A 57,206-nucleotide genomic window follows, 5' to 3' on the forward strand; every position below is an offset into this window, starting at 1 on the left:
CGTGGCTCGCGCAAAAATCAGGCCTGAGGGCCAAAGCCCAGGATGATGTAGCCGCCGGACTTCTCGTCTTTCTTAAGCTCCAGCAGGCCGCGTTTTTCGGCGTCTTCGAGCAGATCGCTGAAGTTGCGGTAGCCGTAGAAGGTCTCGGAGAAGTGGGGCTTTTTGCGCTTGATGGTCTGCTTGACCATCGAGCCCCACACGTTCTCATCGCGCTCGCGGAAGAGCGACTCGGTGGTGTCGAGCACCAGGTCCAGCGCCTCTTCTTTGGAGCCGACCTCATCGGCCTTGGTGTGCTGAGGGGCCGGCGCCGACTTCGGGGTGCTCTCGGTGGCACCATTGGAGCTGCTGCTCGCGGAGCTGCTCGTGCTGCGCGACTTCGCGCTGCTGCGGTCGCGGCTCTTGCTCTTCTCGGCCTTCTTGGACTTGCGCTTATCGCGCACCAGATCGTCGTAGAAGATGTACTCATCGCAGTTCTCGATGAGCAGATCCGAGGAGGAGTTCTTGACCCCCAGGCCAATCACTTTCTTGTTATTTTCCCGCAACTTACTGACGAGCGGCGAGAAATCGGAGTCCCCGCTGATGATCACAAAGAGGTCGACGTGGGCCTTGGTGTAGCAGAGGTCCAGGGCGTCGACGACCATGCGGATATCGGCGGAGTTTTTGCCCGAGTAGCTCACATGCGGGATCTCAATGAGCTCAAAGGCCGACTCGTGCATCGGCTTTTTGGAGGACTTGTAGCGGTCCCAGTCGGCGTAGGCTTTTTTGACAACGATGTTGCCCTTATCGAGCAGGCGTTGGAGCACGAGGTGGATGTCGAAGTCGTCGTACTTCGCGTCTTTGGCGCCGATGACGACGTTCTCAAAGTCGGCGAAGATCGCGATATTAGGTGCGTCCATAAAGGGTGTTCCTTGGGGAAAATTGTATCAACAAAACAGCTTAAAAAGCGGCGCGTCTGCGCCGCAGCCTAACGGATGAGCCCCTTAAGGCGCAACCTCTGCGCGCGGCGCACCGATGAGCCTTGAAGCGTTTGGGGGCTTGTCGCCGCGCGCTGACGTGCTTAGGCTCCGCGCCGCCCTCGCCACCTGTGATGCGTCCATTCGGCGCCGTGGCGAGGTCCGATACTGACCTTCTTATGCCCCCGGAGACCATCATGCGAATACTGCACACCATGCTGCGCGTCGGAAACCTCGAGCGCTCCATTGAGTTCTACACCAACGTTCTGGGCATGGAGCTTCTGCGCCAGAAAGACTACCCGGGAGGCAAGTTCACGCTGGCCTTTCTGGGCTACGGCCCCGAGTCGACGCACCCGGCGCTGGAGCTGACCTACAACTGGGACCGCGAGAGCTACGATCTGGGGGATGCCTACGGGCATATCGCGCTGGGTGTCGATGACATCTACGCGACCTGCGACGCCATCAAAGCCGCCGGCGGCAAGGTGGTGCGCGAGCCCGGCCCGATGAAGCACGGCACCACCGTGATCGCGTTTGTCGAAGATCCAGACGGCTATAAGGTCGAGCTGATTGAGCTGGGCACCCAGGGCGGATGAGCCCGCCGATCCCGCGGCCTCGCCAGGCTCATCCTCATCATGGCGGGGCCGGGGCCGATGACGAGGGCGGCGCGTCGCGGCGCGCATCGCCGGAGTGCGCGGGCAGGCTGAGTTGAAAGCGCGCCCCCCGACGGGAGGGGCAGAGACGAAGTTGCCCTTTGAGCTCGTGCGCGATCGAGCGCGAGAGGGAGAGCCCCAGGCCGGTGCCCTCGCCAACAGCTTTGGTCGTGAAGAAGGGATCGAAGATGCGCTCGCGCAGCTCCTCGGGCACGCCATGCCCCGGATCCTCGACCTCAATGATGACCTGAAGGTCGTGGGAGAAGAGGCGCAGCGTGATGGTGCGCCGCTCCTCGGGAAGATCTTCGACGGCGTGCAGGGCGTTGATGAGCAGGTTGACCACGATCTGCGTCAGCCGTGAAGGATCTGCGACGACAGACGGGGTTGGCTTGAAGTCGGTGCGCAGGGTGACCCGATGGTTGAGTTGCGCGCGAGTCAGGCGCATGGCGGCCTCGATGGCCTCCATCGGGTCGATGATCTCGGCCTCGTCCATCTCGGTACGATGCGAGAGGGAGAGCATGTCGCGCACGATGTGGGCGACGCGCTCGCTGCCGGATTGCGCCGCCTCCAGGGAGCGTTGCAGCTCGTCGAGGTGCTCGATGAGGCGCTCTCCGGCGCCATTGGCCCGCTCGTCCGGCGGCAGCGCCAGGAGCTCGGGGAGTTCCTCAAGCACCTCGCGGGCAAAGACGATGTTGCTGGTGATGTAGGAGAGGGGGTTGTTGATCTCGTGGGCGACGCCGGCGGCCAGGGTGCCAACTGCGGCCAGACGATCGACCTGGGCGATGCGCTCGCGCATCGCGGTGATCTCGGAGACGTCCCAAATCAGCGCCAGAAACATGGGCTCAGGCTGCGAAGGCGCTACCACGATCGTGTACTCGACCGGGATCCAGGCTTCATCTTGCCCATCGCGCACCCTCGCCGGATGGACTTGAAACGACGCTGCCCCACCGGGATCAGCGATCACTCCGTCCAGATATGCGGGAAGATCAAAGCTGTCTGTATCGATCGTCATGCACTCCAACAACGCTTGTCCCAGCGCCTCATCACGCGAGATACCCCAAAGGGCTTCGGCGCTGGGGTTCCACTCTTTGATCGCCATGGTGTCGTCGAAGACGATAATGGCTTCGACTGCGTTGTTGATCAGCATCTGCGTGCTCAGCTCGCGCTCATTGACCTGTTCGCGCAACGCGACCTCTTCGACGCAGAGCTGATTGTAATGCCAGACGAGCCCCAGAAAGATGATCGCGAACCCGCCGGTTCGCGTGACCTGGGAGGCCAGAAAACCCGGGTCGTAGAGCGCCTCGGAGGCCAGCGCTGCGTAAAGCTGGCTGGCGAAAAAGGGCAGCGCGCTGAGCCAGAGCGCAAAGGAGAAGACGCTGCGGTAGACCCGATCCACCCATGGAAAGACCACCAAAAGCAGGAGCGCAAAAAGCAGCAGCGCGGGAAGATCCATCGGTCGTGAGAGCAGCTGCCCCGGGGAGAGATCGAGAGGGAGCCTCGTGGAGGCGGCGGTGAGCCTGACACACACAATCGCCAGCGCAGCCAGGATCAGGGCGGTCGTCACAAGCGCCGCGCGGCGCAGGCGCTCCGACATCTGGAGGCGGTGGCGACGTACGAAGATCGCCCAGAGGCTCGCCAGTACCAGGATCGCCGCGGTGAGGGTCTGCGAGATCGTCCAGTTGTAAAAGAGAAACTCCGGCGGGCTGACCACCTGCTCAAAGAGCCCGTAAAACGCCAGAAGATGCCACGCGGTAACAAAACTCGCCCAGAACCCCACCGCGGCGATCATGGCTGCCACCGCGTCGGGCTGAAAGCGCGCACGCGACGCGGCCAGGATGGCGGTCGCCAGCGTCAGACAGACCACCGTCCATTCCAGCGCCGAGTAGATGCTCACCTCCAGCATCAACTCATGGAGGCGGTGGGAGCCCGGGGTAGCTCGCAGCGCATTGAGGTCGGTGACGTCGGTCAACACCTCATCGACGCGACTGGCGGCCACGCGAATGCCCAGCCCCGTCAGGATCTGCGGGAGAACGCAGAGCGCTGCGACCAGGGCGAAGAGCCCCGCGCGCGCGCCTGTGCTGAGTTGACCTCGTGATGCGTCGTCCACCGCCCCTTCCCCCGACACAGATCCCCCTTCGATGGTTTGAAGCGCCTGCCTTTAAAAGCCCATGGCCTCGGCCAGGTGGGTCTCGCAGAGGGCGGTGGCGTCGCCGCTGCGCTCGCGCAAAGCCTCGCAACCCTCGCAACGCTGTGCCTGGTCGTAGACCTTCTCGTCGCGTGACTGCTGATCGAGCTCCATCAGCCGCTCCTGCGCGCGGGCGCTGGCCGGGACGAAGTTCTCAACGTCCCAGCCGGGCTTGTTTTTGAGGGCGCGCACGCCCTCCTGCACCACGCGTTTTTTATGACGATTGCTGTAGTTTTCGGACATCGGTCCCTCCGCCGGCGGACGTCGTGAATGCGCGCGATGGCGCCGCCCCCGATCTACCGAAAATCAACTCGACTCGTCGAGGGTAAAGCCCACATCGACCTTAACCTGGTAATGGGCGACCGACCCGTCGGTGATGTGACCGCGGGTCTCCTTCACTTCAAACCAGCGCATGTTGCGCACCGATTCCCCGGCTTTTTTCAGCGCGTTATCCACGGCTGCTTCGATGCCATCTGGCGAGGATCCGACGAGAGTAATGACCTTATACACATGTTCGCTCATGAGGGAGCTCCTTCAAGAAAAAGTCGTCTGTGGCCGCGCCAGCAAAAGCGATGCGCCCTGCGGGCCGGCCCTCGAGTGTGGGGCAGAACCTGCGCACATCACCGGAGATGGCCAGCGCCAAATTCTCTTCGTCGCGGAGACTTGCTTTTTTGTGCAGGTGGCGACACTTGGCGCGACCTCCCCGCATGGCGGGGTTTTGTTTTCGTCTCTGTGATGTTGAATGACCTCTGAGGTGACCATGTCGACGCCGTCCTCATCCCGCGACTCCGACGCGCCCGCCGGCGGCGCGCCGCCGACCCGCATCCGCGCGATCAACGACGCCCCTGTGCGCGAAGAGGGAGAGTTTGTGCTCTACTGGATGGTGGCCCATCGCCGCCCCCACTGGAACTTCGCCCTGGATCGCGCGGTGGCCCTGGCCGAAGCGCTGGAGAAGCCTCTGGTGGTGCTTGAGGCGCTGCGCCACGGCTACCGCTGGGCCTGCGATCGTTTTCACGCCTTTGTGCTCGAGGGCATGGCCGCCCAGGCCGACGCCTTTGAGGGCGCACCGGTGCTCTACTACCCTTTTGTGGAGCGCGAGGATGCGCCGGGCACAGGGCTTATTGAGGTGTTGGCCGAGCGCGCCGCGGTGATCGTCAGCGACGACTACCCGGCCTTCTTCCTTCCGCAGATGCATCGGGCCGCCGCCGAGAAGATCGCGGTGCGCCTGGAGCTCGTCGACTCCAACGGGGTGGTGCCGATGCGCCTGCCCGATACGATCTTCTCGCGCGCCTACGACTTTCGCCGCTTCCTGCACAAAAACCTCGACGCCTGGGTCGACGACTTCCCGCGCGAGGCGCCTTTTGAAGGTGTGACGCTGCGGGCGATCGAGGGATTGGGCGAGGCGATCGAGTCGCGCTGGCCCCGGGCCGATGAGTCGCTCTTGAGCGCCGATCGAGACGCGCTGGCCGCCCTGCCCATCGACCATAGCATTGCCCCCTCCGAAGAACTTCGCGGGGGCTGGGAGAAGGCCGAGCAGCGTCTTAAGACCTTTGTGGACTGGCGGCTCGACCGCTACACCGACGATCGCAACGAGGTGGAAGACGGCGCCGCCAGCGGACTTTCGCCCTATTTGCACTTTGGTCACATCAGCCCCCACGCGATCTTTCGAGCGGTGGCCGAGCGGGAGGGGTGGAGCCCCTCGGACGCCAACCCCAAACACGCCAGCAAACGCGCCGGCTTCTGGGGGATGAGCCCCGGCGCGGAGAGCTTTCTCGACGAGCTCTTAAGCTGGCGGGAGGTCGGCTTTAACCGCTGCGTCTTCGACCCCGAGGGCTACGACCGTTATGAGAGCCTGCCGGACTGGGCACAGCAGACGCTGGCGGAGCATCGCGATGACGCGCGCGAGCACCTCTACACGCTGGAGGAGTTCGCCGCCGGCCACACCCACGACGAGCTCTGGAACGCCGCGCAGATGGAGCTCGTCCACCGCGGGGTGATGCACAACTACCTGCGCATGCTCTGGGGCAAAAAGATCCTTCACTGGAGCGAGTCACCGGAGGAAGCGCTGGCGATCATGATCGAGCTCAACAACCGCTACGCCATCGACGGCCGCGACCCGAACTCCTACAGCGGCATCTTCTGGGTGCTCGGTCGCTACGACCGCGCCTGGGGCCCGGAGCGCGAGATCTTTGGCAAGATTCGCTACATGACCTCCGACAGCACGCGTCGCAAGATGAAGGTCGACGGCTACATTGAGCGCTGGGCCGCCGAGGTCGAAGATGCCTGAGTTCAGCCGCCGCACCGGCTACCCCGTCAGCGCCCTCAAGCTCTACGACTGGCACGCGCGGCCCGGAGCCTTTGAGCGCCTGGTTCCCCCCTGGGAGTCGATCGAGGTGCTGGAGCAGAGCGGCGGCATCGCCGACGGCGCTCGCCAGGTGATGCGCATTCAGCAGGGCCCGGTGGGCGTGATCTGGGAGGCCCACCACCGCGATCATATCGAGGGGCGCCAGTTTGTGGACGAGCAGGTGCGCGGCCCCTTTAAACGCTGGCGACACACCCACCGCTTTGAAGATCTGGGCCCGGAGCAGAGCCTGTTGATCGATGAGGTCGACTACGCCCTGCCGATGGGCGCGCTGGGGAGCTTCTTCGGCGGACGTTTTGCCGAAGATCTGGTGGAGGCGATGTTTGCGTTTCGCCACCGCCGCACCGGCGATGATCTTCGGCGGCATCAGGCGCTCTCTCAGACACCGCTGCGCGTGGCGGTGAGCGGCAGCTCCGGCACCATCGGGCGCGCGCTGGTGGCCTTCTTGAGCACCGGCGGTCATGAGGTGTTGAAGATCGTGCGGCGGCGCGCGATGGCTCCCGACGAGATCGCCTGGTCGGTGGACACCGGAGAGGTGGAGCACCACAAACTCGAAGGGCTCGACGCGGTGGTGCACCTGGCCGGCGAGCCGGTGTTGGGAGAGCGGTGGTCGACGGCGAAGCGGCGGCGCATCGACGAAAGTCGTTCCCACGGAACGCGGGCGCTGGCCCGGGCCCTGGCCGAGCTTAAGACGCCGCCCGGGGTCTTTTTGAGCGCGAGCGCCATCGGCTTTTATGGCGATCGCGGCGAGGAGGCCCTCGATGAGAGCTCGGATGCCGGCGAGGGGTTTCTGGCCGAGGTGTGCCAGCGGTGGGAGGCGGCCACCGAGGCGGCGCAGAACGCCGGGGTGCGCACCGTGCATCTGCGTATCGGGCAGGTGCTCGACCCGCGCCACGGTGCCTTTGCCGAGCTTCGGCGCGCCCGGAAGCTCGGGGGCGCCACGCACATCGGGAGCGGCGCGCAGTTTATGAGCTGGATCGACCTGGACGATGTGCTCGGCGCGATCCTCTTTCTGATGGCCGACGAAGGGGGCCGCGCGCTTAAGGGGCCGGTCAACCTGGTGGCGCCCCGGGCGCAGACCAACGCCGAGGTGATGGCGACGATGGCCCGGGTGCTCGGCGGTGTGAAGCTGATGCCGGTGCCCGGCGCGGCGGTCAAGACGATCCTCGGCGCCGACGCCGCACGCGAGACCGCGCTGGCCAGCCAGCGGGTGGCGCCTCGCCGCCTCATCGACGCCGGCTTTGAGTTTTACTATCCGGAGCTCGATGCGGCTCTGGAGATGAAGTTCGGGGTGACAAACGAAGGAGGAAGCGAGGGCTGAGCCTGGCGAGCAGCCCTAAACGAGGCCGGCGGCGCGACGCAAAAAGTCGTGATGTTCCGCGGCTCTGGCGGGGTCGGCGACCTCCCGGGCGGTCTCAACGCCCCGCGTCGCCGCGGCGCGCAGGAGGGTGGGCTCGGTCAGATAGCGGGTGAGATCGCTGGCCAGCGCCCGGGCATCACCGGGTGGGTGCAGCGCGTCGACGGGCAGAAGCTCGGGCAGCCCCCCCGCGCTGCTCCCCAGGGTGGGAACCGCGCGGGAGAGGGCCTCGACGACCGCGCGGGGGAGCGCGTCTTCGCGGCTGGGTTGCACGTAGAGGTCAAGGGTGTCGAGCCAGTCGAACACGTCCCGGCGAGGGAGCACGCCCTCAAAGTGCAGCCGTCCCCCGAGGCCCATCTTTCGGGCGCGCTCCAGCCAGGGGGCCGGATCCCCGCTGCCGACGATATGCAGCGAGGGGCGCAGTCGCTCCGGGAGCAGAGCGGTGGCCTGAAGCAGCACGTCGAGGCCTTTGTAGTGAAGATCGTAGGCGGCGATCATGCCCACACGCGCCGGAGAGGCTCCCCCGGCGTCGATGCGGGCCAGGCGGCTGCGCAGCCCCGCCCGGGAAGGGGGCTCGATGCGGGCGTCGCTCAGCGCCAGCGTGCGGCCCTTGCTGGGGTAGCGGCGCTGGAGGTAGTGGCGAGTGACGTAGTGCACAAAAGGGGCGCGGGCGGCCAGCGCGCGGGTTTGAAGGGCGGCCAGAGGTGCGTAGATTTTTCCGGAGATTGAGCCGTGATGCCAGTAGGCGCCCAGGGGGCAACCGACGACTTCGAAGACGAGGTTCTTTTGAGCGCGTAGCGCGCAGAAGGCCGCCAGGTTTCCCAGCACGCTGGTGCGAGCGATGACCAGATCGGCCGGGGCGATGAGCGCGTCGAGCTGACACAGGGCATGGGGCATGTGGGTGAGCCAGCGCGTGGGGCTGGCCAGATCGGGGAGCGCGACGAAGTTCACCCCGGGGCGGTCGGCGCGGGAGGCTCCCGGTGGCGGGGTGGCAGGGCGCAGGCGGCCGGCGACGGTGAGCCGGTCGAAGACTTCCAGGTAGGGCTCCCAGCTCGCGCGATCGGGGGCGCCGGGGGCCCACATCTGGCCGGCGTGAGGGTAGAAAATGCTGTCGTGAATGAAGATGGCGAGCGTCATGGGCGCCAGAAGGTCGAGATGGAGGTGGGGTCTGTGGCGCGGCGGTGCAGCGCAGAAGCGCGGTGCTGTGGAGGTGCCCGGGGTGCGCAGCGTTAAGGAGCGTAGCAGAGGGCGGGGGGCGCAGACCACCCGCACGTCTCCTCGCCAGCGCGCAGGCGGAGCAGAGGTTTGGAGAGGGGGCGTTTCGCCAGCTGTATCGCGGATGAGCGCCCTGGTTTGAGTCGCACTGCAGGGTCGTCACGCGGTCCTGGCCGCGCGAGGAGACGGGGGACGAGAGCAGGCTCTCGTTGCCCGAAGCCACAGGGAAGCCATAAGGGGGAGAGGATGGTCGCAGCAGAGCGAAAGGGGCAGCCTGAACGAGACGAGGAGCGCATCGATCCGCGGGCGCGTTTTGCGCAGATGGAGGGCCCGCATAGCGAGAAGCTCTACGCTCAGATGCGCCTGATCCGCCGCTTTGAGGAGCAGCTTCTGGAGCGCTTTGATCGAGGCTTGCTGGTGGGCACGACCCACGCCTACATCGGCCAGGAGGCCGATGCGGTGGGGGTGATCAACCACCTGCGCGCCGGCGACGTGGTCTTCAGCAACCACCGCTGCCACGGTCATTATCTGGTCTGGGGCGACAAGCCCGAGGCGCTGGCCGCCGAGCTGATGGGGCGCTCAGGAGGGCTTGTGGGTGGGCGCGGCGGCAGCCAGCACATCTGCGACGGGGGGTTTTATACCAACGGCATTCAAGGGGGCATTGTGCCCGGCGCCCTGGGGCTCTCGCTCGCCAAAAAAGTGCGTGGCGAGGATGCGGTGGCGGTGGTCTTCATTGGCGACGGCACGCTGGGCCAGGGCGTGCTCTATGAGTGCCTGAACATGGCCAGCCTGTGGGGTGCCCCCCTTCTGGTGGTGCTGGAAGATAACGGCTGGGCCCAATCCACGCCCAGCTACCGGGAGGTGGCCGGCTCGATGCTGGAGCGCGCGCGCGCCTTCGGGCTCGAAGCGGGTGAGATCGAATCGACCGACGCCGAGGCCATCTACAACCACTTTGAGGGCATCGTGGAGGAGGTTCGCCAGAGCGTGCGCCCCCGGCTGGAGGTGATCCACACCTACCGCCTCTGCCACCACTCTCGCAGCGACGATCACCGCCCCGCCGAAGAGATCGAGGCCAGGCGCGCCGACGACCCGCTACCGAAGCAGCGTCAGCGCGTCAGCGAAGAGCGCGCCGCCGCTATTGAGCAGGCCGTCGAGCGCAGGCTTCAGCAGGCCTTTGAGGCAGCCGAGGCCCAGCCTCAGCCCTCCGTCGATCAGCTCGATGATCCTCTCCTTCGCGGGATGCCCGGCCCCCAGAGCTGAGGCCGCGCCAAAGCCAGCCAGGCGAATCGTTTACCCGAACCGGGAGCCGCTCATGAGTCAGACCGTGTTGGAGTCATTAAATCAAGCGATGCACCGCATGATGCAGGAGGATGAGCGCGTGCATCTCATCGGCGAAGATCTTCTCGACCCCTACGGCGGGGCCTTCAAGGTGAGCCGCGGGCTCTCCACCGCCTTTGAAGATCGGGTGTGGACGACCCCGATCTCGGAGGCAGGTTTTGTGGGGGTGGCCATCGGCATGGCCATGGGTGGGCTCTTGCCGGTGGTCGAGATCATGTTCGGCGACTTTGTGCTCCTGGCCGCCGACCAGCTGATCAACCACGGGGCCAAATACGCCTGGATGTACAACGAGAAGGTCGATGTGCCGCTGGTCGTGCGCCTGCCCATGGGCGGGCGGCGCGGCTACGGCCCCACCCACAGCCAGACCCTGGAGAAGCACTTTCTGGGCGCGCCGGGCCTGGCGATCGTGGCCACCAACCCCTTTGTCGACAGCGGTCAGCTGCTGGAGACGGCGACCCGTTACGACCGCCGCCCGGTGCTCTTTGTGGAGAACAAAAAGATGTACGCGCGGCGCCAGCGCCCGATTCAGGGGGGGCGGTGTGAGGCGATGGCGGCGCGCATCAGCGCGGGCCCCTACCCCAGCGTTAGCTTGAGCTTCGGGGGCTTTGAGACCGCCGACCTCACCCTGGTCGCTTACGGCGGCATGGCCGAGCTGGCGGTCGAGGCGGCCGAGCGCCTGCTCATCGAAGATGAGCGCTACTGCGAGGTGGTGGTGCCCACCTCCATTCAACCTCTGGAGATGGATGCCATCGCGCAATCGGTCGCGCGCAGCGGACACCTCGTGGTGGCCGAAGAGTCGCCCGGCGCCGGCGGCTTCAGCGCGGAGGTGATCAGCGCGCTACCGGCGGCGGCCTGGGCGGCGCTGCGCGCCCAGCCGCAACGCGTCTCCGCGCTCAACCTCCCCATCGCCAACAGCACGGCGCTGGAGGCGGCGACCCTTCCCGATGTTGGCGATCTTCTCGAAGCGATGCGCCGCGTTCTGCCGGCATCTTCCTCGCGAAGCGCCACAGGCTGAGTCCCAAACCGGTCTTGATCTCAGGCGCACCGCCCCGCTGACCCCACTGATGTTTTGCACTGAGGACACCCATGGAATGGCTACACATCCCGATGCTCAACGCCAACGAAGATGAAGTGGAGGTCGTTGAAGTTCATGTCGAAGAAGGCCAGGAGGTTGAGCGCGGTGAGGTGCTCTGCACCCTGGAGTCCACCAAAGCCACCGCCGACGTGGAAGCCCCCGTCGACGGCTTTGTGCGCGCGCTGGGGGTGCGCGAAGGCCAGCGCGCAAAGGTCGGTCAGCCCCTCTGCGCGCTGACGGAAACGGCCGACGAGCCGGTGCACCTCTCTGCGACGCAGGCCAGCGCCGGCGCCGAGGCCGATGGGGATCTTCCCCGGGCCACGCGCCGCGCCGCGGCGCTGGCCAGCGAGTATGAGGTCGATCTTCGCACGATCCCCCATGAGGGCATCCTCACCGAGCGCGATATCCTCGCGCACCTGGGCCAGGGCCAGGGCGCGCTGCGCGCGCCAGGCGATCAAGCCGCCCGAGACCACGCCGAGATCGAGGTGGGAGGCAGCGGAGACGCCATCGTGATCTACGGCGCCGGCGGCCACGCCCGCGTGGTCATCGATATGGTGCGCGAAGGGCGTCGCGATCTGCGCATCATCGGCATCATTGATGACGCCCCCGACCGCCCCGATGAGCTGCTTGGGGTGCCGGTGCTGGGCGACGCCTCGATGTTCGCCGGGCTGCGCGAGCGCGGCGTGCGCCTGGCCGCCCTGGGCGTCGGCGCGGTCACCCACAACGCGCTCCGCGCCGAGCTCTTCGCTCGCCTCAAACGCGAGGGCTTCTTGATGCCCAACCTCATTCACCCGCGCGCCGCCGTTGAGTCGTCGGCGCAGATGGGCCAGGGCAACCAGATCTTTGCCGGCGCTGTGGTCAGCTCCTGCGTGCGCCTGGGAGACAACACCATCATCAACAGCAATGTGGTCGTCAGCCACGACTGCGTCGTCGATGATCACGCTCACCTCACCCCCGGCGCGCTCCTGGCCGGGGGGGTCCAGGTGGGCCCCCGGTCTGTGGTGGGCATGGGTGCCACGATCTTCCTGGGGGTGCGCGTGGGTGCCGATGTGGTCGTAGGCAACGGCTCACACATCCTCCAGGACCTCGAAGACTCCCGCGTAGTGCGCGCCGGCGAGCGCTGAACGCTGCGCGGCGCGGCGGCGTGTCGCAACGCGGGGCCCGCCGCGCCGCCCTTCTCCGTGCGCAGCCCTGCATGGTCCAGGCTCACGTCACAGAGCCGCGCCTGGCGAGCAGCTCACACCCCTGCCTCTTGTTCACCGCGCAAGATACGCTACCCTCCTGCCCGACCCTTTGCTGAGGAGCGCCCATGCCCCTGTACGACCACCTCAAACGCACCATGGATGTCGTCGCCGCCGGCGCCGGGCTTGTCGCCACCGCCCCGGTGCTCGCTGCGAGCGCGGCAGCGGTGTATGTGACCATGGGCCGACCGATCTTCTTTCGGCAGCAGCGGCCCGGGCTCGGTGGCGAGCCCTTCGAGCTGATCAAGTTTCGCACCATGCGCCTCTCGGCCCCCGGCCAGGATGATATCGGCAGCGAGGCGAACCGGATTACCCCGGTGGGGCAGTTTCTGCGCTCGACAAGCCTCGATGAGCTCCCCACCCTGATCAATGTGCTGCGTGGCGAGATGAGCCTTGTGGGGCCGCGCCCGCTCCTGATGCGCTACCTGCCACGCTACAGCCCCGAGCAGGCGCGTCGTCACGAGGTGCGACCCGGCGTCACAGGCTGGGCGCAGATCAACGGGCGCAACGCCCTGAGCTGGGATCAGAAGTTTGCCCTGGATGTCTGGTACGTCGACCACCGCTCGCTCACCCTCGATCTGAAGATCCTGCTGGGGACCGTCGGCAAGGTCTTCGCCCGCGAAGGCATCAGCCAGAGCGGGCACGCGACCATGCCCGAGTTCATGGGCAATGAGGACGCCGATCCTGCCGCCGGCAACGAGGCCGACCCGGCACAAAAGGGTGCCTGATTCACCTTAAAAATCAAACACTTAGCCCCTTAAAAACACAACGCCGCAGCCTCAATGGCTCGCGGCGTGGGTGCTTGCGCGGCCGGACGTCCTGCGGGTGAACCCGTCAGTGCCCGGCGCTCATTTCACCAGAGGATCCCCAGCGCGGCACGCATCCCGACCAGCCCTGGTGAGAGCTGCGACTGGGTCGCCTGCGCCACATCTTCGGTGACGATGGTCTCGGCCCAGTGGCGCAGGATCGTCATCGACTGCACCGGCGGCTGCACCACCGGCTCACCGTAGAGGAGATGACGCAGCGCGATCTCCACCTCGTTAAAGCCCGCGCAGGCGCGCAACGGGGTGGTCCCGGAGAAGCGGGCGTTGATCTCGAAGACTTTGACGCGCCCCGCGTCGAGACGAAACTGCACGTTGACCGGCCCAAAGGCTCCCAGCGCCTCGGCGATCTCGCGCACCTGGGCGTTGAGCTCGGGATAGGGCGCCACAAAGGCCTGGTAGGTGTTGCCGTCGCGCAGCAGGCGACGCATCACAATTGAGGCCTCGCAGCGCCCCTCAAAGACCAGCGCCCCGGCGGTGTACTCGTCAAAAGCAGTGGCGACACACTCCTGGATGATAGCGTCGGGCTCGAGCATCAACGCGCGCTCCAGCTCGGCCTGGTCGTTGACCTTGTGCACACCGACGGAGCGGCATCCTACCCGCGGTTTTACAATGAGCGGAAAACCCACCGCGTCGATGAGGTGCTCGACATCGGCCGGCAGCGCGGAAACAGGACACCCCAGCCCGCGATCACGCAGAAACTCGTAGGTGCGCCATTTATCTTCGGCGATCGCCACAACCTGCTCGGGGCTGATGAGCAGCCGGGTATGGTAGGTCTCTTCGAGGCGGGCGCGATGGGCGGCGAGCAGCCGAAGCTCCACATCGGTGCCCACCAGGACCACATCGGGGCACTCGCTGGCGAGGATGGCCTCGAACTGCGGCAAAAACTCCGGGTCCGCGGCCAGCGGCACCAGATGCGCGCGATGCGCCCAGTAAAGGCCCGCAGCCAGCGGACTCGGGTCAACGGCAATGAGCGTAGCGTCGAGCGTGGTAGCGCGTAGCGCCCGGATGATCCCCTGTCCGAGCAGCGCGCCGGCACCGGTGATGAGCACCTTCATGCGACGTCCTCCCTTGGCAATAGCCCGGGCCCCCCCAGAACACATACGAATGAGGGCGAAGATGCTCGCCCAAAGGCCCGACCATGATGAGCAGAGCTGCAGACCGGCGCCCAACGGCGTCTGAACGTGCCCCCTGCCTTCGGATTCAGGCAGCGCGCCCCGCCGGTCGCAGAGACCTGAAGGAGGCGCCTTCAACAATGATAAACACCCCCGAGCTCATCACCAGCCAGCCGCCTGCGCTTAACTTCCGCCCAGGCTCACAAAAAGCCGGCCAGCCCACTCGTAGAGCGCGCGCTCGGTCTTGCGCAGGTGGGTGGCATTGGGCCAGAGCCCGCCGCCCTGCCCCTCAATGACGCGATGCGCGCAGGGCGCGGCGATGGGGTTGAGCCCGCGGCGCTCAAAGAGCTGCATCGCCCGCGGCATATGCGAGGCGCTCGTCACAAGAATCAACGACGCCCCGGAGCCGGCCATCGCCTCAAACCCCTCGGCCTCCTGCGCGGTGTCCAGCGCGCTCTTGGCCATCAAAATGCGCTCCGGCGCCACCCCCAGATCGATGGCGAGCTGGCGGGTGGCCTCGGCGTTGGTGCGCCCCTCTCGGCGCGTCCCCCCGCTGACGACGAGCTTCGCGTGGGGAAGTTGTCGCAAGATGCGGATGCCCTCGACCAGGCGCATCACGCCCTCTTCGTGAATCTGCGCGACCAGGGGATAACGATCATCGTCGACAAACCCCGCCCCCAGCACCATCACGTAGTCGACCCCGGCCAGTTCTTGGGCGTCGACCTGAAGCAGCGGCGGGTAGCGCTCCTCCAGCGGGCGCAGCATCAGGTTGGCCCCCGGCGAGCAGCTGCCAAAGAGCAGCCCGGCCGTCGCCGCGACGATCAGCAGAGGGCCCAGACGGCTCTGCGGCCAGCGCCACCACACCACAAGCCCCACCATCGTGAGCGCGGCGACCATCCCCAGGGGCAGCAGGAACATCGCAAACGCCCGCTTGATCACAACCATGCCGACCTCTCAAAGGTGTCTGCCTGGCCGCCGGCGGAGCGGCGAGGCTGGGAGGTTGGCCACACGGTGTTTAGGTTCATCTTATGCTCTTCGAGTCTGCGAGGGGCGCTGTCACCATCATCTTGAGGAGGGGGGAGATTATGGTCTCGACCATCGTCATTGCCAGCGCCGGGCAGCTGGGAAGCGAACTTATGGCCGCGCTCAAAGCCCGAGGCGAAGCGGCCGTGGGCGTCAACCTGGAGCAGTGCAACCTCGACGATCCCCACAGCATTGAGGCGACGCTTACGCGCTACCCGGGGGTCACCCGCGTCTTTAACGCCGGCGCGTTCACCCAGGTCGACCGCGCCGAACACGAGCCCCAGGCCGCCTTTCGCACCAACGCCCTGGGCGTGGGCTTTCTATCCCACGCCTGCGCCGAGCGCCAGATCACCCTGGTGCACTTCTCCACCGACTACGTCTTCGGCGAGGGCCACCGACGCCCCATCGAAGAAGACGGCCGCCCCAACCCGCTCTCGGTCTACGGGCGCAGCAAACTTCTGGGAGAGCGCCTGGCGCTGCAGCATAACCCGCGCACCATCGTGATGCGCAGCTGCGGGCTCTACGGCCCCTCCCACCCCAACTTCGTGCGCGCGATGCTGCGGGTCGGACAGGGCCCCGAGCCGGTCGCCATCGTCAACGACCAGATCGTCACGCCCACGCCCGCCCGCACCCTGGCCGAGGTCGCCATCGCCCTGTCCACGCGCGATGATTTCGGTATCTTCCACGCCACCGCCCAGGGCCAGTGCTCCTGGTTCGACTTCGCCCGCGCCCTCTTCGACCACCTCGACCTGCGCCCTCGCCTTCGGCCGGTCGACTCGGTGAGCTGGGGCGCGGCGGCCCGCCGCCCCTCCTACTCGGTGCTGGAGAACCGCGAGCTCAAACGCCTCGGCCTCGACACCGTCGGCGACTGGTACGCCGAGCTCGCCGCCTTCCTCGACACCCACGGCCAGCGTCTGCTCGATGAGCTGCGACCCGACGCTGGACATCGCCCCGCAGCGCCTTAAAAGTCTGGGGGACACAGGCTGGCGTCGTCGTCGATAACGCCGGCCCTTCCCCCTCTCTTACGCGGTTGTTCACGATGTGGATCTTCGGCTACGGCTCGCTGATATGGCGCCCCGGCTTTGCCTATGAGGCGCGTCAGCCCGGCATCCTTCACGGCTTTCGTCGCGTCTTCTACCAGGGCTCTCCCGACCATCGAGGTGTCCCAGACGCCCCGGGACGCGTGGTCACCCTCCTCCCCGAGCCCCGGGCCTCCACCTTTGGCGTGGCCTTTAAGCTCGGCGCCTCCGAGCAGGCGCGCGTCCTGGGCGAGCTCGATGTGCGCGAGCAGGGCGGCTACGAGCGCCATCTCTTGCCGATCTTCTCGGCCGAGCACGACGCCCCGCTGATCGACGAGGCGCTGGTCTACCTCGCCACCCGCGACAACCCCCACTACCTGGGGGAGGCCCCGATAGAGGCGATCGCCCACCAGGTGCTGCAGAGCCACGGCCCCAGCGGCCCGAACACCGAGTACGTGCTGCGCCTGGCCGAAGCCCTGCGCGCCGAGGGCGCCGACGATCCTCACGTCTTCGCGATCGAGCGCGCCCTGCGCCAACATCTCGACGATCCCTCACGCTGAGCCCGACTCAGGGCATGATGCGGTACTCCACCAGATCTTCGACGACTTCAATGAGGTTGCCCCGCGCGTCCGGCTCGCGCAGCTCACGGCGCACCACCCCTCGCCCCGGCGCAAAATAACGGCGCTGGCCGGGAAGTCGGAAGTACGGGCTCGACTGCGTCAGCGGCCCGGTCCCCTCAATGGCATACGTGCCCACAAAGCCGCCGGCGGGCGTCTCCACGTTATGCCAGCTCGCGTCGACGACGAAGATGCCCTCCTCCTCACCGGCCGCCAGCCCCGCGCGCCCCCAGCCCTGGCCGGGCTCCAGCGGGAAGCTGAAGATCGGCACCTGGTACTCAAAATACTCCAGCAGGTAACTCAGGTCGTCGATGCGCGCCTGGCAGCGCGTATCACACACGTAGATGCGCCGCGGGGTGAGCACCCAGCGCTCGTGCGCCCGCGTAAAATCGGCGTCTTCATACGAACGCATCACATGCACCAGGCGCCAGGTGCCATACTGCTCCACACCGAGCACCTCCATGACCACCTCGGGGCTGCGCGGGGTACCGGCTGCGGCCTGCCCGCCCATGGCGATATCGAGCGGATCCACCTCCTCCTGACCCAGCGCTCGGTTGTAGCGACGAAACCTCCAGAAGTTCCCTTCTTTCAGTGGGAAGGGGTACTCGCGGCTTCGCAGAAGCTCGGGCTTCAGGTGCAGCCCCAGCGCCACAAGCGTGCGCAGGCGGCGGTCGGCCTCCACCGGCGACGCCAGCACGAGCACCTCACGGGTGGGATCCTGCGGTGAGGGCACGCGGAAGATGCGCGAGATACGCAGCTCAAAGACCACGTCGGCCTCGGCATAGCGCAGGCGCAGCACATTGCCCCAGTGCTGCACCACGCGCTCATCCTCTCTGGCGACCGGTCCGTTCACCGTGCGCCCCTCGCCAAGCTCCAGCCCCTCCAGCTCCAGAAGCTCTCCCAGCCCCCCGTCGGCCCCCTCGGAGCTGCGGGTCGGCGTGAAGATCTCCCAGGTCTGAAGCGCCCCGCCCATCTGCACATCGACAAACTCGTGGGCCTTCTCCGGGCTGACGTTGACGAGCTGCACGTAGCTCTCGGGCGCGATGAAGAGGTGATCCCAGAGCGCCTCATCGCGGGTGGTCAGCGCCTCGAAGATCGCCTCACCGAGCGCCTCGCCCTCCGAGATCAGCGGCATCTCGCGCGCGCCCTCGGCCTCCAGCCGACCCCACCCCCCGCTGAGCTCGGCACCCTGACGAAGTTGGCGCAGCAGGCGGCCCTCACGCACCGAGGCCCCCTCCGGCGTGAGGTCGGGATGCTCGGTATACACCAGCGGCCGCAGCGGCACCGTGGCCGGCGTCGGCTCCGAGTCGGCGCACCCCACCCCGGCGACCAGCACCATCAGCAGCAGCAACGCCACGCCTCGGCGGCGATATGCCCCCCTTATAATGTGGGCCCGGTTAGAGGAAGAAGTCATTATCGTCGATCGGATCGCGGTAGTAGACGGAGCCCTCTTCGATCTTCTCGATCGGCAGGCGCCGCAGGACGCTGGAGCTGTTGGAGCGCATCAGACGATCGACGGCCAGCCAGGAGCCCAGCAGAAAGCCGTGATGCTGCACGGCCTCATAGGCATAACGCGAGCAGGTCGGACGATGTTCGCAGCGCGGCCCATCGACCGCGGTGAGATGCCGCGAATACAGGCGGTAGGCGGTGGTGAAGATCCCCGAATTCGACGCCGCTGCGCCTCCTCCGCCCTCATCCCAGCCGGGCGGACCGCCCTCGGGCATCGACGCCCGCGCCACCGCTCCGGCCGGCATCCCGCCTGCCGTGGCCCAGGTGGTCGCGCCCGCTTTTGCGCTCGGCGTGCTCTGGCACGCGCTCAAGAGCAGCGTCAGCGCCAGCGCCGCGATGGCGGTCCAAGTTGTCGGGGGGCGGAACATCGACACCTCCATAAAAGGCGCGCGCGCTGCGCGCCGGCCCACTCTGCGAGCGTGCACCGCCTGCTGTCAACCGACACCCCAACGCAAAAAGCCACCCACAAACGTGGGTGGCTCTCGAAGAGCGGGGTAGACGGGACTCGAACCCGCGACCTCCGGCGTGACAGGCCGGCATTCTAACCAACTGAACTACTACCCCGTAGTTCTCAAATTTTCGTGCGTTGCGTCACCTAACTTGCGTTAAGTGAGCGGGGTAGACGGGACTCGAACCCGCGACCTCCGGCGTGACAGGCCGGCATTCTAACCAACTGAACTACTACCCCGTAGTTCCTACTTTTCAAACAACCTTACAGCCTTCGATGGGCGCAACAGGGTTCGAACCTGTGACCTACGGCTTGTAAGGCCGCCGCTCTCCCAGCTGAGCTATGCGCCCGTTTCAGGAGGCCTCGGGGTCAGGGTGTAAACCCTTTCTCCTCGAAGCGGAGCCGGACAATATGAGAGGGTCGGTAGGTCGTCAAGGCGTTTATGCACCTGCGCACATCTTTTTTTTCGGGTCCTCATCGCCTCCTCAAAAAAACGCCGTGCAGCCCTCGACTTAGCCTCCAGGGCCCCGGGCGACATCGGAAGATCGCGCGCTGAAGATCGCCCCAAACACCCCTCGTCGCAGGGATCGTACGCGCTTAAAATTTTCGACACCAGGCGCTAAAAAGTCGCGCTCACGTGGTTATTTATCAATAAATCCAGACACTTATGGACCTTTCAAATATTCCCTGAAGGGGGGACGTCGTCGAAAAGCCGCTTGCACCCCGGGGGCCCTTTCGTTATGACACTTGGCCTGCTGCGGCGCAGGAATTACCGCTGCAGGCCTTGCAGGATCGAAATAGTGACCCCCTGCTGAAGGTTCGTTCGACGCACGACATGGGCCTCACTGGCCCGGTTACCTGGGCCTATAGCTCAGTGGTAGAGCCGCCGGCTCATAACCGGCTGGTCCCTGGTTCGAACCCAGGTGGGCCCACTCGCCCGACTTTGCTCGGGCAAACACGCGTGACCCGGACATCTTGTACGAGGTGTCCTGTACAGGGTCGCGTCAGACGTCAGGTTGACAGGAGATCATGCAGCTCGTCGCGCGCTCAAAACCCACCGCCCTCCATCGAGGGGGCCTCTCCCGACGCCTCCTCCTGGCGGCGGGACGCCGCTCCTACGCGCGACAGCTCCAACCGACGCAGCCCCGCACCAACTTCACGAACATGTCCACCGCTCCAAGAAAGCGCCTGAGCCTTCGCTCAGGCGCTTTTCTATTGGGCACCCATCACTCGGCGAGGTGAATTTTGAAAGAACAACTGGCCCTTCTTCGAGAACTTCAGAACATCGACCTGGAGCTCGACGAGATCACCACCAAGAAAGAAGAGATCGTAGGACGCATCCAGGAAAACACCGGCTTCCTGGACAAGCTCGTCGACGACCTCAACTCTCAGAAAGAAGAGCTCGAAGAGATTCGTGCCCTTCAGTCGCAGAAGAAAGACGATCTCAAAGAGATCAACGAAAACCTGACCATGCGTCAGAAGCGTCTTCGCGACATCGGCTCGACCAAAGAGTACAACGCGGTCGAAAAAGAGATCGAGAGTTTTAAGAAGTCCAGCGAGCAGACCGAAGAGGAGCTCCTGCACCTTCTGGAAGTCATCGAGTCGACCCAGGAGTCGATCAAAGAGAAAGAAGATAAGATCATTCAGCTGCGCGAAGGCATCGCCGCCGATGAGGCCGAGGCCGAGAAGCGCCTGGCCGAGCTCGACGCGATCATCAACAAGCTGACCAACCGTCAGGAAGAGGCCCGCGGTCAGGTCTCCAAGCGCGTCATTCACAAGTATGACTTCATCCGCAGCCGCCGCCCCGGCCTTGCGGTCGTGGCCTGCAAAAACGGCCACTGCGAAGGCTGCTTCATGGCGCTTCCGCCCCAGCAGTACATCGAGGTTCAGCGTGGCAACACGCTCGAGATCTGCCCGAGCTGCAACCGCATCCTCTACTTCTGGGAAGATGCGCTGGGCGAGTCGTCGGCTTCCGACGCGATGGAAGCCTGATTTGAGCCGTCGAAGCGCGACCCAATCCACCTCGCCGGTGGTTTCAGGTTGAAAAGATGAACCCGGGGGGTTACCTCCGGGTTCGTCTCGCTTTAGCGCAGACGGTCGCCGGTCGCGCCTCCTCGGAGGGGCGGCGGGAGGAAAGTCCGGGCATCACAGGGCAGGGTGGTCGGTAACACCGACCGGGGGCGACCCCAGGGAGAGTGCCACAGAGAGATACCGCCGCGCGCCTTAGCGCGGTAAGGGTGAAAAGGTGAGGTAAGAGCTCACCGGGGCGGCGGTGACGTCGCTCGTCCAGGTAAACCCCACCCGATGCAAGGTAAACAGAGGCTGAGCGCCCTTTTGGAGCGCTCCGGGGTGCCCGCCCCGCGGCCTCAGGTAACCGCTTGAGCCTTATGGCAACGTAAGGCCTAGATGAATGACCGTCACCGCGCCTTGAGCGCGGGACAAAACCCGGCTTATCGCGCTAAAGCGAGACGAGAAAAGCCCCCGCAGCCAGATGGCGTCGGGGGCTTTTTTGCGTCTTCTTAAGCGACGAGCGATGCCCGAGACGTTCAAGGCCGCTGCGGCTCACTCGGCATAGAGGCGCGCGATGGCTTCGCTCAACCGCGCGTCGTCGGCCATCGTTTTATGCAGGCGCGCCAGCAGGCTCTCCAGCCCGCTTGTGCCTTCGACCTGCACCGGTTCGATGAGGTCGACCGCGCTCTGCGCCATCACGTCGAGGTTGAGGTAGGAGGCCGTCGAGATCGCATCCAACGTCAGCCCCTCCTCGACGAGCAGACGCATCAGAGCTTCGGGCTGGGAGTAAAGATCCAGGTCATTGGCGTGCAGCACCGGGCGACGCAGCCGATGCTCGCCGGCGCTGGCGACGAGCAAAAGCTGCGGACCAAACTCGGCATCGTCCGGGAGGCGCACGCACCACTGACCCGCGCGGTCGCTCACCGTCTCGATCAGCGGCTCGCCAACCGGCTCGCCGCGTGCATCGCCCTCATAGAGCGCGACGCGGGCGTCGGCCACCGGGAGCTCCCCCTCCAGCGGGGCAGCGTGCGCGGAGGGGATCAGGAGTTCGAGGAGGTCGGAGTGACGGGCAAACTTACCCTGCGGAGCAAGCACCAACCCTCGGAGGATGCGCGGATGCGACTCGGCGCGGGCCTCCTCCTCGGTGGCGCCCACACATTCGGCCGGGGGGGCCTGCTCGCTCAACGACTCGGCGCCCTCCAGCAGCAGATCTTCGTCGAAGGCGAAACCGCCCTGCCCTTCTTCGGCCTCGGGCATCAAAAGATCATCGCCGGATGCCTCTTCACCCGAGGTCGGAGAAGTCTCTTCGACGGGCGCATCAGCAGAACGATCGCAGGCGACAAGCAGGAGCAACGCCATCATCAGCCCCAGCCGACGTGGCTTCACGCTCCGTAAGACCGCACTGGCATGCCGCTGAACCACAGACATCTCGACCTCAATTCACCTTTACCTTCAACAACTTAGCTAAGCCTGTCGAGAACCAGCGGCGGCACCTCGGTGGGAGCCTCGCCAATCACGATGGCCTCGCGCAGCATCGTTTTGACCTTATCGAGCTCGCGATCGTCGTTGTAATGGATGGTGACCACCGGTTGCCCGGGCTCGACCTTGTCGCCGCGTTTGGCGTTCATCACCAGACCGACGGCCGGGTCGATGGTGTCTTCTTTGCGGCGGCGTCCGGCGCCGAGCTCCATCGCCGCGATGCCGACCGACTCGGCCTGAATGCGGTTGATGTGACCGCCCTCCCAGGCTTCGAGCACCGTGGTGTGCTTTGCGGTCGGCAACTTCGAGGTGTCGGCGCAGACCGAGGCGTCGCCGCCCTGGGCCTCGATGATCTTCTCAAAGACGCTCAGCGCGCTACCGTCGCGAAGGAGCTCCAGCAGGCGGCGCTTGGTCTGATCGCGATCGGTGACGCTGCCGGCCACGTCGAGCATCTCGGTGACGAGCTCGATCGTGATCTCGGTCAGATCTTCGGGGCCTTCGCCGCGCAGCGTCTCAATGCTCTCGATGACCTCCAGGCTGTTGCCGATGGTCAGGCCCAGGGGCTGATCCATGTCGGTGATAAGCGCGCGCACCGGGCGGTTCATCGCTTTGCCGATGCCGATCATCGTCTGCGCGAGCTCACGGGCGCGGTCGATGTGCTTCATAAAGGCACCGGAGCCGACCTTCACATCGAGGATGAGCGCGTCGATGCCCTCGGCGAGTTTTTTGCTCATGATGGAGCTGGCGATGAGTGGGATGCACTCGACGGTCGCGGTGACATCGCGCAGCGCGTAGATCTTTTTGTCAGCCGGAGCGACCTCGCCGGTCTGGCCGATGAGCCCCAGCCCCAGGGTGTCGACCAGATCGATGAAGCGCTCGACGCTCTGGTTGACGTTAAAGCCGGGGATGCTCTCGAGTTTGTCGAGCGTGCCGCCGGTATGCCCAAGGCCACGGCCGGAGATCATGGGCACCTTAAGCCCGGCGGCTACCGCCAGCGGCGCGAGGATCAGCGAGACCTTATCGCCCACCCCGCCGGTGGAGTGCTTGTCGACTTTGGCGCCGGTGATGCTGGAGAGATCAAGGACCTGACCGGAGTGCAACATCGCCTCGGTCCAGGCCGAGAGCTCCTTTGAGGTCATCGACTTAAAGTAGACCGCCATCAGAAACGCCGACATCTGGTAATCGGGCAGCTCTCCGGTGGTGTAGGCGTCGATCAGACGCTTGAGCTCTTGCTCGCTCAGCTCCCCACCCTGACGTTTCTTGCGGATCAACTCGACAAAGCGCATGGCCTCCCTCGGCGTTGGCGTCGTTAAAGACGGCCCGCTCACTGTGAGCACCGGGCCGGACCGGTCAATCTAGTGGGGGGGGATAAGGCTGGCAAGCATGCTCGCTGACGCGGCGGACGCAAGGCCCCGGACATCGCGATCGCGCAGGTTTTACGGGAACTTCTCGCAGATCAGGCTGCGTGCATGCCGCGAGCTGCTTGACGATCATCATCGGCTGCTTAGGTTGCTTGACCGCAAGAGGCTACTCCGGAGAGCCCGGCACTTTGACTTATGACGTCGTTCTAACGAACTCAGTTGTAACTTCAAAAGGAGGTATTCGATGAGTACTTCGCCGTGGTTTGACGATCCCTACCAGCTCTTTCGCCAGGAGCTCCGCTCGATGATGGGCGAGCCCTCGGTCTTTCCCTACCAGCGCCGTGATAGGCAGGCAGCCAGCCGCCGCACCATGGGCGTCTTCCCCCCGGTCAACATCTACGATAACGGCGACGCGTTTATGATCCGCGCGGAGATGCCGGGCATCGATCGCGACTCACTCGACGTGAGCTCCAAAGCCGATCAGGTGGTGATCCGCGGCGAGCGCAACCTGGAGCGCATGGACGATGCTGATGTGCATCGACGCGAACGTGACGCCGGACAGTTCCGCCGCGCGATCACGCTGCCTCAGCCCATTGATGTCTCGAAGGTCGAAGCGACCTACACCCACGGGATCCTGGAGATCATCGCGCCGCGCAAAGAAGACGCGCGCCCGCGACGCATCACCATCAAGTGATCCCCTTCTCATCAAGGCTGAGCACACACTTACGCGCTGTATCACCCGACTTTTTCAGGGAGGACGATGATGGCCCGTACATCCAAGAGCACCTCGAGCTCCAATGGCAACACGCAGAGCACCAGCCAGGAGATCGCCGTTCACCATAAAGAAGAACTTCAGGAGGCCGAAGGCACTCGCGAGGGCACCTACTTTCGGCCCAACGTCGACATCTACGAGACCTCCAAAGCGTTGACGCTTGTGGCCGATGTGCCCGGCACCGCTGCGGAAGATTTTGAGATCGACCTTCGCGACAACCTGCTCACCATCGTGGGGAGCGTGCGCGAGGTCGACCCGGGCTGGCAGCCCCTCTACTCGGAGTATCGGGTGGGGCATTTCATGCGGCAGTTCCGCGTGGGCCAGCAGATCGATCAGACGAAGATCAGCGCCGAGATCACCGACGGTGTGCTCAAGCTGACGCTTCCGAAGGCTGAGAGCGCCAAACCGCGTAAGATCGACGTACGCACGGCGTGATCCAGGAGCAGCACTGCACCTCCTCCATGGTGCGCAGGAGAGAGCCCGGGCTGTCGCAAGCAACCCGGGCTCTCCGTTTTTTGGGGCCGGTGCGGCGATGGCCATCGCCTGGAGAATCTGCGAGACTTGCCCTTTGACCAGCCCGGGGCAGCAGCACGTCCCGCTGCAGCACGAACTCTGGACGGAGGTAAAGGGTGACGTCTCGCACACTGATCACAAGCAGCCGCCTGATCTTCTACGCACTGGCGACCTCGCTGCTCACGCTCAACGGCTGCAGCTGCCACGACGAAGATGACTACTTCTGGGAGTTCGAAGAACCGCCGATGGAAGCCTCCATCGATGTGGGGCTTCCCCCCGAAGATGCCGGCGAGCCAGATGAGGGCTTTGTGCCGGTCGATGTGGGTGGTGAGCCCGAAGACCCGGAAGATTGGGACTGGGCGTTTCCCGACCCGGAGATCGAGCCGGATCCGCCGGAGTGGGAGGAGACGGAGTGGCGCAGTGAGGTGGTCGCCGAGGGGCTACCGAGATCGTTCGCGCTCAACGATCGCACCAGCGTGGTCGTCGACCGCCAGGGCACGGTGTGGCTGGGGTACCATCGCTGCGCCGATCGTTTCTGCGCTGACCCGGAGCTCGTGGTGGCGCGCCGCCCGGTGGGTGGGTCGTGGAGTTACGAGACCATTGACCGTCACGAGGGGCTCTTTGGTCTCTCGGTGATCCACGCCGATGAACCGCTGGCCGTCTACCTCGACGCTCCCGACCAGAGCCTGGCCCTGGCCCAGCGTCGTGCCGAGGGCGGCTGGCTCATCGATCGCGTCGCCGAGGGGCGTGTGAGCGCGGCCGATGGGTTTGATATCACCCACGACCGGGCGCGCTTTTATTTGAGCTATGCGCAGCAGGGCGAAGATCGTGTGGAGTTTTATACCTACAACACTGCCAGTCCCACCCCGCTGTGGCGACGCCTGCGCGACCTTTCGCCGGCGACCTCCGCAGCCTTTGATGAAGGCTTGAAAGCGGGCAACGCGCTGGATTTCTACCTGATCCACCGTGGGATGGGCGCGAACTTCCAGATCTCGCGCTATGATGTCGGCCAGGATGCCTGGACCACCTCCCAGCGGGACTACACCACCCAGGTGAGCGCGCTGGTCTACCGTCAGAACGGGCAGCTCTGCGTCAGCGGCTCCGGCGATCGCGGGCTGGTGATCGACTGCGGCGATTTTGAAGATCCTCTCTCGCAGCGTCAGTTCTTCAACAACGGCCAGACCTATTACCTCTCCTCCATGGTCGAAGCGCGCGATCAGACGCTCTTTGTGGCGTACCACCTGGCCAATGAGCAGGATCTTCGCATCGCCCGAAGCAACGAAGATCGCTGGCAATGGCGCTCCGAGCGGGTCTTTCAGGGTCCGACCTTTGGCGTCTCCACCGCGATCGATCACCGCGACTACGTGTTGGTTTCGTATTACTACTGCCCGGGCGACACCTGTGAGGTGCGCCTGATGGAGCGCGTGCCTTAACCTTGGAACCTTCCACCGCACTCGATTTTGGGATGGTGCGCGCCGTCGCGGTAAGTCTGGCGCTGGGCGGCATCATCGGTCTGGAGCGCCAGAGTCACCGGGAGCCCGAGAGCCCGCTGGGGAGCGTGGGGGTGCGCACCTTTGCGCTGAGCTCTCTGCTGGGCACGGTCTCGGTGATCGCGCAGAACATCCTGCCGGGGCTGCCCTATGTGGTGGGGCTGGGCTATTTCGCGCTGCTCGTGGCGTTTTTCTGGCATGAGCGCCGCGCCACCGAGCATGAGGTGGGCATCACCACGCAGATCTCAGCGATGGTGGTCTTTGTGCTCGGCGTGCTGGTGCCGAGCATGCCGATGGTGGCCGCGTCGATCGCGGTGATCGTGGCCATTGTGCTCTCGCTCAAGCGCCACACCACAACCTTTGTGCATCTGCTCACGCCGGCGGAGATCGTCTCCACGATGAAGTTCTTGCTGGTGACGGTGGTGCTCTTGCCGCTCTTGCCCGACCTGCCGGTGGACCCCTGGGGGATCTATAACCTGCGCGAGATCTGGCTATTGGTGGTGCTGATCAGCGGGATCAGCTTTCTGGGGTATTTTGCGATTCGTTTTCTGGGGACAAGCCGCGGACTGGTGCTCACCGGGGTGCTCGGCGGGATGGCGTCGAGCACGGCGGTGGCGCTGGCGATGTCGCGCCAGGTGCATCAGAACCCGCGCTCGCGCACGGTGCTCCTCTCGGCGGCGTTTGCGATCATGCTGGCCAACGCCTTTATGTTTGCGCGGGTGACCGTGGCGGTGGCGGTGGTCAACCTGGAGCTGGTCAAGACGCTGTGGCTGCCTTTTGTGCTGATGGCGATCCCGGGCTCGGTGGTCGCCGGGCTGCTCTGGGTGACGCTGGTCAGCCATGTGCGCGACCGCCCCGAGGGACGCGATGAGCCGGCGACGCTGGATGAGGGGATGACGCTGGAGATCCGCAACCCCTTTGAGCTTGTGCCCGCGCTGAAGTTCGCGCTCCTGCTCGTCGTGATCATCGGCGTGGCCAAGGGTCTGGGGCAGCTCTACGGCTCGCAGGTGATCTACCTCACCGCGATCTTCGGTGGTCTGGCCGAGACCAACGCCATCAGCCTGGCGGTGGCGCGGATGGAGGCCGGCGGCGAATTGAGCGCGGCGCTGGCCACGCAGGCCATTGTCATTGCGATCCTGACCAACAGCCTGGTCAAGGCGATCATGAGCGCCATCATCGGCTCGCGTCGCCTGGGCGCCTATGTGGCGATGGGGCTTGCGCCGATCATGGCGGTCGGCCTGCTGGCGGCGTTTTTGCTGCTCTGATTCAGCGCGCGCCGGGCTGCTGCTCGGCGGCGTTGAGGATGGCCTCGTAGAGCTCCTGCCCGGAGATGTTGCGCACCTGCGCGACTCGCTCGGCGATGGCGGCCTTTTCATCGATCTGGCGCTCGACCTCTTCGAGTGGCGCCAGCCCGACCACGCGTTGACCGTTGATGAAGGTGGTGGGGATGCCCACCACATCGAGCTCCAGCGCCAGGCGCTGGTCGGCGTCGAGGCGCGCGCGGCTCGCCACAGCGTTGACCCCGTCGGGGTCGACGCCCAGCTCCCGAAGTTTGTCGTCGATGCGTTCGAGCAGCTTCGGGCCCTCTGACCAGGCGTCTTCGGGGAGCTCGGCCATCCAGCTCAAGAAGCGCTGACCGCGGGCGGCGTCATCGCGTGAAGCCGCCGCAAGCGCGCGGTGGGCGAAGGCCAGCACCTCATCGTCACTGTGCGGAAGTTGAAAGGTCACCAGGCGCACGCGCTGCGGGTCAGCGGACTGAAGCTCGACCAGGCGGCGGTGCATCTCAACGCTGGGCTCGGAGCCCAGGCTGTGAAAGTGCGCGATCTGCACCAGGGCGGTCTCGTCGTCGCCGAGCACCGGGCGGCCGGGCTGGTACACGGGCACGCGGGCGATGCGTGCCTGTGCGCTTTCTTGCTCGGCTTGAGCGGCCTGGGCTTGCCTTGAGCGTGGCAGGAGCGCGCGAACGCTGTGCGCGTAGACCTCCTCACGCTTCATCTCGCCATCGTCTACCGCGCCTTGGGTGGCCTCCCCAACGTCGTAGATCGCGCGCATATAAACCGCCGGCGGTTGTGCGCCGGGGATGTAGCCCCCGTTGATGTAGACGGCGGGCACCGCGTTGAGACCCAACTCCTCGGCCAGAGCCTCATCGCGCGCGATGCGCTCTGCGATCTCGGGACGTTCCAGATCGCGCTCAAAGCGCTGCACATCCAACTCGAGCTCGGTGGCCATGCCTCGAAGCACGGCGCGCGGGTCCGCATCGCGAAGCTCGGCGGCGCGATCGAAAAGGAGGTCGTGCATCTCCCAGAACTTGCCCTGCTCGCGGGCCGCCTCGCTGGCGTGCGCCAGCAGGCGGGCGTGGGGATGGGAGTCCAGCGGCACGTGCTTGAAGACGATCCGCGCACGCCCCTCGGGCTGCTCGGCCATCACCTGGTCCAGCGTGGCGGCGAGCCGTCCGCAGAAGGGGCATTGGAAGTCGCCAAAGACCACGACGGTCACCCAGGCGTCGGGCGCGCCGCGCACGGGGCTCTCGCCCACGGGTAAGAGCTCGCTGTCCACCATCTCGATGGTCGGGCGCTCGGCGGCGCTTTGCTCCTGAACGTCGGCAGGTTGCGTGGTGCCACATGCCGCCAGCGTCAACGCGAGCGCCAGAAGGCCGCCCTTGAGTTCTAACCCACCTCGCATCTCATCTCCTGCTGTGTAGGGATCGCGACCCGCATCGGGGCCCCATCACGCGACGAGGTCGCGCGTCTTACTCTTCGATCGACGACAGGCGCGCTTCGACGACGCGCTCGTAGAGGGCCTCGCCCGCCAGCCCGGGCTCCTGGTCGCGCAGCTCGCGGGCGAACGCGATCTCGTCATCGATGATGGCCTCGAAGCTCTCCAGCGGCCGGGCACCGACGACAATGCGACCGTTGATGATGAACGAAGGGGTGCCGCGAACCCCGGCGGCGAGCCCGCGCTCCTGCTGGCGGGTGACGCGTGCGGCGACCTCCTCGCTCTGCAGCGCGGAGGCAAAGGCGGCCGGGTCGAGTTGCAGCTCAGCGACGAGCTCGTCGATGAGTTCGGGGCCGAGTTCACGCTGCCGGGCGTAGATCGCGTCGCGCATCTCCCACCCCTTGCCCTGCGCCTGGGCGGCGACGACTGCCCGGGCAGCAAGCTCGCTATGCTCATGAAATTCAAGGGGAAAATGTTTGAACACCACGCGCAACTTCTCGCCGTAGCGCGCTTTGAGTTCGGCCATCGTGGGGACCGCTCGTCCGCAGAAGGGACATTGCAGGCTGGAGAACTCCACGATCGTCACCAGAAAGTCCTCGCCGGGTTGGTGGATGAGCTCGTCGCCCTCCACCGGCATCGCGACAAAGCTCGCGGAGGGCTCTTCGGCGCGGGCGGCTTCTTTTTGAGCCTCTTCGGCCCGGGCGCGGGCCTGCGCTCGGGCAAGCGCGACGGAGCGCGCGTAGCGCTCGGCCTGAGGCACACCTTCGGCTTCGAGCATCGCGTGGCGCTCCAACGCCCGGGCGATGGCCGCCTCAAAGACCTCCCGGGGCTGGGCGCCGCGCACTGGCTCACCATTGATCATGAAGGTCGGCGTGCCTTGAATGCCAAGCTGACGGGCGAGCTCCACATCGCGCTGGACGCGCGCGTCGAGCTCGGAGGGGTTGGCCAGAGCCTCGGCGTAGCGCGCTTCGTTCAGCCCGATGCGGGCGGCGAGCTGTCGGCCGGCGGCGTCGGCGCCAATCTCGGTCATGGTGCGCTGGCTGGCGTAGAGGCTGTCGACCATTGGCCAGAAGGCCCCCTGCTCACGGGCGGCCTCGGCCGCCAGCGCGGCCGGGTGTGACTCCGGCTGAAACGAGAGGGGGAGGTGCCGGTACACGAGCTGCACCTCGTCGGGGTAGGCCTCCAGAAGCTCGACGATCGTCTGGCGAGCGCGGGCCGAGTAGGGGCATTGCAGGCTGGAGAACTCCACAATCACCACCGGGGCGTTAGGATTGCCCTGGCGGGGGCTCTGGCCAAGGGGCACCAGCTCGCTGGCCTGCCAGTCAGGCGCCGCCGGGGCTTCGGGGGTTGCCGGGGTGCCGGCGCAGCCGACCGCGAGGAGTATCGCGACCAGTGCGGCGCACAGGGCCGCGCCAGAGGTCGAGGTTTTATGCGGGTGGGAGGCGGTCGACATGCGCATCTTCTTCTCAGCCTGAAGGTCGGCACCTTGAGGGCGCCACGGGGTTATCATCATCTCGGCCTGTCGTAGCACGGGCGACCACGCCGGCAAAAGTCGCGTGTGCCCCACAAAAAACGCCGCCTCCCTGGTGGGAGGCGGCGTGTGTTGCGACGCGTCGGACCGCCGAAGCTTCGGCGGTCACACGGCTTAGCCTTCGAGTTCAGCGTCGATCAGCTCTTTGAACTTCTCAAAGGGCTGCGCGCCGGTGACGCGGGTGCCGTTGACGAAGAACGCCGGGGTGCCGGTCACGCCGACCGAACGGCCTTCTTCAGACTCGTCTTTGACCTGCTGAGCGATGGCGGGATCTTCGAAGTCCGCCTTGAACTTGTCCATGTTCAGGCCAAGCTCACCGGCGAGGCGCTCCCAGAGACCATCTTCGCGGAAGCTACGCTGGTTTTCGTAGAGCAGGTGGTACATCTCCCAGAACTTGCCCTGCTTGCCGGCGGCAAGCGCCGCGCGAGCGGCCGGCTCGCTCTGAGCCTGGAAGGGAAGCGGGAAGTTCTTGTACACCACGCGCACCTTGTCGCCGTACTCTTCCTTGACGCGATCCAGGGTCTCGGCGCCACGGGCGCAGAAGGGGCACTGGAAGCTGGAGAATTCGTAGATGGTGACCGGGGCGTTGGCCGGACCCATGGTGTAGGAGTTACCGACCGAGAGGGCGTCGTCAGCGATCTTCGGCGCGGGGGCCGCGGGACGCTCGGGGGCAGCTGCAGGAGCAGCTTCGGCGACGTTCTCTTTGTTGTACTCGACCACGGCCTCGTAGAGGGCGTCGCCGGAGAGGTTACGGTCAGACTTGATCTTCTCGGCGATCTCGATCTGCTTCTTGACGTGATCTTCGAAGACCGCCAGGGGCTGGGCACCGACAACCTTGATGCCGTTGACCAGGAAGCCCGGGGTGCCACGGATGCCGGCCGACTGGCCGTCACGCTGGGCCTGCTTGACGATCTCGGCGGTGGCCGGAGCGGCGTAGTCCGCCTTGAACTTGTCCATGTTCAGGCCGAGCTGACCGGCGAGCTCTTCGAACTTCGCTTCACCCAGCGCGCGCTGGTTGTCGTAGAGGAGCTCGTACATCTCCCAGAACTTGCCCTGGTTGCCGGCGGCGACAGACGCGCGCGCGGCCGGCTCGCTCTGCTGCTGGAAGCCAAGCGGGAAATGCTTGAAGACCACGCGGACCTGGTTGGGGTACTTCTCAACCAGCTGCTTGATGGTCTCGGAGCCGCGAGCGCAGAAGGGGCACTGGAAGCTGGAGAACTCCATGATGGTCACGAGCGCCTGATCGGCGCTGGCGCCCTTGGTGTAGTCGGCGTCGCGCACCGGAACCATGTGCACTTCGGTGGCGGGCTCGGGCTGACGCTCGGCCTGCTGCGGGGCGGGCGCGCTCTTGAAGTTCTTGTCGACCATCGCCGCGTAGATGCCGTCACGGCTGGTGCCGGCGGCCAGCAACTCTTCGACTTCGCCAAGCTGCTTCTTGACGATCTCTTCGAAGCGGGCCAGGGGCTGCGCGCCGTTGACGACTTCGCCGTTGACGAAGAAGTGCGGGGTGCCGCGAACGCCCAGGCTCTCGCCGAGCTTCTGGTCTTCGTCGATCGTCGCCACGATGGCGGGATCATCGTAGTCCGCCTTGAACTTCTCAACGTCCATGCCGAGCTCGGCGGCGTACTTCGCGCCGAGATCCTTGATGTCACCCGAGCGGTAGGCCTGCAGATCGCCGAACATCTTCTCTTTCATCTCCCAGAACTTGTCCTGACGCTCGGCGGCCATCACGACGCGCGCGGCGTCTTTGGCCTGAGCCTGAAAAGAGAGGGGGAAGTTCTTGAAGACCAGACGCACGTCTTCCGGGTACTTGTCGGCCAGCTCTTTGAGGGTGCCAGCGGCGCGGCCACAGAAGGGGCACTGCATGCTGGTGAACTCAACGATGGTGACCGGCGCGTTGGCCGGGCCGTAGGTGGGGCTGTCGCCCACCGGGATCTTGGTGCTGTCTTTGCCGGCCTGACCGCTGGGCACGACGGCGGCGCCGGGCGCATCGCCGGCGGTGGGGGTGGTGTTGCTATTTCCGACGAAGAAGCCGATGCCGAGGCAAATTACGGCCACGGCGATGAGCATAAGCGCACCTACGCCATTGCTCTGTTGGGAATGTCCTGCCATGGGTTTACTCCTGATGTTCAGGTTTGGGGGCAAGCCGCAAAGCGTAGGGCTCGCCGAAAAACAAACACGTGTCGATACGTAAGATTTCATGCCGCCATGCGGCCACAGCGTATGCGGGCGCAGGTTGTTGCACAGCGCGCGCGCAGGCTCAAGCGTCAAACGCAACGTCGCGCTTGATGCGTGGGGCCGAACTCAGGCTGCGGCGAGGGCGGCTCAGCTATATTGGGGGGGCTCTTCGAGCAGGCGTCGGTGCTCAAGAGAGGGGCCGACACGCAGGCGCTCAAGCGCAGGCTGCGCGGGCGGTGAAGAAAGCTCGGGGTAACGCGTCGCGTTGAGCTCGATCGGAGAGAGAACCGGCACGAGGCCGCTGAACGCCATGCCGACCGTGGCCGGCGGGAGGCTGCGGCAGAGCTCGCTGTACTCCGAGCAGGTCAAGGGGTTGTCCTGCTGAAGCGGAGCGCTGCGCTCCATCGAGTCCACCAGGGCCGCCAGCCAGGGACGCTCGGGGAGCGCGGCCGGAGCTTGCTGATGACGCGGGACATGCCCGGTGCTCTGAACGCCCATCTTCGCGACGACGTCAAAGAGCGCGCCGGCGGCCTCTTCGGCCTGATAACGCGCCAGAAGATCGGGGAGCGTGGAGACGGGCTCTCGCGTGCCTTCAAAGCAGATGTTGTATTCGGGGTTGGTCGGGTCGATGCCGGCCGATGCCTCACAGGGCTCGTCCTGCTCCGCGCTCGGAGACGGGCCGGCGAAGCTCTCCGGCTCGATCGGCGTGAGCGGGCCAAAGCCCCAGGAGACCATGCGGTCAAAAGCCTCGCGGGCCTGCGAGGAGGCCGCGGCCTGTATCGGGTGCTCAAACCCACCGGTGCAGGTGGGCTGCACGACCACACCCTCAAGCGCCGAGGCACCTGTCGGAGCCATCATCACCGCCCAGAGCACAAGGCTGAGCGCCCACCCGAAGGGGCGTCGCAGTTGGGATGGCTGTGAGGTGATGGGTTTCATAGGCGATGACTTCGACGCTGTGTGCGGTCGACCAATCGTGTTCCGACAGAAGCGAACCCTAGGGAAGTGTGCCCTGAAGCGCAAGCCGTTGTCGGAAGCCTTAAGCTGCGCGGGTATGCGATGTGAATACACGAGGTTGAGGATGTTATTCCGGCACACACGCCGGTTGCGAGGCGATCGCGTGGCGAGCACCAGGGGGGCCTGAAGGGCACGAAGCGGGCGCACGCATGGCGGAGGTTTGCGACCCGGCGAAGATCCTGGAAGCCGACCGTGTTTCGGTGTATCTCTTGCCGGCCGATGCCCCGACGATGTTTGCTATGAGGCTTCCCCTGAGCGATACAGCCCCCCTCCCCCCTCTTGCTCCCCGTCAGATTGCGCTGGTTGGCTGCGGCCATGTGGCCGAGCGTCATGCGCGCGCGCTGCAGTGGCACGGTCCACGTGTGGATGTGGTCGGTGTGGTCGATCCCGACGCGCAACGCCGGCAAACGCTGGCCGCGCTCCTTGAAGCGCCTGCCTTCGCCTCGCTGGATGCCCTGCTCGCTGCGACCTCGCCACAGCTTGTGAGCATCGCCACGCCGACCGGCCTGCACTGCGAGCAGGCCCTCCAGGCGGCTCGTTCCGGCGCCGACATCATCCTGGAGAAGCCCCTGAGCACCTCGCTGCCGGAGGCTCGCCAGATGGTCGCGCAGGTGCGGGAGCTGGGTCGTAAGCTCTTTGTGATCAAACAGCTGCGCCACCATCCGCTCTTTCTGGCGCTGCGCGACGCGGTGCGCCTCGGGCGCTTCGGGCGCATCTTCAGCGTGGGGCTGGAGGTCTACTGGAATCGCGGCCAGGCCTATTACGACGCGGCCTCCTGGCGGGGAACACGTGAGCTCGACGGTGGCGCCCTGATGAACCAGGCCAGCCATTATGTGGATCTGCTGGCCTGGATCTTCGATGAGCCCCACGAGCTCTATGCGGCCGGCGGTACTCTGGGCCGGCGCATTGAGGTGGAAGACACCGCCCTCTTGAACCTGCGCTGGCCCGGTGGCGCGCTGGGAAGCGTGCACGTCTCGATGCTCGCCTACCCGCGCAATCTCACGACCAGCCTGACGGTGCTGGGTGAGTGCGGCTCGGTGCGGCTGGGCGGCGCGCGCTGCGACCGGGTGGAAGCCTGGGAGTTTGCCGAACATGCCCCGCAGGATGACGCGATCGCCGGGCTGGCCAGCTCGGTCGAAGATGTCCTCTCGGGGGGGCACGCCCACGTCTTCGGCGCGATCTTCGATCATCTCGACGGCGTGCCTGACGCACCGATCGTCACCGGCGAGGAGGGGCTGCGCTCGCTGACGATCATCGACACGGCCTACGCCTCGATGCGTGCGCATCAGCCCTTGCGCGTGGAGCGTTGAGCGATGACCACCAACGGCGATCTGGCAGCGCCCTGGGCCCACCCCAGCGCGATCATCGATGAAGGTGCTCACCTGGGCGCGGGCACCCGCGTCTGGCACTTTGCCCACGTGTGTGCCGGCGCCACAATCGGGAGGCGCTGCAGTCTTGGGCAGAACGTGTACGTGGCTCCCAGCGCCAACATTGGTGAGGGGGTGAAGATCCAGAACAACGTCTCGATCTACGACGGCGTGATCCTCGAAGATGACGTGTTCTGTGGCCCCAGCGTGGTCTTCACCAACGTTCGCCACCCCCGCGCGCACGTCTCGCGGCGGGATGCCTACCAGACGACGCGCATCCGAAAAGGGGCCACCCTGGGAGCCAACGCCACGGTGGTGTGCGGGGTGGAGGTCGGCGAGTTTGCCTTTGTGGGGGCCGGCGCGGTGGTCACCGCCGATGTGGTGCCTTATGCGCTGGTGGTCGGTCAGCCGGCGCGCCAGATCGGCTGGGCCTGCCGCTGCGGGCTGACGCTGCCCGCGCCAGATCCGCAGTGCGCCTGCACCGAGTGCGGCCAGCGCTACGCCTTGCGCGAAGGCGCACTTCAACCAGTTTAAGCGACGTCGATGTTGTGTTGAGGCGCCTGAAAAGCGCCTTCCCCCCGGAGTTCGCAATGGGTGTTCCTTTTTTTGATCTGACGCGTCAGTACGCCGCGCTCGAAGCGCACATTCGCCCGGCTGTTGACGAGGTGTTGCGAACGCAGCGCTGCATCGGCGGCCCCCGTGTTACGGAGCTGGAGCAGGCGCTGGCCCGCCAGGTGGGTGTGGCGCACGCGGTGGGCGTCTCCAGCGGTACGGACGCGCTGCTGCTGAGCTTGATGGCGCTAAATCTTAAGCCCGGCGATGAAGTCGTCACGTCACCTTTTACATTTTTTGCCCCCGTGGGCTCGATCATGCGCCTGGGCGGGCGGCCGGTCTTTGTCGACATCGAGCCCGAGGGGTTCAACCTGGACGCCGCACACGTTGAAGACGCGCTGGGTGCGAAGACCCGGGCGGTGCTTCCGGTTCACCTCTTTGGTCAGTGCGCGCCGATGGACCAGGTGATGGAGGCGGTGCAGAACGCGCCGGGGGTGGCCGTGATCGAAGATCTGGCTCAGGCGCTCGGGGCGAGCATTGAGGGGCGCCAGGCCGGGAGCTTCGGGCTGGCCGGCTGCGTGAGCTTTTTCCCCACCAAAAACCTCGGCGCGGCCGGCGATGGCGGCATGGTCTTTACCGATGACGACGCCTTTCACGAGCGGCTTCGGCTTCTGGCGCGCCACGGGGCGAGCCCGAAGTACCACCACGTGGAGGTGGGCGGGAACTTTCGCCTCGACGCCCTTCAGGCGGCGATCCTCTCGGCCAAGCTCCCCCATCTTCACTCCTTCTGCGAGCGCCGCCGCGCCCACGCCGCCTACTACAATGAAGCCCTGGCCGACCTTGAGGGCCTTGAGCTCCCGCGTCACGCGCCGGGCCACCGCCCCGTCTACAACCAGTACGTGGTGCGCGTGGCCGATCGCGCGCGCCTGATCGCGCACCTGGAGAAGCGAGGCATCGGCCACGGTATCTACTACCCCGAGCCCCTGCATACCCAGCCGGCGCTGCGCGAGCTTGGCTACCAGCGGGGCGACTTCCCCCGCGCGGAGCAAGCCTGCGAGCAGGTGCTGGCGCTGCCGGTCTTCCCGGAGCTTCGCGACGATGAGCGTGAGGCCGTCGCCGACGCGGTCCGCGAGGCCTTGCATCAAAAAGCGCCCGCGCTCTGAGTGAGCTGCGGGCGCTTCAACAAGGGTTGACCGTCGCGATGTTGGCTCAGCTGGCCATCTTCCCGCCCTTGGAGCCGCCGGAGTCGCCCGGCTCGTCGTAGCGGTAGCGGTAATAATACGCGTAGCCGTAGCCGGCGTTCTCGTCGATGTCGTTGAGCACCGTGCCGCCGAAGGGCGCCCCGATAGACTCCAGCTGCTCGATGGAGCGACGCAGGAGCTCCTGGCGGGTCTGACCGAACTTCAGGATCAACAAGACCACGTCTGCCGAGTGGCTGAGCACCAGGGCATCGGCCACCGCCGCCAGGGGCGGCGAGTCGAAGATGACGCGGTCGTAGTCTTCGCGAAGATCGCGCACCAGCTTGCGGAAACGCTCGGTCTGCAGGAGCTCCGAGGGGTTGGGAGGGACCGGCCCGCAGGTCATCACCTCGAGGTTCTCAATGCCCGTGGGGCGGATCGCCTCTTTGTAGGTGAGCTCGCCGGTGATGGCGTCGGAGAGGCCGACCTTGTTGTCCATGCCCAGCGCTTTGTGCACCCGGGGGCGACGCATATCGCTGTCGATCACCAGGGTACGCTGGCCCGACTGCGCCAGCGCGATCGCCATGTTCACCGAGGTCAGCGTCTTGCCCTCGCCGGGGCCCGGGCTGGTCATCAGGAGCACGCGCGGGGGGTTATCCGGCGCCATGAACATCAGGTTGGTGCGCAGGGTCTTGATCGCCTCGGCAAAAGAGCTTCGCGGGGCGGTGTGCGTGAGGGTGTCGAGCGCGGAGTCGCCGAACTTCTCGACCCCTTTGACCGCACCGGCGTTGACCGCCGGAAGCATGCCCAGGATGGGACGGGTGGTGTACTTGGTGACGTGCTCCTCGGTCTTGACCGTGGTGTCGAGGGCGTCGATGAGCACCATGATCGAGCCGCCAAGGAAGAGCCCCAGCAGCAGCCCCACGGCCAGATTCAGAGGCACCTGGGGGCTGATCGGAGCGCCGGGCACATCGGCGTTCTCCAGGATCTGAATGATCTCACTCTCGTAGAGGGCGTTGAGGTCGAGCTCGTTGGTGCGGCCGAGCACCGTCTCGTAGTGCTGGCGCAGCGTCTCGGTGCTGTCGCGCATCTCGGTGTAGCGGAAGCCGATCTGATTGAGCTCGGCGATCTCGGCTTTGTGGCGCTCAATCTCCTCCTGGAGGTTGGCGGCGTTGCGGCGGGTGACGGCGGCGCGGTTGGCCACCGCGGTGCGGATCCGGCCGATCTCATCTTCGATAGAGCGGCGTACCACTTCGAGCTGCTCATCGACCGCGCGCACCTCAGGGTGCGCGTCGAGGTAGCGGGTCTTAAGCTCGGCGCGGCGCTCGAGAAGCTCACTCTCACGATCCAGGCCGCGTTTGAGCGCCGGATTGTCGACCAGGTCGCCCAGCGCACGCAGGTCGTCGCCGCGGGACTCCATCGTCTCGAGCTGGTTGAGCAACGCCTCTTCGGCAAAGAGGCGCGCCTGCACCTCGCGCAGCTGCGTGCTGACCGCGGCCAGCCCCTCGGCGGCCATTTCACGGCGATCTTCAAAGGTATGCGAGAGGATGTTGTTATCGCGCTGGTACTTCTGCAGCTCGGAGCGCGACTCATCGAGCTCCTCGCGCTTGGTGGAGACGTAGTCGTCAAACCAGTTGGCCAGCTGACGAAGGCCGCCGGTCTGGAACTCCCGGATGTACTCGACGTAGGTCTCCGAGATGCCGTCGGCGATGCTGGCGGCAAGCTCCGGATCTTCAAAGCGCACCTGCACAAGGCCCACCCGGCTGTCGCGTTGCAGAGAATACACCGCCACGCGTTGCAGGGTGTTGACGGCGCGCTTCATGCGCTCATCCTCATCTAACTGCTGCACAGAAGGGGGCAAAAAGCCCGGGGCGTCCAGGAGGCCCTCGCGTTCGATGACGCGCTGGGCAAACCACTTAGAGCCGAGCACCTCTTTTTGGGTGTTCCAGAACTGCTCAAACTGCCAGCGGCCGCCCGGATCGACAAGCTCAACCCGCTCAAACTGCTTACCGAAGACATTGGGGCGCGACTCATGAAAGATAAGTTTGCTGGTAGCCTGATAGATGCGAGGCTGGCGCTCGGTCCAGAAGTAGGCCGCCGCCACGCACGCGATCGAGGTGAGGATGAGCACCCAGTAGAAGCGTCGAAAAAGCGCCCAGTAGCGCCCGATAAGGGCACCGAGCGACTCGCCACGCTCTTCGGGCGCGCTGCTGGGGCGTGGTTCCTGGAATCCGTACTGGTCCGACATAGTGCTCTCAGGTCATGGGGGCCACCGGGGCCTTTTGACGACGCGGCGCGCGATCGTAGAGACTCAAGTCAGCGGCGTCAACGCCGCCCATTTTACGGCCTGGCCACACCACGAGGCGCCTGATGGCCCGACAAAAATCCCGCCCGCTCTGGCTTAAGGTCTCCACGATCTTGCTCGCCATTTTGATGCTGGCAAGTCCACTGATGGTTGGAGGGGTGCATGCGTTAAGCGCGGCGCTTCTGGCGACGCTGGCTCTGGCGGTGGTGCTCATTGGTGAGCTCGCATCGGACGGACGGCCAACCGGAGCGCGGCGCTGCTCTATTCCGGCGGCGGTCTTTGCGATGCTGGGGATGGTCGCGCTGCTTCAGGCCCTGCCGATGCCCGTGGGGCTCATCAACCTTGTGAGCCCGGCCACCGGGGAGGCGCTCACGCTGAGCTGGGAGGCGGCGTTCGGCGAGGACGCGTTGCCGGCGTTTCGTCCGCTCTCACTCGATGCGCCGGCCAGCGCGGCGATGGCGCTCAAGTGGTTTGCGCTCAGTCTGGGGGCGCTGGCGGTGAGCAACCTGGGGCGCTGGCGCGCGCTGCGCCGCCAGGGGCTTGCCCTGGCCTCGGCGCTCGCGATGGTGGTGGCGCTCGCTGGCGCGCTGCAGATCCTCAGCGGGACCGACAAGATTCTGGGCCTTTATAGGGCCAGCCTGGAGCCCCGGGCCTGGGCGCCCTTTGTGAGCACCAACCACGCGGCGACCTACTATGCGCTGGCCACCCTGTGGAGCGCCGGCGCCGCGCTGATGTGGGCGCGTCGTCAGCGCGCGTTGAGCGCGACGATGATGGTGTTCTGCGCGATCTTCGGGGTGTTGACGCTGGCGCATCGCAGCGAGGGCTCGCTGCTCGCGCTGGGGCTTGGCGCGCTGGCCGGCGGAGCGGTGCTGCTTCGCCACCGCGCCATGCACACCCCCGACACCCCTGGCGAGCAGAAGCCTCAGCGCCGCCTGCTGTGGGTGGGTGGCGGGCTCGCTGCGGCGCTGGTGGTCGCCGGGCTGCTCCTGCCGCAGCACTTTAGCGTGGCCGACTCCCTGGCTCAGACCAGCCTTGAGGTGCGCCTGCATATGATCGGTGCGACGCTGCGTGCTGCAGGCGACTTCTGGCTGACCGGCGCCGGCGCCGGCGCCGTGGAGGTGGGGCTTCCCGCCTACCTCGATCCTCATATCGTGGGGATGCACAACGTGCCCACCATTGAGACCGAACCGGTGGAGTGGCTCTTTGCCTATGGCTGGCCGGTCGGTATCGCCGCGATCGCCCTGCTCGCAATGAGCCTGGTGCTGCTCGTGCGCCAGGCGCTGGCCAGCAACAACCCGCGCATGGGGGCGCTCGCGGTGGCGATGGCGGTGGGGCTTGGCGTGGCCTCGCTCTTTCATTTTCCCTTTTTTACGCTGGGGATCGCGTTGCCGGCGTTGATGGTCATTGAGCTCTGTGTGGCCGGCGCCAAAACGAGCGCTTCGGGTTACCATCGCCCCTTAAGCCGGCGGCTCTACCGCGCGCTGGTCGGGGCGTTGGCCGCCGGCACGCTGCTCGCCAGCGGGCTGCTCTGGGGGCTATATGAATCGAACGCTCCCGACGCCGAAGACGATGTGAAAGAGCGGCTCGCGCTCTTTCCTACGGACGCCGCCGCCCTCAGCGATCGCAGCGTGGAGCTGCGCCAGGCGGGCCAGACCGAACGCGCGCTAAACCTGGCGCGCCGGGCCTACGCGCTCAACCCTTTTCCCCATCAGGGGTTGGTGCTGGCGCGGACGCTGGTCGCGGATGAGCAACCCGACGAGGCGGCCCAAGTCTGGCGCGAGCTCTACGCCGAGCCTCATCTGGCGCCGGCGAGTTGGCTCGGCGCGTTCCTGCTTCGCGATCTCAACGAGACCTCGGATCGGGCGTTTGCCCTGGGCCGAGCCAGCGAGGCTCTGCTGGGATTTGCCCTGCGAGAGTGTGCCCGGGTGGAGGGGCCGGCCCGGGCGGCCGAGCTCGCCCTGGCGCTGCTCGATGAGCAGCCCCAGAGCACGGCGCTGCGTCTGGGGCTGATACAGCTCTACCGCGAGCAGCAGCTCTGGGAGCTCAGCGAGCTGTGGGCGGGGCAGCTCCTGGCCCTGGACCTTGAAGACCGGCCGGAGGTTCAAGACCGGGTGCTGCGCGAGCTGATGCAGATCTACCACCGTCAGGAGCGTCCCGAGGCCGCCCTGGCGCTGGCCGAGCGGGCGCTGCGCGGGGGGTGGCTGAGCGCCGATGTGGCGCGCGATCTTCTGCTAATCATCACGCCCGAGCATCAGCCCGAAGCGTCTGAAAGCCCTCGCCAGGCGCTGCTCAGCGAGATCTACGCCATCGGCTGTGCGCCACCGCTGCGCGCGCGTGACCAGCGGGTATGCTGGCGCAGTGAGGCCGCGATCGCCGAGTCTCAGGGCGATCTTCGGCGCGCGCAGGTCCTGCTGGAGCGGCTGGTTCGCCACTACGATGAGCCCAGGGATCTGGGGCGTTTTCTGGTCCGCCACAAAAAATGCATTGAGCTGGCGGCGCTGGTCCGCGACCACGCTCAGGGGCCGCACCAGCGAGCGCTGCGCCAGCTGCGCTCGGAGTGCGCGCGACAGCCCTGAGCGCGTTGACCCGAGGTCCGGGGGGGTTAGCTTCTGCCACATATGCATTTTGATGGCGTTCGCCCGTTGAGGCCAACGTCAGCGCCACGGGGTCTGAGGCGCTCGCAGCACCCACCTACGCGTGGGGGGAACCTTTCGAACCGCGCGGATCTGCCGGATGTCAGGCAGCACCGCGCCGCACCGCGCCTCTGGGCCAGGCTGTTTTAGGCCAGCGCATGGGAGCATCGCTTATGGCGATGAACACGCTGTCGCGATGGATGGAACCTCTGAGTCGACTGCCGGCCGGCTGGCGCAGCGCGATCCTGGCGCTGGCCCATCTTGCCTTCTTCTCGGCAGCGTATCTGGGGTCCTTTCTCTTTCGCTTCGATCTTCGTATCCCCGCAGAATACCTGTCTACACTGGGCGGCGGGTTGCTCGTTTTGCTCGGGGTGAAGACGGCCGTCTTTGCCTACCTCAAGATGTTCCAGGGCTGGTGGAAGTACGTCAGCCTCTACGACATCATCTCGCTGGCGTATGCGCTGGCGATCTCAGCGCTGATCTTTATGGCGATCAACACGCTGGTGTTGCGCCCGGAGAGCTTTCCGCGTTCGATCTACCTGCTCGACTTTACCTTAAGCCTGGTGCTGCTGGGCGGGGTGCGCGGCGCGTTGCGCCTGGTGCGCGAGGCGATGGCCCTGAGCGCGACTCCGCGGCGGGCGCGCAACCTGATGATCGTCGGGGCCGGAGATGCCGGCGACCTGATGGTGCGCGAGATCAACCGCAGCCCCAACCTGCGCCTACGCCCCCTGCTCTTTGTGGATGATGATCCCTACAAGCGGGGCCTTCGCCTGCACGGCATCCCGGTGGAGGGGCCCCTCGATCGCATCGCGCAGCTGGTGGCGCGCCACGACATCGAGGAGATCATCATCGCATTGCCTCCCGAGGAGCAGCATCAGGTGCGGCGGGTCATTGAGCTCGCCGCGCCACTGGGGGTGCACACTCGCATTCTGCCCGCGGTCGAGGCCATGCTGCATCAGGAGATCTCGCTGGATCGTCTGCGCGAGGTCTCTATCGCCGACCTGCTGCGCCGCGATCCGGTGGAGCTCGACCTGGAGTCGTTGGCCGGGTTTCTCAAAGATCGGCGCGTGCTGGTCACCGGCGCCGGGGGCTCAATCGGCAGCGAGCTCTGCCGGCAGATCGCCGGATTTGCGCCATCGACCCTGGTCCTGGTGGAGCAGGCGGAGACGCCTCTCTTTGAGATTCACCGCGAGCTCAACCCCAACCAGGACCGCCCCGTGGTGCCCTGCGTCGCCAGCGTGGCCGATGCCGGTCGGATGCGCGCGATCTTTGAGGCGCATCGCCCCCAGGTGGTGCTGCATGCCGCGGCGTACAAACATGTGCCGCTGATGGAGCAGAGCCCGGCCGAAGCCGTCAAAAACAACGTGCGCGGCACCGAGATCGTCGCCCGCCTCAGCGCGGAGATGGGGGTGGCAACCTTCGTGCTTATCTCCACCGACAAGGCCGTCAACCCCACCAGCGTGATGGGCGCAACCAAGCGCGTCACCGAGTGGATCGTGGCGCGCCTGGGCCGGGAGCATCCAAACACGCGATTCTGCGCGGTGCGCTTTGGCAATGTGCTCGGCTCCAACGGGTCGGTGGTGCCGATCTTTCGCGACCAGATCCGCCGCGGAGGTCCGGTCACGGTGACCCACCCCGAGATGACCCGCTACTTCATGACCATCCCCGAGGCGGTGCAGCTGGTCTTGCAGGCGGCGAGCTTCGAGAGCCAGGCCAGCCTCTTTATCCTCGACATGGGCCGACCGGTGCGCATCGCCGACCTGGCCCGCGACATGATCCGCCTCTCGGGAGCCAATGAGGCGATGATCCCGATCGTCTTCACCGGCATTCGCCCCGGCGAGAAGCTCTTTGAGGAGCTGACCCTCGATGAAGAAGACGTCGATCGGACCGAGCACGCCCAGATCTTTGTGGGCAAAACCTCCAGCGACCCACCCGAACACTTCGACACGCTCTACCACGAGCTTCTGGCAGCCGCGGATCGCGGAGATCACCCCGCGGTGCGGGCGTTGCTCGCCGAGCTGATCCCCGACTACCAGAGCCCGCATACCGACGCGACTGTCCTTGAACTTCCCCGACTTCGCGCGGCGCGCTGAGCCCTTCTCTGATCGTGATCACCCTCGCCACCTTCACCGGTGATCCTTACGCGTCGGCTGCCCCCACCGGGACGCCCCCGCCCTCCCCAGGAGAGACCATGAACCTCACAATCATCGGCACCGGTTACGTCGGCCTGGTCACCGGAACCTGCTTTGCCGAGATGGGCCATCAGGTGACCTGCGTCGACGTCGACGCCCGCAAGGTCGCGCAGCTTCGCAAGGGCAAGAGCCCCATCTTCGAGCCCGGCCTTGACGAGCTTCTACAGCGCAATATCGCGCAAAAACGCCTGCGCTTCTCCACCTCTCTGGCCGAAGCCTGTGAGGCTGGCGAGGTCTTCTTCATCGCCGTGGGCACCCCGCCAGACCAGGACGGCTCGGCCGATCTGCAACATGTGTTGGAGGTCGCGCGCCAACTTGGCGAGCACCTGCAGGGTGACGCCATCGTCGTCGACAAATCCACCGTGCCGGTGGGCACCGCGCGCATGGTCCAGGAGACCATCGAGCATCATCTGGAACACCGCGGCGCCGCCCACCGCGTGGTCGTGGTCTCCAACCCGGAGTTCCTGAAAGAGGGCGCGGCGATCGACGACTTCATGAAGCCCGACCGCATCATCATCGGCACCGAAGACGAGCAGGCCCGCGAGCACCTGGCCGAGCTCTACGCGCCCTTTAACCGCAACCACCAGCGCCTGCTCTTTATGGGCACCCGCGACGCCGAGATGACCAAGTACGCCGCAAACGCCATGCTCGCCACCAAGATCTCCTTTATGAATGAGGTCGCCCATCTCTGCGAAGCCCTCGGGGTGGATGTGGAGAACGTGCGCCTGGGCATCGGCTCCGATGAGCGCATCGGCTACCACTTCATCTACCCGGGCTGCGGCTACGGCGGCTCCTGCTTTCCAAAAGATGTGCGCGCCCTCTGCCATATGGCACGCGATCAGGGCATTGAGCCCGGAATTCTCGACGCAGTGGAGCGACGCAATCAGGCTCAGAAAGAACGGCTGGCACAAAAGATCATCGCTCGCTACGGTGAGGACTTAAGCGCGTTGACCTTCGGGCTGTGGGGGCTGGCGTTTAAGCCGGGCACCGACGATCTTCGCGAAGCCCCCTCTCGCACCCTGCTCGAGCATCTGATCGCGCGCGGGGCGCGCATCCAGGCCTACGACCCTGTAGCCATGGAGGCGGCCCGCGAGCACTTCCCGCAAGAGTGGTTCGATCGTCAACATCTTATGCTGGCCGAACACCAGTATGCCGCGCTAGAAGGGGTCGACGCTTTGATTCTGGTCACCGAGTGGAAACCTTTCCGCCACCCCGACCTTGGAGCTATGGCCCGGCTGATGCGCCACAACGTCATCTTTGACGGCCGAAATCAGTACGATCCGCATCAGATGCGCGCCGCCGGTTTTTATTATGACGCCATCGGACGCAGCAGTGAGAGCCGCGATCCGGCGACCATCATCGCCCTGGACCCTCGTCCGGGCTCCCAACCTCGCTAACCTTCGTCTTCGCAGGAGACCTCATGGGCACCCCCACCCTCGACACCGCTCAGATCGCCATCGTCGGGCTCGGCTACGTCGGCCTGCCGCTGGCCGTAGAGTTCGGGCGGCGCTTCGACACCATCGGCTTCGACATCAACCCTCGCCGCGTCAACGAGCTGCGCGAGGGCCGCGACAGCACCCGGGAGGTTGAGCCCGACGATCTGGTCAGCGCACAGCGCCTGCGCTACACCACCGAGCTCAACGACATCGCCGACTGCAACGTCTACGTGGTCACCGTGCCCACGCCCATCGACGAGCATAAGCGCCCCGACTTAAGCCCCCTGGAGAGCGCCAGCCGCGCTGTCGGCGCGGTGCTTAACAAGGGCGATGTGGTCATCTACGAGTCCACCGTCTACCCGGGCGCCACCGAAGAGGTCTGCGTGCCGCTGCTCGAAGAGACCAGCGGGCTGCGCTTTAATCAGGACTTCTTCGTGGGCTACAGCCCCGAGCGCATCAACCCGGGCGATAAACAGCATCGCCTGACGACCATCGTCAAAGTCACCAGCGGCTCCACGCCCGAAGCCGCCGATTTTGTCGACGCGCTCTACCGCTCCGTCATCACCGCCGGCACCCACAAGGCCAGCTCCGTGAAGGTGGCCGAAGCGGCCAAGGTCATCGAGAATACCCAGCGCGACGTCAACATCGCGTTGATCAACGAGCTGGCCCTGATCTTCAACCGCCTGGGCATCGACACCGAAGAGGTGCTCCTTGCGGCCGGCACCAAATGGAACTTCTTGCCCTTCCGCCCCGGCCTGGTCGGGGGCCACTGCATCGGCGTCGACCCCTACTACCTGACGCATAAAGCCCAGGCGATCGGCTACAACCCCGAGATGATCCTGGCCGGGCGCCGACTCAACGACTCCATGGGCAGCCACATCGCCCACCAGGTCGCCAAGCTCATGACCCAGCGCCGCCTTCAGGTCGTCGACAGCAACGTGCTGGTGATGGGGCTGACCTTCAAAGAGAACTGCCCCGACCTGCGCAACACCCGCGTCATCGACATCATCCGGGAGCTGGAGACCTACCACGCCCGCGTGCATGTCTACGATCCCTGGGTCGACGCCGAAGAAGCCCGCCACGAGTACGGCATCGACCCCATCAAAGAGCCGAAGCCGGGCCACTACGACGCGATCATCCTGGCGGTGGCTCACGACGAGTTCCGCGAGATGGGCGCCGAGCAGATCCGCGCCCTCGGCAAGGATGGCGCGGTGGTCTACGACATCAAGTATGTCCTGCCCACCGGCGACTCCGACGCTCGCCTCTAATCCTCACTCCTTCGACCCGACGAGCTCTCTATGAAGATCCTGGTCACCGGCGCTGCCGGATTCATCGGCTCCCACCTCGCCACGCGCCTGCTCGCGCGCGGCGACTCTGTGGTCGGCGTCGACAACATCAACGACTACTACGATCCCAACCTCAAGCTGGCGCGTCTGGAGCGGCTGCAGACCAACCCGAACTTCAGCTTCCAGAAGCTGGAGCTTGCCGACCGCGAAGGCGTGGCCGCCCTCTTCAAAGCCCATGACTTCGACCGGGTGGTGCACCTGGCCGCCCAGGCCGGGGTGCGCTACTCGCTGGAGAACCCCCACGCCTACATCGACGCCAACATCGTGGCCTTCACCAACATCCTGGAGGGCTGCCGACACCAGCAGACCCCCCACCTGGTTTACGCCTCATCAAGCTCGGTCTACGGCGCCAACACCTCGCTGCCCTTCTCCATCCACGATAACATCGACCACCCGGTCAGCCTCTACGCCGCTACCAAGAAGGCCAACGAGCTGATGGCCCATACCTACAGCCACCTCTACGGGCTGCCGACCACCGGGCTGCGCTTCTTTACGGTCTACGGCCCCTGGGGTCGCCCCGATATGGCGCTCTTTCTCTTTACCGACGCCATCCTCAAGGGCCGCCCCATCAAGGTGTTCAACAACGGCGATATGCAGCGCGACTTCACCTACATCGATGACATCATCGAAGGTGTGGTGCGCGTGACCGACCGCGTCGCCGAGCCCAACGCCAGCTGGTCAGGCGACGAGCCCGACCCGGGCACCAGCGCCGCGCCCTACCGCATCTACAACATCGGCAACAACAACCCGGTGCAGCTCATGGACATGATCGGGGCGCTGGAGGACTGCCTGGGTCAGGAGGCTCAAAAAGAGTTCTTGCCCATGCAACCCGGTGATGTTCAGGCCACCTACGCCGACGTCGAAGACCTCATCAACGACGTGGGATTTAAGCCCGACACCCCCATTGAAGAGGGCATCGCCAACTTTGTCGCCTGGTACCGCGAGTACTACGCCGTGAGCAGAAGGTGACGTCGATGGCTGCGAGGTTGAGTGCTTCTCGAGCAAGGCGCGGGACGCAGGCGATGCTTTAGCATCGTCGAGGCTTTGCAACGCTGCCCGAGGTGCTCTCAACGCAGCAGACACGGCGTCAACGATAGCTCACGGCGTACTACTACGGACGCTGAGCAGGCAGGGACGCGCCCCGGCGAAGCACACATTGAGCAACAAAAAGCCGACCCTCACCGGGTCGGCTTTTCCATTAAATATCAACCACTTACCCTCAACCCATGACAACTCCTCGCCACACTCGGCCTGGTTGACATTCACGGCTCGCCATCTCCCCTCGCTCAGCGCACGCCCCGCCGGCGCCCACGAAGATACGAGAGCACCGTGGGGTGAGACCACAGCCCGCCGCTCACCGCGGGCGCTCGCCAGCGCGGCTGATCGCCTGTGAGCAGCCCCTCCACGGCGCCTGCGACCATGGACACCCCGTGGGCAAACTGCAGGTAGGGGTACGTCGCGAAGTTGTCGTCGCGCGAGGGTTCGATCACCCGCTGCGCCAGAATTGCCCCGGTATCAATGCCCGCATCCACCAGGTGCACGGTCACCCCGAAGCGCTCGGGTTCGCCCTGATGCAGCGCCCAGTAGCCCCCGTGCACGCCGCGGTAGTAAGGCGTGATGCCGGTGTGCAGGTTGATAAAGGGGGCCGCGATGCAGCCCAGCGTTGCCTTGCTGACGATGCGTGTGGCGCTGATCACCACCACCTCGGGGTTGAGCTCACGCAGCGCCGCGCGGGCCTCCTCCGAGTTGACCGAAGGTACGGCGATGATCTGCGACTCCGGGATCGGATCGCGGCGCAGCTCGTGGGTGCGCAAGAGCTCTTCGATGCGCCGGCGCCCGCGGCGTCTCAGGGCCGGCGCCACCGCCGTCTGAAAGAGGCTCTGGTGGCCGACCTTCAACCAGCCCATCCGGCGTGCACGCCGCCGCAAGAAGTCGACCCGCGACATAGGGCTCTCCATGACGACGGGCAGCGCGCCATAGCGCGCGCTCAGCTCATGGTAGAGCATCGGCGTCACATCGCCCGGACCGGCCAACATCACAACGCGGGGCTTACCCATGGTCCCTCCTGATAGCCCAGGCCCTGGCGTGCCACATCGGCCATGGTCGCGGTGACCATGCGCCCGGCCTCACGCCAACGCGCCATATGATCGAGGATGTACAGAAGTTCCGAGAGGTGCGCCTCCAGGCCCACCCCGAAGTTATGGGGATGCCACCAGAGGTGGTAGACGCCGCCACAACGCACCGCCTCATCGATCTCCCGACAGATGCGCGCGCGCTGCCTGCGCGCAAGCCAGGGACTGCGGGTGGCAAGCGGCCTCAAAAAGCGCGTGGCGGCCACGTTCACGGGCTGGCGCACGAGCGGAGAGACCGCCGAGATGCAGCGCGCCCCGGTCAGCGGTGTGAGGCTGTCGAGCAGACGCGCGGCTCGACGAAACCCGGTATTTCGGGCGCGAGCGTGCGCCTGATAGAGCCACCCGGGAGGGTTACCCCGGTAGACCTCCAGCCCCAGGTTTCGACAGATCTCGAGGTACTCTCGGCGCACTTGATTTCGCGGAAACACCAGGCTGGAGAGCCGAATCCCGCGCCGCGCCGCTACCGTGACGGCCGCCTCAAGGTCGGCCTCAAAGTCATCGGCATCTTGTCCGGGCTCGCAGCAGTAATAATGCGAGAAGGTATGCGAGGCGATCTCCTGGCCGGGGCTCGCCTCAATCAAGCGGATCAGCGAGAGCCCGTAGTGAAAGGGATCTTCGACCTCGTTTTTGCCGATGGACGCGATATGCGGGTAGGGCGAGAGCGAGGCGTCTCGGTAGGCCGGGATGCGGCGAGGAAGGCTGGCGAGCAGCTCGTCGCGATGCTCGCAGAAGAGCATGCCCACGGTGGCCCAGGTGGCCATCACCCCGTAGTCCTCAAAGAGCTTGAGCATCGCCGGGACCGCCCGACGCACCCCCAGAAGCGCCACGCGATAGTCTTCCAGACGGCGGTGATCGCGCACGCCCCAGTAAAGCTCCAGATCCAACGAGATCACAAAGCGCGCAGCCCGCATGTTCTCCCCCGATGAAAAGCGTATCTGGTGAAAACGCGCCGGGGCGACCGCCCCATCGGATCGCTCCGACAGGGCGGCCTCCCGACACGTAGAAGTCAGGGTGCGCGCGCTCCCCCCGGCGCGCGCGCCCCCCTGAAGCGCCTCATACTAGCGCGCTCTCCCGAGCTGAAAGGGGGATTGAGGATCGTCTTCATGACGAATCTCATCGACCTCTTCAGCGTAACCTTCGCCGCGGTAGAGCCGGTTGGGGCAGTTGATCACCCAGCCCGGGCCGCGGCTGATGTTCTGGTAGGCATGCACCACCCCCGGCGGAATGATCACCGCCGCGGGCATCTCCTCGCCCAGCTCAAAGGACTCGTAACGCTCGTAGCTGGTCGATTGCATGCGGTTATCCCACAGGTGCAGCCGGAAGGTGCCCGGCCCCATAAAACAGAAGTAGTCGGCCTGGTCGACATGCTCATGCGGGCCGCGCGCCACCCCGGCCTCGGTCTGCGAGAGGTAGGTCATCGCCGGCCAGAACTCGCGGGGGAGCTGATCATGGCGCCAGAGCTCGGTCAGCCATCCCCGCTCATCCCGATGGCGACTCAGCGGCCGCACCACCACGCCGACGATCTTGGAGAGAGATTCCTGATCATCCTGACGGCTCATAAGCGCTCCCGGTCGGCGGCCATCACCCAGCTGTTGGCCTGGTGGTATGAGGCAAAGGTCCCGGCGTCGGTCCACCAGCCCCGAAGTCGGCCCCAGCTCAAGGCCTCGCGCTCGATGTAGGCGTTGTTCACGTCGGTGATTTCGTACTCTCCGCGGGCCGACGGGCGCTGCCCCCGGATGATGTCGTAGACCTGCCCGTCGAAGAAATACACCCCGGTGACGGCCAACTTGCTCGGCGGGCGCTGGGGCTTCTCCAGGATCTCCACGACCCGATCCCCCTCCACGCGGGCCACCCCGTAGCGCTCCGGGTCGGGTACCTCTTTGAGCAAGATCCTCGCCCCGCCCCCCTGCTCGCGGTAGCGCCGCGCCTCGTCGGCGATGTTGTCCTCAAAGATGTTGTCGCCCAGGACCACACATACAGGCTCACCGCCGGCGAAGTTCTCCGCCAGGGAGAGCGCCTGGGCGATGCCTCCGGCCTCATCCTGCACCCGGTAGGTGAACTGGCAGCCAAAATCGCGGCCGCTCCCCAACAGTCCTACCACATCGCCCATATGTTCGGTGCCCGTCACGATGAGCACCTGCGTGATGCCGGCCTCACGTAGCTTGAAGATCGGGTGCACCAGCATCGGCTGGCGCCCCACCGGCAAGAGATGTTTGTTGGTGACTTTTGTCAGCGGAAAGAGACGGCTCCCCGTCCCGCCCGCAAGAACCACTCCCCTCATAATCCCCCCTGGTGTCGCTGCTTCGCTCGTCAACGCGAGCGCTGAATAGGTCGCGTCTGGCTATGAACATGCGCGTCGCGCATCGCGGTGATCCCATCCGCCTCGCCATGCGCTCTGATGAAGTTAAACGCGCCTGCCCGCTGACAATCCCCCCCCGGGCCAGATCCGCTCCATATGGCGCAGATACCAGTCCACGGTGTGGGCGAGCGCCTCGTCGAAGCTCCAGCGCGGCTCCCAGCCCAGCTCGCTGCGGATGCGGGTGGCGTCGATCGCGTAGCGCCGATCGTGGCCGGGACGATCGTGCACAAAGCTCACCATCCGCCGCGCGGTGCCCGCCGGACGCCCCATGCGCCGATCCACCAGATCGCCGAGCGCGTAGACCAGATCGAGGTTCGTCCACTCGTTCTGCGCGCCCACATTATAACTTCGCCCGGACTCCCCCTGCGCAAAGACCAGACTCAGCGCCCGGCAATGATCTTCGACATAGAGCCAGTCGCGCACATGGCGCCCGTCGCCGTACACCGGCACCTCCTGGCCATCGCGCAGCCGACGGATGATCACCGGGATCAACTTCTCCGGATACTGGTAGGGCCCGAAGTTGTTGGAGCAGTTGGTGATCACCACATCCATCCCGTAGGTGCGATGGTAGGCGCGCGCCAGATGATCGCTCGACGCCTTGGTCGCCGAATAGGGGCTGCTCGGGTCGTAGGGAGTACGCTCGCTAAACGCTCCTTGAGGCCCGAGGCTTCCGTACACCTCGTCGGTCGACACATGCAGAAAGCGCCCCGGAATGCCCCGCTCCTCCCAGGCCCGCCGGGCGCTCTCCAGGAGCACAAAGGAGCCCACCACATTGGTCTGCACAAAGTCCGCCGGCCCGCGAATCGAGCGATCCACGTGCGACTCTGCGGCCAGGTGGATCACCCCGTCAAAATCCGACCGGGCAAAGAGGCCCTCCATGGCCTCCCGGTCGGCGATGTCGGCGACGATCAGCGGCACCTCCCTTCGAGCGATCAGCTCCTCGAGGTAGCGCCGGTTGCCGGCGTAGGTCAGCTTATCGACCACGCTCACCCGCGTCTGCGGATGCTCCCGGCGCAGATAACGCACCAGATTCGCGCCGATAAAGCCCGCCCCGCCCGTCACCAACAGGTGGTTCGCCTCCATGCTCCCCTCCTCTCAAGACCCACCGCGACGCCGGATCGCGTCGCGCTCAGGAGGCGCCGCCGACGGCCGCGCCTCAAACACCTCCAGCATCCATCCCTGCCATCGCGCCATCACGCCATCTCGCATCCACCACCACCCAACCCTGATGCTCGGCACCCCGTGTGACGTCAGGTCGCGTCGCTGACATCGCCCCCCGGCAAGCGACGCGCCTTCGCGTTCCGCAGACTCAGCCCCCGGCGGCCCGCAACCATCTGCCGGCCGCTTCGCCAGCCCCCTCCAGCCCGGCCACCTCCTGCAAGATCGCCACATAACGATCGATGACCGCCTCCACCGAGTACTGCTCCTCAACCCGGCGGCGTCCTCGCCGGCCCATGCGCACGCGCAGCTGCGGGGAATCGATGAGCTCGCGCAGCCCCTCCTCGAACTCCCGGACCGTCTCGGCCAGAACCCCGGCGCGGCTCCCCTCCAGGATCGTGCGGTTGGCCCCCACCGCCGAGGCCACCACCGGCACCCCGCAGGCCATGTAGAGCAAGAGCTTAAAGCCGCATTTGCCCCGGGTGACCGGGTTCTCCTGCAGCGGCATCAGGCCCACATCAAAGCCCTGCAACTCGGCCACCTCCCGCTGTGCCGACCAGGGGCGCTGCTCCACGCGCTCGACGCCCTTGAGGGGCAAAAACTCCCCGTTGGAGATCAGGCGCACCACCACATCCTCGCGCTCCTCCACCAGGCGCTTTAAGAGCGGCGCGGCCAGCTCCAGGCTTTTGAAGTTCGAGCGCGTCCCCATCCACCCCACCACCACCGGGCCGCCGGGGCGATGCGCCGGCGGTCGAAAACGCCGCGTATCGACCACCGTGGGGATCACCGACGTGGGCACTCCGGCCGGCACATGGGCCCCGATGTACTCGTTGCCGCAGATCACATGGGCCACCGAGCGACACGCCTGCTCAAAGGCCCGCGCCCCCCGCGCATCTTCGCCCCCGTCAGGCCCGCGAAAGATCGCATCATCCACATCGAAGATCGCCCGCGGGTTGCGCGCCGCGGCCAGCGCCTCCGGCGCCCCGCTGAAGGGAAGCGCCAGGCGCTGCAAAAACACCACATCGTACTCCGAGGCCGAGAGCGCCCAGGGCACCCGCTTTAAGCTCTGCGCAAGCTTGATCACCCGCGCCGCCCCCCCATCGCCCAGCCGGTTGTACCCCTCCCCGTACGCCGCGCGCACCTCACAGCGAATGCCCCGCGCCTCCAGATGCGGCACCAGCTGCTCCACCCGGTAGCGCGAGGCCGGCACCGTCTTGCCCTCGGTCAGAAAAAGCACCCGCAGCTGCTCACGCTCCCCCAGGAGCCGCTCGTAGAGTCCGGCGTAGCGCCTGACCCCCTCGCTTAAATCGAAGTGCGCCTGGGTCATCCAGCGCGCTTTGAGCGCGGTGTGCATGCAACGCTCCGAGGCGGCCACCACCTCGGCGGCGCGGCGCAGCTCCGCCTCGCTCAAATCCTCCAGCACCACCCCGCTCTGGGCCCGCTCCACCCAGCGGCGCACCTCCCGGTTGCACCCCCACTGGATCGGGCGCACCCCGCTTGCGAAGAACTCCGCCAACTTGGTGGGCATCGCCGCCCGGTGCGAGGGCTCCACCTTGCGCAGCAACAACCCCCAGTCCATCAACGCCAGCCAGCTGGCCATCTCATCATGGCGCGCGCTGGTGATCGTGTAGCGCGCCGGATCCAGCCGCGCTTTCTCCAGAATTGCCAGCAACGCCGGGGCCTGCCGTGTCAGACACAGCAGATGAGCCTCGGGGCGACGCGCCAGCACCTGCTCAAAGAGGCGCACACTGGCCTCCACGCAGTACGCCTGACTGATCGCCCCGACCATGCCCACGACCAGCGCCCCGCGCAATCGCTCACGCACCGGCGCCGGCACCACCCCGGCGTCGCCTGGCCCCCCCAGGCCAAACTCGCCATAGTCCACGCAGGTCGGGATCACCTCCACCTCCCGATCCACCGGCCATGGCCCAAACTTACCCTGCTTGATCTCGTCGGCCGCCTCCGCGGTCAGACTCACCACCGCCGCGCTCTGCTGGTAGAGGTCCCGCTCCCAGACGCGCGCCAGCTTCAGGCGCAACGCCCCGTCAAACCAGCGTCCCTGCTCCAGGCGCTCATCGACCCAGTAGCCGCGGATGTCAAAGAGGTACTTCAGCCCCAGACTGCGTGCCACTGCGGCGGCCACATAGCTTCGGGCATGCACCAGATCGATGGGCCCGCGGGCCCGGACCTTCTGCACCAACGCCCGCAGCCGGGCCACGTTGCGCGCGGCTGCCGCCGGCCCGCCCCGCGCCTCATAATCGCCCCGCTCCCAGCCGATACCTTCGGCGGCGAGGCTGCGCGCCAGCTCCTCCTCGCGCTCCCCGTCGCGCTCGGCCCGATCGGCGGCCTTCTCCAGGCTCACCACCGTAAAGCGCATCCCCCCGCGACCGGCCAGCGCACGCACATAGCGCAGCACCTGGGAGGTCCCCAGCGGCTCCAACATCCCGTCGCTACTGACATAGACAATATGGTTGCGTTGACTCACCCCTTCACCCCCCACGCTCGACCCGGTTATCGCCGCCCCTTGTCCCTTCTGATCAGTCCCTCCTGATCAGTCCCTTCTGATCAGTCCCTTCTGATCAGTCCCTTCTGAACCGCCCGCTCCTCAGAAGGTCTCCGGGACGATCCCCGACAAAACCTAAGCCTTTGAATTCAAAAGACAATTAACCCTCCACACATATCCTTCGGCACACAGAAAACTGCACACCCGCCCCACCCTATCAAGGCCTCCACCTCAGAATTCCCGCCCCACCTCCCTCGCCACCGGGCTCGCCCTCCCGCCTTCCCGCCCCCCGGGCGGTGCCTAGCTTCTTCTGCATTGCCTGAACTGGCCCTGTGGGGGGACGCATGCCTTTGCTTCGACAGATCTGGTCGCTCTTTGACCCTCGCCAACGCCGAGAGCTCCTCGGCCTCTTTATGCTCATGCTCATCGGCGCCGGCTTTGAGGCCCTGGGCGTGGGCATCGTCATGCCCTTTATCTCGCTGATCAACGACCCGAGCGCCGCCTACGACGTCCCGCTGGCCGCAGACCTTTTGAACACCCTGGGCGTCTCCACCGCCAACGGCGTGGTCATGGCCGCGGGTGTGGCCCTCCTGCTGACCTTCACCCTCAAAAACCTCGTTCTCGGCCTGATGTACCACCTCAAATTTCGTTTCGTCTTCGACAACCAGGTCCGTCTCTCTCGCCGCCTCTTCGGCGCCTACCTCTACAGCCCCTACGCCTTTCACCTGCACCGCAACAGCGCCCAGCTGCTGCGCAACGTCAACGAAGAGGTGCGCTTAAGCTTTGTGCACGTGGTTATCCCCCTGCTCACGCTGGCGGTGGAGCTGATGGTCGTCGGCGTCATCGCGCTCCTGCTGGCCGCCGTCGAGCCCCTGATCGCTCCGATCGCTATGCTCAGCTTTGGCCTGGTGAGTTACGGCTTCTACCGCTCGGTGCGCCAGAAGTCCGCGGTGCTCGGCAAGGCCCAGCAGCACCACGCCGGGCAGATGATCCAGTGGGTCAACCAGGGCCTGGGCGGCGTCAAAGAAGCCCAGCTCCTGGGCGTGCAGGACTTCTTTCTGGACACCTACACCGAGCACAGCACCCGCTACGCCCGCGCGATGCGCTTTCACTCCTTCATCAAAGAGATCCCCCGCCACGTCATCGAGACGATGGGCCTGGGGGGCATGATCCTGGTGGTGCTCCTGCTCATCGCCCGCGGCCAACCGCTGACCCAGATCCTACCGGTGCTGGGCCTCTTCGCCATGGCCGCCGTGCGCATGATGCCCTCCCTGACCCGCATCATCGCCGCGCTCACCAGCATCCGCCACTTCCGCCCCAGCGTGGAGGTGATCGCCGCCGACCTCGACGCCCTGCGCACCGGCGAGCTGGCGGCGAGTGTGAGGGCATCCTCGCCACACACCCCGCCCACGCAGCACGCGCAAGATGTTGAATTCACAGATAAATCCGTCACGAAAAACATTGAGCAAAGCCCTCTAGAGCTCGCCCGATCCACCGAAGTCGGCGACGCCGAGAGACGCCGCCGGGCGCTGGCCGAAGCCCGCCAGAACCCCCGCCCCCTGGAGCGCGAGCTGCGCCTGCATCACGTCAGCTACACCTACCCCGAGAGCGACGTCCCCTCGCTGCACGCGATCGACCTGCGCATTGAGCGCGGCCAGTCCGTCGCCTTCGTCGGGCCCTCCGGCGCCGGCAAGACCACCTGCGTGGACCTGATCCTGGGGCTCCTCCCCCCGGACCTGGGCCAGATCCTCGTCGACGGCCAGAACATCCACGCCGAGCTCGCCCGATGGCAGGCCAGCCTGGGCTACATCGCCCAGCCCGTCTACCTGATGGACGACACCATCCGCCGCAACATCGCCTTCGGCCTGCCCGACGCTACCGTCGACGACGAGGAGGTCTGGCGCGCCCTCGACGACGCGCGCCTGGCCAGCACCATCGCCGCCTTACCCCGGGGCCTGGACACCGAGATCGGCGAAGGCGGCGTGCGCCTCTCCGGCGGCCAACGCCAGCGCTTAGGCATCGCCCGCGCCCTCTACCGCCGCCCCGATCTCCTG

The 57,206-nt window shown here is 65.9% G+C and carries 45 protein-coding genes, 4 tRNA genes and 1 other RNA gene (1 of these 50 only partly in view); 25 read left to right on the forward strand and 25 right to left on the reverse strand.

The annotated features are described in order from the left end of the window. Positions 1-17: 17 nt before the first annotated feature. Complete coding sequence (locus FRC96_RS02595) at positions 18-896, reverse strand: NYN domain-containing protein (RefSeq protein WP_146972476.1); 879 nt, start codon at positions 894-896, stop codon at positions 18-20. 254 nt (positions 897-1,150) lie between these two features. Here FRC96_RS02595 and gloA point away from each other — a divergent pair, with 254 nt between their 5' ends. Beyond that, positions 1,151-1,546 (forward strand): lactoylglutathione lyase, encoded by a 396-nt coding sequence (gene gloA / locus FRC96_RS02600; RefSeq protein WP_146972477.1) that lies wholly within the window; start codon positions 1,151-1,153, stop codon positions 1,544-1,546. Between the two features lie 37 nt (positions 1,547-1,583). Here gloA and FRC96_RS02605 read toward each other — a convergent pair whose 3' ends face one another. The 3 genes from FRC96_RS02605 to FRC96_RS02615 all read right to left on the reverse strand — a co-directional run bounded on the left by FRC96_RS02605 (position 1,584) and on the right by FRC96_RS02615 (position 4,310). Then, positions 1,584-3,710, reverse strand: a complete 2,127-nt coding sequence (locus FRC96_RS02605) for a two-component system sensor histidine kinase NtrB (RefSeq protein WP_146972478.1) — start codon at positions 3,708-3,710, stop codon at positions 1,584-1,586. Between the two features lie 51 nt (positions 3,711-3,761). Continuing rightward, a complete protein-coding gene (locus FRC96_RS02610) occupies positions 3,762-4,031 on the reverse strand; it encodes a hypothetical protein (protein WP_146972479.1) in 270 nt (89 codons plus the stop codon). 63 nt (positions 4,032-4,094) lie between these two features. After that, positions 4,095-4,310, reverse strand: coding sequence for a dodecin (locus FRC96_RS02615; RefSeq protein WP_146972480.1), 216 nt, complete (start codon positions 4,308-4,310; stop codon positions 4,095-4,097). A 238-nt stretch (positions 4,311-4,548) separates the two neighbouring features. Here FRC96_RS02615 and FRC96_RS02620 point away from each other — a divergent pair, with 238 nt between their 5' ends. Both FRC96_RS02620 and FRC96_RS02625 read left to right on the forward strand, forming a co-directional pair. Beyond that, complete coding sequence (locus FRC96_RS02620) at positions 4,549-6,075, forward strand: deoxyribodipyrimidine photolyase (protein ID WP_146972481.1); 1,527 nt, start codon at positions 4,549-4,551, stop codon at positions 6,073-6,075. Then, on the forward strand, positions 6,068-7,471 hold the full coding sequence (locus FRC96_RS02625; RefSeq protein ID WP_146972482.1) for a TIGR01777 family oxidoreductase: 1,404 nt from the start codon (positions 6,068-6,070) through the stop codon (positions 7,469-7,471). Before FRC96_RS02620 ends, FRC96_RS02625 begins: the two co-directional genes overlap by 8 nt. A gap of 15 nt (positions 7,472-7,486) precedes the next feature. On the opposite strand, the gene FRC96_RS02630 is transcribed toward FRC96_RS02625, so the two are convergent. After that, positions 7,487-8,773 (reverse strand): glycosyltransferase family 4 protein, encoded by a 1,287-nt coding sequence (locus FRC96_RS02630; RefSeq protein WP_146972483.1) that lies wholly within the window; start codon positions 8,771-8,773, stop codon positions 7,487-7,489. A 195-nt stretch (positions 8,774-8,968) separates the two neighbouring features. On the opposite strand from FRC96_RS02630, the gene FRC96_RS02635 reads away from it, so the two are divergent. The 4 genes from FRC96_RS02635 to FRC96_RS02650 all read left to right on the forward strand — a co-directional run bounded on the left by FRC96_RS02635 (position 8,969) and on the right by FRC96_RS02650 (position 13,104). Next, complete coding sequence (locus tag FRC96_RS02635; RefSeq protein WP_146972484.1) at positions 8,969-9,982, forward strand: thiamine pyrophosphate-dependent dehydrogenase E1 component subunit alpha; 1,014 nt, start codon at positions 8,969-8,971, stop codon at positions 9,980-9,982. Between the two features lie 52 nt (positions 9,983-10,034). Continuing rightward, positions 10,035-11,075: an alpha-ketoacid dehydrogenase subunit beta gene (locus FRC96_RS02640; RefSeq protein ID WP_230469800.1), complete on the forward strand. Its 1,041-nt coding sequence runs from the start codon at positions 10,035-10,037 to the stop codon at positions 11,073-11,075. Between the two features lie 71 nt (positions 11,076-11,146). Further along, positions 11,147-12,259: a NeuD/PglB/VioB family sugar acetyltransferase gene (locus FRC96_RS02645; RefSeq protein WP_146972486.1), complete on the forward strand. Its 1,113-nt coding sequence runs from the start codon at positions 11,147-11,149 to the stop codon at positions 12,257-12,259. Between the two features lie 185 nt (positions 12,260-12,444). Continuing rightward, a complete protein-coding gene (locus FRC96_RS02650) occupies positions 12,445-13,104 on the forward strand; it encodes a sugar transferase (RefSeq protein WP_146972487.1) in 660 nt (219 codons plus the stop codon). Between the two features lie 125 nt (positions 13,105-13,229). Here FRC96_RS02650 and FRC96_RS02655 read toward each other — a convergent pair whose 3' ends face one another. Beyond that, positions 13,230-14,255: an ATP-grasp domain-containing protein gene (locus FRC96_RS02655; RefSeq protein WP_146972488.1), complete on the reverse strand. Its 1,026-nt coding sequence runs from the start codon at positions 14,253-14,255 to the stop codon at positions 13,230-13,232. 240 nt (positions 14,256-14,495) lie between these two features. After that, positions 14,496-15,257, reverse strand: a complete 762-nt coding sequence (locus FRC96_RS02660; RefSeq protein WP_146972489.1) for an ElyC/SanA/YdcF family protein — start codon at positions 15,255-15,257, stop codon at positions 14,496-14,498. Between the two features lie 140 nt (positions 15,258-15,397). On the opposite strand from FRC96_RS02660, the gene rfbD reads away from it, so the two are divergent. Together rfbD and FRC96_RS02670 are read left to right on the forward strand one after the other, a co-directional pair. Further along, positions 15,398-16,300, forward strand: coding sequence for a dTDP-4-dehydrorhamnose reductase (rfbD, locus tag FRC96_RS02665; protein WP_230469801.1), 903 nt, complete (start codon positions 15,398-15,400; stop codon positions 16,298-16,300). Between the two features lie 74 nt (positions 16,301-16,374). Continuing rightward, positions 16,375-16,914: a gamma-glutamylcyclotransferase gene (locus tag FRC96_RS02670; protein ID WP_146972491.1), complete on the forward strand. Its 540-nt coding sequence runs from the start codon at positions 16,375-16,377 to the stop codon at positions 16,912-16,914. Between the two features lie 7 nt (positions 16,915-16,921). Here the strand turns inward: FRC96_RS02670 and FRC96_RS02675 are convergent, their stop codons facing one another. The 5 genes from FRC96_RS02675 to FRC96_RS02695 all read right to left on the reverse strand — a co-directional run bounded on the left by FRC96_RS02675 (position 16,922) and on the right by FRC96_RS02695 (position 19,278). Further along, a complete protein-coding gene (locus tag FRC96_RS02675; protein WP_146972492.1) occupies positions 16,922-18,322 on the reverse strand; it encodes a hypothetical protein in 1,401 nt (466 codons plus the stop codon). A 46-nt stretch (positions 18,323-18,368) separates the two neighbouring features. Beyond that, positions 18,369-18,848 carry a membrane protein insertion efficiency factor YidD gene (gene yidD / locus FRC96_RS02680; RefSeq protein WP_230469802.1) on the reverse strand — a complete coding sequence of 160 codons (480 nt, stop codon included), beginning with the start codon at positions 18,846-18,848 and terminating at the stop codon, positions 18,369-18,371. 122 nt (positions 18,849-18,970) lie between these two features. Beyond that, positions 18,971-19,044 (reverse strand) — tRNA-Asp (locus tag FRC96_RS02685). Positions 19,045-19,094: 50 nt separating this feature from the next. Continuing rightward, positions 19,095-19,168, reverse strand: a tRNA-Asp gene (locus FRC96_RS02690). Positions 19,169-19,205: 37 nt separating this feature from the next. After that, a tRNA-Val gene (locus FRC96_RS02695) sits at positions 19,206-19,278 on the reverse strand. Between the two features lie 510 nt (positions 19,279-19,788). Here FRC96_RS02695 and FRC96_RS02700 point away from each other — a divergent pair. From FRC96_RS02700 to rnpB, 3 genes are all read left to right on the forward strand, one after another. Further along, positions 19,789-19,860: transfer RNA gene (locus FRC96_RS02700), tRNA-Ile, on the forward strand. A 313-nt stretch (positions 19,861-20,173) separates the two neighbouring features. Then, the gene (locus tag FRC96_RS02705) at positions 20,174-20,920 is read left to right on the forward strand and encodes a zinc ribbon domain-containing protein (RefSeq protein WP_146972493.1); all 747 of its coding nucleotides are present in this window, start codon (positions 20,174-20,176) and stop codon (positions 20,918-20,920) included. Positions 20,921-21,009: 89 nt separating this feature from the next. After that, positions 21,010-21,397: RNase P RNA component class A (gene rnpB, locus FRC96_RS02710), an RNA gene on the forward strand. Positions 21,398-21,490: 93 nt separating this feature from the next. Here rnpB and FRC96_RS02715 read toward each other — a convergent pair. Together FRC96_RS02715 and FRC96_RS02720 are read right to left on the reverse strand one after the other, a co-directional pair. After that, positions 21,491-22,366 (reverse strand): hypothetical protein, encoded by an 876-nt coding sequence (locus tag FRC96_RS02715; protein ID WP_146972494.1) that lies wholly within the window; start codon positions 22,364-22,366, stop codon positions 21,491-21,493. Between the two features lie 32 nt (positions 22,367-22,398). Beyond that, positions 22,399-23,703, reverse strand: coding sequence for a thymidine phosphorylase (locus FRC96_RS02720; RefSeq protein WP_146972495.1), 1,305 nt, complete (start codon positions 23,701-23,703; stop codon positions 22,399-22,401). Positions 23,704-24,022: 319 nt separating this feature from the next. Between FRC96_RS02720 and FRC96_RS02725 the strand changes: the two genes are divergently transcribed. The 4 genes from FRC96_RS02725 to FRC96_RS02740 all read left to right on the forward strand — a co-directional run bounded on the left by FRC96_RS02725 (position 24,023) and on the right by FRC96_RS02740 (position 27,818). Beyond that, the gene (locus FRC96_RS02725; protein ID WP_146972496.1) at positions 24,023-24,472 is read left to right on the forward strand and encodes an Hsp20/alpha crystallin family protein; all 450 of its coding nucleotides are present in this window, start codon (positions 24,023-24,025) and stop codon (positions 24,470-24,472) included. Positions 24,473-24,541: 69 nt separating this feature from the next. Beyond that, complete coding sequence (locus FRC96_RS02730) at positions 24,542-24,985, forward strand: Hsp20/alpha crystallin family protein (protein ID WP_146972497.1); 444 nt, start codon at positions 24,542-24,544, stop codon at positions 24,983-24,985. Between the two features lie 194 nt (positions 24,986-25,179). Continuing rightward, the gene (locus FRC96_RS02735) at positions 25,180-26,496 is read left to right on the forward strand and encodes a hypothetical protein (RefSeq protein ID WP_146972498.1); all 1,317 of its coding nucleotides are present in this window, start codon (positions 25,180-25,182) and stop codon (positions 26,494-26,496) included. Between the two features lie 32 nt (positions 26,497-26,528). Next, entirely contained in the window at positions 26,529-27,818 is a 1,290-nt protein-coding gene (locus FRC96_RS02740) for an MgtC/SapB family protein (RefSeq protein WP_146972499.1), read from the forward strand. Between the two features lies 1 nt (position 27,819). On the opposite strand, the gene FRC96_RS02745 is transcribed toward FRC96_RS02740, so the two are convergent. From FRC96_RS02745 to FRC96_RS02760, 4 genes are all read right to left on the reverse strand, one after another. Continuing rightward, complete coding sequence (locus FRC96_RS02745) at positions 27,820-29,235, reverse strand: DsbA family protein (protein WP_146972500.1); 1,416 nt, start codon at positions 29,233-29,235, stop codon at positions 27,820-27,822. A gap of 67 nt (positions 29,236-29,302) precedes the next feature. Beyond that, positions 29,303-30,781, reverse strand: coding sequence for a DsbA family protein (locus tag FRC96_RS02750; protein WP_146972501.1), 1,479 nt, complete (start codon positions 30,779-30,781; stop codon positions 29,303-29,305). A gap of 132 nt (positions 30,782-30,913) precedes the next feature. Continuing rightward, complete coding sequence (locus FRC96_RS02755) at positions 30,914-32,911, reverse strand: DsbA family protein (protein WP_230469803.1); 1,998 nt, start codon at positions 32,909-32,911, stop codon at positions 30,914-30,916. Between the two features lie 213 nt (positions 32,912-33,124). Continuing rightward, positions 33,125-33,913, reverse strand: a complete 789-nt coding sequence (locus FRC96_RS02760) for a hypothetical protein (RefSeq protein ID WP_146972503.1) — start codon at positions 33,911-33,913, stop codon at positions 33,125-33,127. A 227-nt stretch (positions 33,914-34,140) separates the two neighbouring features. On the opposite strand from FRC96_RS02760, the gene FRC96_RS02765 reads away from it, so the two are divergent. Genes FRC96_RS02765 through FRC96_RS02775 form a run of 3 tightly spaced genes read left to right on the forward strand, consistent with a single transcriptional unit; the run spans position 34,141 to position 37,073 of the window. Further along, positions 34,141-35,301 (forward strand): Gfo/Idh/MocA family protein, encoded by a 1,161-nt coding sequence (locus FRC96_RS02765; RefSeq protein ID WP_146972504.1) that lies wholly within the window; start codon positions 34,141-34,143, stop codon positions 35,299-35,301. Between the two features lie 3 nt (positions 35,302-35,304). Further along, positions 35,305-35,892 (forward strand): acyltransferase, encoded by a 588-nt coding sequence (locus tag FRC96_RS02770; RefSeq protein WP_146972505.1) that lies wholly within the window; start codon positions 35,305-35,307, stop codon positions 35,890-35,892. Between the two features lie 56 nt (positions 35,893-35,948). Further along, the gene (locus tag FRC96_RS02775; RefSeq protein ID WP_146972506.1) at positions 35,949-37,073 is read left to right on the forward strand and encodes a DegT/DnrJ/EryC1/StrS family aminotransferase; all 1,125 of its coding nucleotides are present in this window, start codon (positions 35,949-35,951) and stop codon (positions 37,071-37,073) included. 46 nt (positions 37,074-37,119) lie between these two features. Here FRC96_RS02775 and FRC96_RS02780 read toward each other — a convergent pair whose 3' ends face one another. Further along, a complete protein-coding gene (locus FRC96_RS02780; protein ID WP_146972507.1) occupies positions 37,120-39,336 on the reverse strand; it encodes a polysaccharide biosynthesis tyrosine autokinase in 2,217 nt (738 codons plus the stop codon). A 122-nt stretch (positions 39,337-39,458) separates the two neighbouring features. Between FRC96_RS02780 and FRC96_RS02785 the strand changes: the two genes are divergently transcribed. The 5 genes from FRC96_RS02785 to FRC96_RS02805 all read left to right on the forward strand — a co-directional run bounded on the left by FRC96_RS02785 (position 39,459) and on the right by FRC96_RS02805 (position 47,969). Further along, positions 39,459-41,969, forward strand: a complete 2,511-nt coding sequence (locus FRC96_RS02785; RefSeq protein WP_146972508.1) for a hypothetical protein — start codon at positions 39,459-39,461, stop codon at positions 41,967-41,969. 230 nt (positions 41,970-42,199) lie between these two features. After that, on the forward strand, positions 42,200-44,119 hold the full coding sequence (locus FRC96_RS02790; protein WP_230469804.1) for a polysaccharide biosynthesis protein: 1,920 nt from the start codon (positions 42,200-42,202) through the stop codon (positions 44,117-44,119). 98 nt (positions 44,120-44,217) lie between these two features. Further along, positions 44,218-45,615, forward strand: coding sequence for a UDP-glucose dehydrogenase family protein (locus FRC96_RS02795; protein ID WP_146972510.1), 1,398 nt, complete (start codon positions 44,218-44,220; stop codon positions 45,613-45,615). A 23-nt stretch (positions 45,616-45,638) separates the two neighbouring features. Further along, positions 45,639-46,922, forward strand: a complete 1,284-nt coding sequence (gene tviB / locus FRC96_RS02800) for a Vi polysaccharide biosynthesis UDP-N-acetylglucosamine C-6 dehydrogenase TviB (RefSeq protein WP_146972511.1) — start codon at positions 45,639-45,641, stop codon at positions 46,920-46,922. Positions 46,923-46,952: 30 nt separating this feature from the next. Then, positions 46,953-47,969, forward strand: a complete 1,017-nt coding sequence (locus FRC96_RS02805; protein WP_146972512.1) for an NAD-dependent epimerase — start codon at positions 46,953-46,955, stop codon at positions 47,967-47,969. A gap of 317 nt (positions 47,970-48,286) precedes the next feature. Here FRC96_RS02805 and FRC96_RS02810 read toward each other — a convergent pair whose 3' ends face one another. From FRC96_RS02810 to FRC96_RS02835, 6 genes are all read right to left on the reverse strand, one after another. Beyond that, a complete protein-coding gene (locus FRC96_RS02810; RefSeq protein WP_146972513.1) occupies positions 48,287-49,057 on the reverse strand; it encodes a formyl transferase in 771 nt (256 codons plus the stop codon). Next, positions 49,036-50,043, reverse strand: a complete 1,008-nt coding sequence (locus tag FRC96_RS02815) for a polysaccharide deacetylase family protein (protein WP_146972514.1) — start codon at positions 50,041-50,043, stop codon at positions 49,036-49,038. Before FRC96_RS02815 ends, FRC96_RS02810 begins: the two co-directional genes overlap by 22 nt. 147 nt (positions 50,044-50,190) lie before the next feature. Further along, on the reverse strand, positions 50,191-50,691 hold the full coding sequence (locus FRC96_RS02820; RefSeq protein ID WP_146972515.1) for a dTDP-4-dehydrorhamnose 3,5-epimerase family protein: 501 nt from the start codon (positions 50,689-50,691) through the stop codon (positions 50,191-50,193). Further along, a complete protein-coding gene (locus tag FRC96_RS02825) occupies positions 50,688-51,413 on the reverse strand; it encodes a sugar phosphate nucleotidyltransferase (protein ID WP_146972516.1) in 726 nt (241 codons plus the stop codon). The genes FRC96_RS02820 and FRC96_RS02825 overlap by 4 nt, the downstream gene beginning before the upstream one ends. A gap of 123 nt (positions 51,414-51,536) precedes the next feature. Further along, positions 51,537-52,574, reverse strand: a complete 1,038-nt coding sequence (rfbB, locus tag FRC96_RS02830) for a dTDP-glucose 4,6-dehydratase (protein WP_146972517.1) — start codon at positions 52,572-52,574, stop codon at positions 51,537-51,539. A 226-nt stretch (positions 52,575-52,800) separates the two neighbouring features. Beyond that, the gene (locus FRC96_RS02835) at positions 52,801-55,134 is read right to left on the reverse strand and encodes a glycosyltransferase (protein ID WP_146972518.1); all 2,334 of its coding nucleotides are present in this window, start codon (positions 55,132-55,134) and stop codon (positions 52,801-52,803) included. 362 nt (positions 55,135-55,496) lie between these two features. Here FRC96_RS02835 and FRC96_RS02840 point away from each other — a divergent pair, with 362 nt between their 5' ends. Continuing rightward, a protein-coding gene (locus FRC96_RS02840; protein WP_146972520.1) for an ABC transporter ATP-binding protein crosses the window boundary here: on the forward strand, positions 55,497-57,206 show its 5' portion. The gene runs 282 nt beyond the window's last position; only the first 1,710 of its 1,992 coding nucleotides appear in the window; it begins with the start codon at positions 55,497-55,499; its stop codon lies beyond the right edge, outside the window.

The organism is Lujinxingia vulgaris (assembly GCF_007997005.1).
GTDB lineage: Bacteria > Myxococcota_A > Bradymonadia > Bradymonadales > Bradymonadaceae > Lujinxingia.

What these genes read in the sequence shown, in the direction of transcription:
- FRC96_RS02720 (WP_146972495.1), bottom strand. Translation starts at nt 23,703, where the DNA reads ATGCGCTTTGTCGAGTTGATCCGCAAGAAACGTCAGGGTGGGGAGCTG.
- FRC96_RS02825 (WP_146972516.1), bottom strand. Translation starts at nt 51,413, where the DNA reads ATGAGGGGAGTGGTTCTTGCGGGCGGGACGGGGAGCCGTCTCTTTCCG.
- FRC96_RS02740 (WP_146972499.1), top strand. Translation starts at nt 26,529, where the DNA reads ATGGTGCGCGCCGTCGCGGTAAGTCTGGCGCTGGGCGGCATCATCGGT.
- FRC96_RS02815 (WP_146972514.1), bottom strand. Translation starts at nt 50,043, where the DNA reads ATGCGGGCTGCGCGCTTTGTGATCTCGTTGGATCTGGAGCTTTACTGG.
- FRC96_RS02645 (WP_146972486.1), top strand. Translation starts at nt 11,147, where the DNA reads ATGGAATGGCTACACATCCCGATGCTCAACGCCAACGAAGATGAAGTG.
- FRC96_RS02745 (WP_146972500.1), bottom strand. Translation starts at nt 29,235, where the DNA reads ATGCGAGGTGGGTTAGAACTCAAGGGCGGCCTTCTGGCGCTCGCGTTG.
- FRC96_RS02615 (WP_146972480.1), bottom strand. Translation starts at nt 4,310, where the DNA reads ATGAGCGAACATGTGTATAAGGTCATTACTCTCGTCGGATCCTCGCCA.
- FRC96_RS02650 (WP_146972487.1), top strand. Translation starts at nt 12,445, where the DNA reads ATGCCCCTGTACGACCACCTCAAACGCACCATGGATGTCGTCGCCGCC.
- gloA (WP_146972477.1), top strand. Translation starts at nt 1,151, where the DNA reads ATGCGAATACTGCACACCATGCTGCGCGTCGGAAACCTCGAGCGCTCC.
- FRC96_RS02805 (WP_146972512.1), top strand. Translation starts at nt 46,953, where the DNA reads ATGAAGATCCTGGTCACCGGCGCTGCCGGATTCATCGGCTCCCACCTC.
- FRC96_RS02595 (WP_146972476.1), bottom strand. Translation starts at nt 896, where the DNA reads ATGGACGCACCTAATATCGCGATCTTCGCCGACTTTGAGAACGTCGTC.
- FRC96_RS02750 (WP_146972501.1), bottom strand. Translation starts at nt 30,781, where the DNA reads ATGATGATAACCCCGTGGCGCCCTCAAGGTGCCGACCTTCAGGCTGAG.
- FRC96_RS02770 (WP_146972505.1), top strand. Translation starts at nt 35,305, where the DNA reads ATGACCACCAACGGCGATCTGGCAGCGCCCTGGGCCCACCCCAGCGCG.
- rfbD (WP_230469801.1), top strand. Translation starts at nt 15,398, where the DNA reads ATGGTCTCGACCATCGTCATTGCCAGCGCCGGGCAGCTGGGAAGCGAA.
- FRC96_RS02765 (WP_146972504.1), top strand. Translation starts at nt 34,141, where the DNA reads ATGGCGGAGGTTTGCGACCCGGCGAAGATCCTGGAAGCCGACCGTGTT.
- FRC96_RS02755 (WP_230469803.1), bottom strand. Translation starts at nt 32,911, where the DNA reads ATGGCAGGACATTCCCAACAGAGCAATGGCGTAGGTGCGCTTATGCTC.
- FRC96_RS02780 (WP_146972507.1), bottom strand. Translation starts at nt 39,336, where the DNA reads ATGTCGGACCAGTACGGATTCCAGGAACCACGCCCCAGCAGCGCGCCC.
- FRC96_RS02760 (WP_146972503.1), bottom strand. Translation starts at nt 33,913, where the DNA reads ATGAAACCCATCACCTCACAGCCATCCCAACTGCGACGCCCCTTCGGG.
- rfbB (WP_146972517.1), bottom strand. Translation starts at nt 52,574, where the DNA reads ATGGAGGCGAACCACCTGTTGGTGACGGGCGGGGCGGGCTTTATCGGC.
- FRC96_RS02775 (WP_146972506.1), top strand. Translation starts at nt 35,949, where the DNA reads ATGGGTGTTCCTTTTTTTGATCTGACGCGTCAGTACGCCGCGCTCGAA.
- FRC96_RS02730 (WP_146972497.1), top strand. Translation starts at nt 24,542, where the DNA reads ATGGCCCGTACATCCAAGAGCACCTCGAGCTCCAATGGCAACACGCAG.
- FRC96_RS02625 (WP_146972482.1), top strand. Translation starts at nt 6,068, where the DNA reads ATGCCTGAGTTCAGCCGCCGCACCGGCTACCCCGTCAGCGCCCTCAAG.
- FRC96_RS02790 (WP_230469804.1), top strand. Translation starts at nt 42,200, where the DNA reads ATGGCGATGAACACGCTGTCGCGATGGATGGAACCTCTGAGTCGACTG.
- tviB (WP_146972511.1), top strand. Translation starts at nt 45,639, where the DNA reads ATGGGCACCCCCACCCTCGACACCGCTCAGATCGCCATCGTCGGGCTC.
- FRC96_RS02635 (WP_146972484.1), top strand. Translation starts at nt 8,969, where the DNA reads ATGGTCGCAGCAGAGCGAAAGGGGCAGCCTGAACGAGACGAGGAGCGC.
- FRC96_RS02670 (WP_146972491.1), top strand. Translation starts at nt 16,375, where the DNA reads ATGTGGATCTTCGGCTACGGCTCGCTGATATGGCGCCCCGGCTTTGCC.
- FRC96_RS02620 (WP_146972481.1), top strand. Translation starts at nt 4,549, where the DNA reads ATGTCGACGCCGTCCTCATCCCGCGACTCCGACGCGCCCGCCGGCGGC.
- FRC96_RS02795 (WP_146972510.1), top strand. Translation starts at nt 44,218, where the DNA reads ATGAACCTCACAATCATCGGCACCGGTTACGTCGGCCTGGTCACCGGA.
- FRC96_RS02715 (WP_146972494.1), bottom strand. Translation starts at nt 22,366, where the DNA reads ATGTCTGTGGTTCAGCGGCATGCCAGTGCGGTCTTACGGAGCGTGAAG.
- FRC96_RS02660 (WP_146972489.1), bottom strand. Translation starts at nt 15,257, where the DNA reads ATGGTTGTGATCAAGCGGGCGTTTGCGATGTTCCTGCTGCCCCTGGGG.
- FRC96_RS02785 (WP_146972508.1), top strand. Translation starts at nt 39,459, where the DNA reads ATGGCCCGACAAAAATCCCGCCCGCTCTGGCTTAAGGTCTCCACGATC.
- FRC96_RS02725 (WP_146972496.1), top strand. Translation starts at nt 24,023, where the DNA reads ATGAGTACTTCGCCGTGGTTTGACGATCCCTACCAGCTCTTTCGCCAG.
- FRC96_RS02640 (WP_230469800.1), top strand. Translation starts at nt 10,035, where the DNA reads ATGAGTCAGACCGTGTTGGAGTCATTAAATCAAGCGATGCACCGCATG.
- yidD (WP_230469802.1), bottom strand. Translation starts at nt 18,848, where the DNA reads ATGTTCCGCCCCCCGACAACTTGGACCGCCATCGCGGCGCTGGCGCTG.
- FRC96_RS02655 (WP_146972488.1), bottom strand. Translation starts at nt 14,255, where the DNA reads ATGAAGGTGCTCATCACCGGTGCCGGCGCGCTGCTCGGACAGGGGATC.
- FRC96_RS02820 (WP_146972515.1), bottom strand. Translation starts at nt 50,691, where the DNA reads ATGAGCCGTCAGGATGATCAGGAATCTCTCTCCAAGATCGTCGGCGTG.
- FRC96_RS02610 (WP_146972479.1), bottom strand. Translation starts at nt 4,031, where the DNA reads ATGTCCGAAAACTACAGCAATCGTCATAAAAAACGCGTGGTGCAGGAG.
- FRC96_RS02810 (WP_146972513.1), bottom strand. Translation starts at nt 49,057, where the DNA reads ATGGGTAAGCCCCGCGTTGTGATGTTGGCCGGTCCGGGCGATGTGACG.